Raw genomic sequence first — 57,671 nt, 5'->3', positions numbered from 1 at the left:
ACGTCGAACTGAAGAACTTTTGTCTTTCAAAGCATTTTCCATGTGAGGGATGACATTTTCATTTTCTATCATTCCTAAATAGACGGTAGCTAAACGACGAATTGACATTTGTTCATCTTGAAGAGCCTCAGAAAGAAGGGGCAAATTGTTAACAGATGGATTCGCCAATTGATCAAGTAATTGGAATCGCTCTTGCCAAGAATCGACTTGGAAATCTTCTAAAGACACTTGACGTCCATATGCAAGCACTTCACTTTTTGGACTATTCGCTTCTTTTATCAATTGTTGTAAACGTGAATCAGGGTAGGTTGCTTCAATTTCTTCTCTGATTTGTTCTGCAATATCTTTTTTTCCGCCGTAACGCACACCAAAGTCAGCCCATTTACGCTGCAAGATGTAATTTTCGTCATCTTCTTTCATACTTGCATTCATCGCTTCTACAAAGCGAGGTGAAAGTGCTATACGTTCTTCAGTTGTTTGGTCGAATACTTTGACTTGAAGTGGAATACCTTTAATTTGTTGAACATGAACATAGACTTCACCGAAATGGTCGTTTAATTGGTTTTCACTTTCAACTGATGCATGATTCTCCCCAAAAGCATTACGAACTTCGACTAAAATTTGTTCCCAGTTATTTTTTGCAAGACGTTCAATCGCTAAAAAATCTGCAACATGATAAATTCCTTTTACACCTTGAATATTTAATATGGATATAATTTCTTTTGGTGCATCTAAGTTTTCATCTTTTTTATAATTAAAACTTTTCCCAAAAGGGAGTTCATGATCCACAATAACTTTCATTGTATTTGGACTTGGTGTTGGTTCAATTGTTAGTATTTTCACGCAATATCCCTCCTACCCATATTGTAACATTAGCTATTAATTTCTTGCAGATATGTCCATCGCTCAATAAATTGATTGTATTGCTCATTTAATGCTTCTAAATGATTCGTAGCTTTTTGAAGTTTTTCGAAATCTGAACCAGCAGATTCCACATCTTTTTCGGCAGCAATAATCGCTCCCTCCACTTTTTCGATGTCAGCTTCGATGGTTTCCCATTCTTTTTGTTCTTTAAATGATAATTTTTTCTTTTGTTCTTTAATCTTAATAGGCTCTGGTTCTTCAAATACAACTTTTTCTTCCTTAAGTTCTGGTACTTGATCAAGAAAATCCGAATAAATTTCTTGAACCTCACGTGTATTCCCTTTACCATCTAATACCCACAGCTTTTTCGCGATACGATCCAAGAAGAATCGATCATGGGAAATCGTAATAACAACACCTGGAAATTGTTCTATAAAATCTTCTAGAACTGATAATGTTTGAATGTCTAAATCATTTGTTGGCTCATCTAATAACAAAACATTCGGCTGTTCCATTAATAGTTTCAATAAATGAAGTCTTTTGCGCTCTCCACCTGATAACTTACCAATGAGCGTACCGTGAACTTTTAGTGGGAATAAGAATTTCTCTAACATTTGAGCGGCTGAATGTCTTACTCCATCTGTTCCTTCAATATCATTTGAAGATTCTCTCACATACTCAATCATTCGCGTCATTGGATTCATCGGAGGAATGGTTTGTTCAAAATAAGCAATTTTTACGGTTTGACCAGTACTCAATTCACCACTATCAGGCTGAATTTTCTCAGCCAACATATTGATTAATGTACTTTTCCCAGCACCATTAGGACCGACAATACCAATTCGATCACCCGGTTGAAGTAAAAAAGAAAAATTCTGAATGATTTTTTTGTCTTCATAAGCTTTTGATAAATCTATCCCTTCAAGAACTTTTTTACCTAGTCGAGTGGTTGCAATTTTCATGTCTAAAGACGAATTGTCATTACTTCGGTCCATTGACTCATCCAACTTATCAAAGCGTTGTATACGTGCTTTTTGTTTTGTTGTTCTTGCTTTTGCACCTCGTCGAATCCATTTAAGTTCTGAACGGAAGTGATTTTCCTGTTTAACCTGAGAAGAGGCTGCCATTTCTTCTCTAATTGCTTTCGCTTCTAAGTAGTCACCATAATTACCACGATGTGTATACATAGTTTGATCTGCAATTTCATAGATATGAGTAGATACGCCATCTAAGAAATAGCGATCATGTGTGACAAAAATAATGGCACTAGAAAGTCTTGCTAAACTTTCTTGTAACCACTGTGATGATTTTACATCTAAATGGTTGGTCGGTTCATCTAATAAAATTAAATCAGCTGGTTCAACTAGTACTTTTGCTAACGCAACCCTTTTAAGTTGACCACCTGAAAGTTCATTCACTTTACGATCAAACATATCAATCCCAAGCTTTTGTAACGCAGTCTTAGCCATTGAATTAATATCCCATGCATTATAAAGATCCATTTCAGATTGAATTTCCATGTATGCATCTTGGTATTCTACAGATGAAGAATCCTCATTTAATTTATCCAAAGCATCTTCATATTTTCTGTTTATCTGTAATGCAGGTGAGTCCCCGCTAAAGACAGCTTGAAGAACGGTTAAATCGTCATCAAACTGAGGATCTTGTTCTAAAATTGCAATGCGATATTGATTTGGATGGTCCATTGATAGACTATCTGCCTCAAGTTGATTCGCCAGAATGGAAAGGAACGTTGATTTTCCAGTTCCGTTTACTCCGATTAAGCCTGCACGTTCTCCTGCATATATCGTGAAATCGATTTTTTCAAATAATGTCTTTACTCCAACCGTTTTTGTTAAATTTGATACAATTAAATGACTCAATATTCTTCACTCGTTTCTATTTTAAGTTGGTCAATAAATGCCAACATATATTCATGACGTTGTAAGGCAAGTTTTTTTCCTGTTTTGGTAACCATTAAATCTTTTAATAACAATAATTTTTCATGAAAATGAGTAACTGATGATGTATCTTTCGTGTGGTATTCTTTTTCGGACATGTTTAATCTTGCAGTTTCTGACCAATCATAAAGATTTCTACCTCGGGCACCACCAAATGCAAATGTTCGGGCAATTCCTATTGCACCCATCGCATCGAGTCTATCTGCATCTCTAACAATTTTCGCTTCAATTGAAGTTGCTTCTTTTTCATTGCCACCATTAAAAGAAACTGATTCAATAATTTCAACAATCCGCTTTCTGTCTAAAGGTGACAGCTCCAATTGATTTATTATAGCTGTCTCTTGTTTTTTCCCTTCAGTCCCACTATATTTGACATCACTAATATCATGAAGAAGTACAGCAAATTCAATTAAATCGTTACGTACAATTCCTTCTTGTCCACTAATAATATGTGCATTTCTTCTTACTCGTTGAATATGTTGAAAGTCATGACTTGCATCAAATTTATCATAAATAACTTTCACTAAATTTTCACATCTTTCAATAGAGTTCAAATTGACCGTCCTTCCTAAACGTGCTATTACAACTCACTACCTGTATCATTGCATAGATATGGTTCTAATCGCAACAGAATGATTCGACAGATAATTGACTAGTTTCGACAAATCATGTATAGTATAGCCATCCATTCACAGAATATTTAATGTTTTGAGGATCAGGAAATTGACATTTCACTCTAATATTTTGAGGAGGAACGTTCATGCACCAAGGCAAAGTAAAATGGTTTAACATTGAAAAAGGATACGGCTTTATCGAATACAATAATGGTGATGATGTGTTCGTCCATTTTACTGGAATCCAAAGTGATGGATTTCGAACGTTAGAAGAAGGTCAAAATGTTTCTTTCGAAATAATCGAAGGCAACCGAGGTCCACAAGCCGCAAATGTATTATTAATTTCAAAATAAGTTGACCCACCAATTTTTTGATTGGTGGGTTTTATATTCTCGATATTTAGTTTTTAGTTTTTACTTTACTGAGTTCTTTCCCTAAAAACTGTAACTGATCACCAACAGTACAACCGCTAATACAAAAACGGTGTGCCAATGTTTTCCCACCTTTATTATTGAGCTCTCTTTTAATAAAGCAACCATCGCAATATGTTCCAAGTAAATTATCGATTTCACGAATAACTGTTTTTTTGTTCACTTGCTACATCCTTTCAATGCAATCCTCCATTATCCTTTTCGATTATCTTAATTTACAGTTCACCTTTATTTTACACCTTCGTTGCAATTGCTGGCAACTGACATTATAATAATCAAGTTGGAAAATATGCCGTTTTTTATTAACAGTGGTTCCTAAAATCCCGCGTTATCAAAACTACAGGAGGACTTATTTTGTTTAATGAAGTACTTGGATTAGCTTTTGCAATTTTAAATATGATATTCGTTTTAATCATGTATAAATTTTTCGGAAAAACAGGGTTATTTGTATGGGTTGGATTTGCCACTGTACTCGCAAACATTCAAGTAGTAAAACTTATTGAAATTTTTGGGTTAACAGCTACTCTTGGAAATGCAGTATATGGCAGTATTTTTTTAGTTACTGATATATTAAATGAGAAGTACGGAAAAAAAGAAGCTAAAAAAGCAGTCTGGTTAGGATTTTCGTCTTTAATTATGATGACAATTATTATGCAACTAGTGATACAATTTCAGCCATCCCCTGATGATTTTACGCAAGACTCCCTTGAAACTATTTTCGGACTGATCCCGCGAATCGCACTTGGTAGCTTAATTGCATATATCATAAGTCAATATACGGATGTAATAATTTTTAGTTTCTTACGTAAGCTATTCCCTGCTGATGGGGCATTCTGGATACGAAATAACGGATCTACAATGATTAGTCAATTATTAGATACTCTTATATTTACAACTATTGCGTTCTTAGGTGTTTTTCCGAAAGAAATTTGGCTAAGTGTATTTATTTCGACGTATGCATTGAAATTCCTAATCTCAATTATTGGTACACCATTTGGTTATTTGTCGAAACGTATAACGCCTATCGATGAAAAATAAGGAGTTGATTTCATGCTTGAAGTGTATATTGATGGAGCAAGTGCTGGAAATCCAGGCCCGAGCGGAATTGGAATTTACATTAAAGGTGAAGGACATCAACTTCGATTTTCCGAATATGTTGGAATTTATGATAACCACACAACAGAATTTATTGCTTTGGTGAGAGGTTTAGAAGAAGCACAAAAACTTTCTAAGGAATTCATATCCGTAAGATCCGATTCACAAGTTGTGGTTGCTGCAGTTGAAAAACGTTACATCAAAAACCCAGTTTACAAAGAATTCCTTGACCAAGCACTAGAAATTGCAGATACATTTAATTTCTTCTTTATTAAATGGGTGAATAGTAACTCAAATCTAACGGCTGATCAATTAGCACGACAGGCTCTTCAACGAAAAAAGGACTCATGAGCGTTTAAGTGCTCTCGTGAGTCCTTTTCTTTGCTTTCATAAAAGAGATTGTCATGCGTTCGTCATCATATAAAAGCCATTCCAGATTATCAACTACTGAACCCACGTTAACTTGATATTGAAAGTGTTTTAACTTTATTTCCTGATTGTGAAAAAACGGAATCTGTTTATATCTTTCCATTAATCCGGATTTATGACTATGCCCATAAAATAAAATTTTATCTTCAGTATTAAATATTTTAGGTATCAAAATTTTTTCTTTCCATTGATGACCGTGAATTACAATAGCATTTGGCAAATCAATGGTTTCGGGAAGATTTTTCAACACATAATAAAATTTATCATTTGGAATGGTAATGTCAAGTATTCTTTGCTCTTGATTTCCACGAACGGATGGAAATGAAAGAAGACTTGTAAATGCTTTTGAACTTTTCATCACTTTGGATAATGATTCAAATCTTTCTGTGATTGCTCTTTTTTTACCAATCACACACTCAAATATATCGCCTATACCAACTAATTTGGCTTCTGGGGAAATTTTAGTAATATGCATAAGAACATCCTTTGTGTCTGACAAACTGGAATGTAAATCACCTAGTAATGCATATTTCATGTCTTACTCCTACCTTTTCATGAATAAAGTGATGTTTCCTCTAATTATTTCCATAAATTGCATACATTATTTATGGTAATTATTTTATATCTTCACGGTATTTTAATACAAAAAAACAGACCCTCTAAGAGAGTCTGTTTATAGGTTAATTTTAAAATTAAGCTTTGTTTACGTTAGTAGCTTGAAGACCGCGTTGGCCTTGCTCGATTTCAAAAGTAACTTCTTGACCTTCGTCAAGAGATTTAAAACCTTCGCTTTGAATAGCGCTGAAATGTACGAATACATCGTCTCCGCCGTCACGTTCGATAAATCCAAAACCTTTTTCTGAGTTAAACCATTTCACTTTACCTTGTTCCATAATATGTTTCCTCCTCGTGTACTAAGTACACATTGTGTTACTATCCTTGCTCAAATCGTGGAGATAAAATCTCATACAAGTCTTACTCATATCCGAACAAAAATAATCCTCTATTAATGTAACATTAAAATCATTTCATTGCAAACGAAAAGTTGAAGTATTTCCCTATTATTCATCATGTAAATTAGTATTAATTCTCTTTTATTATGCTTAATAAAGCGCCTATAGCACCACTGTAACCATTATCACGCAAAAATATAGGTGTACGATTTTTACGTTTTGTATAATTACCAATTATATTTTGTAAAGGAATATTTCCTGATAAAGTAGAGCCAATATATACAATATGTTCGACGTCTTCAGCAAAAGCACATTGTATACTTAGAGTTGAAATGACTTCCCCAACTAAACCTTGAACTGTAGCTAAAATGTCCTCTTTCGATCGTTCCATTAATGGCGTCAATCCTGCAGCACCAAAATTACTAGCAGTTAACCCTCCATCAATCGGTGTCTTATTCCCAAAATATATATCACTTACTAGCATATCGACTTCTGAACGACTCCCTCTGGCAGAAAGTTGTACAATTTCATCAAAATGATGAATGCCCGTCATTAATGCTGACATCCCAAGTAAAGTTCCCCCACCAATACCTGTTCCGGAGATTCGTTCATGTTCATCTCCCTTAAGGTAATGAATAGATGTACCTGTTCCTATATTTGTAATCACTGCATCAGGAAAATGTTTACCATCATTTTGTAATTGATAATTAACACCTGCAACTGTCGCATCAAACTCCACTAAATAATGAAGATTATCATGACAATGCAAAAATGTCTTTAACTGCTCAGCGCGGCCACCTGTTAGACCAATTTTAAAGTCATCATCAAATAAAGCAATCCAATCACTAACTTTCTGTAAATCGTCAGACGGAAAATACAAAAAAGTTAATTTTTGGTTATTGTCAAAGAAAGCAACTTTTGTTAATGTGCCCCCTACATCTATTCCAATCGCATGAACCATAATCGCACTCCCTTTAACCATGAAAAGACGTCACTTCACAAAATCAATTGTGAAGCTGACGTCTTCAAACCATTTCATAATTTTTTTCAGCTACTTGTTTGATATGTTCCACAAATTTCACAATTGTTTTTTCGGTCGCAAATAGCAACATTAAATGAACAAACCATTTTAATGCTTTGTTAGTCGCTTTGTATGTTAGTCGAGTTTTAGATTCAGAAATAGATTCCAATTCATATTTTGCGCTAATTTCAAAGTAATTGGCCAAAATAAAAGTAATTTTCATCTTTTTATGTGTGTAATCATTGATGTACTCTTTTACATGTACATCATAGGTTTCAACACGATTTCCTTCTCGATATTGCTGACTGTATACACTCCCAACTACATCATCAGTGATGGTTACAGGTGTATAGCTAACGACATTCGGCATAATTTCTTGCATTTTAGCTAAATCTCCATCAACGTATTGCCATACTTCATCAATAGGGACATCAATTTCAATTGATTTTGTCCATGATTTCAAGTGGGCACTTCCTCTCAAACAACCTACATTCAGTGTAGTGAAAATTATACAGTTTAACAACATTTAATTTTACATATAAATAAGATTATTTACGGTACACATGAATAGTGTACATATCCCATTGTTCTTCAAGTTCTCTCATATGAACAGTTTTCCAAGGATTAAAGAATGACTGTCCATTTTTATTAAAAAAGTATTGTTGCTTGATATGGAAACTTGCATGAACAATTAGTTTCTGTTCGTCTTTCCAAATGATAATATCATGTGGGAACATGGCATCTTTTGAAAGTGGTACTTCTTTATAACCAAGTTGTGTTATCCCATTCATAAATGTGGTCGGATGTACCCATTCTCTTATTAACCAATCAAGTGTTACCCCCGCCTCTAATGAAGCAGCGACGAACAACGTAGAAGATAAACAATTGGCACCATGTTGATTTGGATAGGTATTAACATACGTACTTGTAACACTTTCCGTTGGAACATAGGGATCAAATATTCCTGGCGTATCATAATCAAAGGCAATGCGGTTTAGTAAATCCGACTTTAGTGATTTTGTAATTTTATTCCACACTTCTTTTTGAATAGCTATATATTGTAGATTATTTGAGACAAACTCATATGGTGCGAGTAAAGACTTTGCAGGTTCTCTTAAAATCCCCTCGAAATAGTGAGTTTCAAAAATTAATCCTCTTCCAATTTGTTGTTGGATCTTTAATATGTCTGTTTTAACTGAATCTTTCAAAGACGGGAAAACACGATGAGGTAATACAACAACCATTGTAATGTTTTTTGATAAGGTCCAGTATTTATAGCAACTTCTATATGATACAGCTGTATATGTAGGATGTTTCATAAATTCTTCTTTAGAGAACAATAAACAATTAACCCCAAACTCTTTTACTAAATGATAATCTTCATCTCTTAGAAAAAACAAATCTTTTTCAGGAACAAATGATTCTTCCCATTTTTCTAGTTTACCTTGACTTAAGTTTATTCGTTTATTCAAAAAATACCACCAACCTCTATAGATTCCTATCTATAGTAACAACTTTATGTTTCATTCTTGTAACAATCACTTAACAATCGGGCTAACCAGGTCTAGTGTCATCTTATTTGCTAAGTATCCTTTGTCAATCATCATTTGAATAGATAATTTTTTTTGGGATTCTCCAAATTGAAGGATTACACGATCACTTTCAATGCGAACGATGTGTCCTTCCCCAAACTTAGTATGAATAATGGTTAGACCAACAATAAGACCACTGACATCACGTATAGTATGTGGATTTTCAGGTTCCGGTTTGTTGATTATTAACTCTTTTTGACTCTGTTTTAGCAAAATGCTTCTCACTTCTTTAATAAAACGAGATTCAACCTTTTCTTTCCCATCTTTTGTTGCATAAGTTAACAATTCAAGATGATGTCTTGCTCTTGTCATCCCCACATAAAATAAGCGTCTGGCTTCTTCGAGTTTGTCTATATCACGCATATCTTCTTCCGAAGGGATTGTCCCATTATGACAATCGATCATATAAACTTGATCAAACTCCAACCCTTTCGCACTATGGAAAGTGGATAATGTTACTGCATTTGGATCTTTTGTTTTTTTCGCTTCTTGAGTAACAGCATCTAATTCTTTTATGCGTTTAGCAAATGCTTCCATTGTAGTATATGGCTCAGCAATTTGCTCGAGTATGCGAATCATATCGAGTAACACTTCAATGCGAAATCCGAATTTTTCAGCACGACTCTGTAATACTTGTTCATACCCTAATTGTTCTTTAATAAGGCGGATAATGGTTTTAGGTCGCGCGTTCTTTATTTGCTCATATGTCTTTGCATACGTTAGTAGAGACTGCATTTGATAATCTTTCAATTGAACACTTCGGGAGAGTAGTTGAAATACATTACCTTGTTCTTCATTACGCTCAAATTTCCGGATTTGATCATTTGACAAATACAAATTAAACTTGCGTGCAATCTTTATAAAAATATCCTTACGTTCTAAATTAAAACTTAGACGCATGAAATTTAAAATATCTTCAATAATCCAATGAGAAAAAAACCGTTGATCGACATCTTTCATATAAAATGGGATGCCTCTTCGTTCAAGTTCACTTATATACAGAATTGCACTTGCATTATTGCGAAATAGAATGGCCGCGCTTCCCGTATCTTTTAAATCGAGTAGACCATAAATGACATAACGCATTTGAGCTTGATCGTCATGTAATTGTTTTAATTGAATGTCCTGGCTACTGTTATTTTCTGTGAACATCTCTTTTTTGTATCGCTTTGTATTTCTTTTAATTAATTGATTTGCTACAGTAACAATATTTGGTGATGAACGGTAGTTTTGTTCCATTTTAAGAATTTTAGCATTTGGGTAAGCCTCTTTAAATTTAAGCAAATACGTCGGATCAGCAGCACGCCAGGAGTAGATAGTCTGATCATCATCTGCAACTACACATAAATTTTGGTGTGAGAAAACAAGTTGTTCGACGATTGCATGCTGAAGTCTTGATGTATCTTGACTTTCATCCGTTAGCACATAATCATACAAGTGCGAAAAAGAAGCTTGCATGTTTTTATCCTTACATAAGGCTTCAAATGCAAGTACCAGTAAATCGTCAAAATCGAGCCATATATGCGACGAATTCCGTGTTTTAATTTCTTCATATTGTAAGGTTATGTTGACCGCTTCTTTATTTGGAAGCGATTCCTGTTCCCACTGAATTTGAGGGACCATATTGTTTTTAATAAAACTTATGAAATGTGTTAATTCTTGCAATTGATCGTCCGAACAATCCTCTTTCATTGCTTGTTTATATAAATCCTTCAAAATTTGTGATTTTGTCGGGACGTTTGAAGTAGGTTTGCCCTCAATTAGAGTAAAAGTTATTCCTTGATTCCTCAAATATCGAGATGTGATTGAAAATGCTAAGCTATGAATCGTAGAAAATTCTACTTGAGCTAATGAAGGAAAAAACTGGTCATACCGCAATTTCATATCCTGTGCTGCAGCACGACTAAAAGTAATCGCTTTAATTCGTTTTGCGGATACACCTTTTTCTTCTATTAAATAGCCGATACGCATAATTAATGTTGTCGTTTTCCCAGAACCTGGGCAAGCCAATAATAAAAGTGGTCCTTGCGTTTGTAGAACAGCTTTTTGTTGTATTTTATTCAAACGAACGTTATGAAGTTTCGCTTGTCTTTCAAAAAAATCAGTCATACTAAAACTCCTTTTTAACACAAAAAATCGCCACCTTAAGTAAGACAACGATTTAATATACTATATATTATAACAGAGCAATTATTTACTCACCATTATTCCTTCTTTTATAGAACGTCCCTTCACGCTTAATCTTTAAAGCTTAATTACCTTTAAAGGTTGACCTGTCTCTAAATAACGCTTTAAATTACTTTATGATCGCTGGCCATCCGTTATTTAAACCCACAGAAGTATTCGTTCCTTGAACAATATCTCCTTCTAGCAACTCCCCAGAGTCAGTGTCAATTTAACTGTGTCATCTAGACTAGTTAATTCAAATGTCGCAACAGATCGTGGAGTTTAATCATCTGGTACTTTCCATGTGTAGACCTAATTTTTGGTCATGAATAACTTCAATAATTTCTCCGACTACATCTAATTCATCATGCTCTCTCAAATACTCCACTTTTTCTCCTAGTTGCCACGAAGAATAAATTCTTCTGTCAAACAAATATTCTGCAGTATCTTCACTAGTTGTCAAAGCTTCCTAAAAGCGGCTTGGTGTTGTGGGTATATAGGTAGTATAAGTAGGATTGATTTGTCATTTTACTCACCTTTCAACATTTAATTTGCTGTAGTCACTTCTTACTAAATTGTATATTCAGCAATTCTTCCAGATTTTTTTTTCAAATCATAATATGATAGTCGTTGCATGTATTTTTAAAAAATTCAGTTTTACTCCGCAATACCCTAGCTCTTTCGACTTTATTTCCATATTATAAAAACAATCATTTAGAAAGGTGGTGTTATGAATGGGCTATGGTGGTTACGGTCCTTATGGTCCTTGCCCTCCTGATTATTACGGAGTTGGACCCAGTCAAGTTCGTCCAGGTTACGGGAATACGTTTGCATTAATTATTGTTCTCTTCATTTTGTTAATAATTATTGGAGCTACTTTTGTTAAATATTAAAGTCATGAACAAAGACAAGGCATAATATATGATTTAAGACCTAATTGGCCGTTCTATTTTAACATGGTACTTTGAGCGCTTACTTGCGCTCAATTTTTTTGTTTATTGATATCCATATTTTGTTGAGTTTGATTCTTCCTTTTAGTACAATGATAGAATAATTAAATAATTGTCTAATACCATTTTTTCTTTCAAATAAATAAAAACTATAAAAAATCCCCAAATTTAAAGTATTAATAACTCTATAAGTAGGTGAAGAAATGCCACAATTTAAGCTAGGCGTACTTTTATATAATGGGCAGGCAGGACAAGTAACGGTTGAAAATTCTTTATCTCTAGTAGTAGGGACAATTGCGATGCATTGTCATCAATTAACCATTGTTCAAACACATTCTACTGAAGAATTTACACAAGCATGCATAAATGCATCCAATGCAGATGTCTTATTTCTAATGGGTGGAGATGGAACATTGCATACAGCGGTTCAAGTGTTGGGAAATGTTAATGAATTTCCCATCATTGGTCTACTTCCTAGCGGCACCTGCAACGATTTTGCAAGGACTTTAGGAATTCCTCTTTCTCTTTCGGAAGCCGCTAAAGCACTTGTCAATGGAGATACTAAACACATTGATATTGCTCAAATTAATAACAATCTATTTATGAATTTTGCGGGAATCGGCTTAATTACCGAAGCTTCTGAGAATATTAACCCAGATTTAAAAGAGAAATATGGAAAGTTAAGCTATTTTATGAGTGCCTTGCAATCTGTTAAACAGAGTGAACCATTTTCAATTCACTTTGAGATTGATGGTATTTCATATAATGAAGATGCAGTAATAATATTAGTCATGAACGGAAATTCTATTGGTACGTATTCCTTCCCACTCGACACCATTGATCCAAGTGACGGACAACTGGAGGTATTATTAATTCAATCATCTACAATACTAGCCATTCGCGAATGGTTATCACTCGCTCACCCCGATACGATCCCGAGTAAATTATCAAATGTCTCCCATTACACTGGAAAGCATATAGTTATTCATACAGTTGAACCTAAAAATGTGGATACCGATGGTGAAATATATTTAAAAACACCTATTGAGATTCGAGTTAAGCCTAATTTTATAAGGTTCTTAGTTCCGAATGAAAATAAATAGAAACGCAGTTACCAAAAGACGGTAACTGCGTTTCTATATTCAAACTCTTGTGATTAGTTAATCCTTGTAAGGACCTTATTAGTTTACATAATATTATTATTTGTTCGCAACGTGAACTTTAAGTAACTTACCTTTAATTGTTGTATCTCTCATTAATTTCAAAACAAGAGAACCTTTTCCGTTTAATATTTCTACATACGAAACATTATCTTGAATGGTAATGATGCCTATATCTTGTGCTGTTAATCCATCCAGTTTTGCAATAGTACCTACAAAATCAACGGCACGAATTTTCTTCTTCTTGCCACCGTTAAAATACAATTTCGTGATATCTTCATTCAACTGCTCTTTTTTATCCACTTTAATTTCAGGCTCTTCATTCATTTTTTGCTTAAATACTGTTCTCGCTATTACCACATCTTGTTTTGATGGAGCATCTTTTTGATCAATATTAAAACCAATATATTTTTCAACTGCAGCAAGGAATTTGTCTTCATAAGGTGTTACAAGAGTGATTGCTTTACCTACTTCTCCAGCTCTTCCTGTTCGACCTGTACGGTGAACATAGCTTTCTTTTTCAAGTGGCATATCATAATTAATTACATGTGTTATACGGTCAATATCGATTCCCCGTGCAGCAACATCAGTAGCAACTAAATAACGGAAATCCCCACGTTTAAAATCATTCATGACATTAAAACGTTCATTTTGTTCCATTCCACCATGAATTTTATCTACTGTATAACCTTCTTCATCTAATAAATCGACTAATTGATCGACATTATCTTTTGTTCTACAAAAAATGATACAGCTATCAGGATTTTCCACTACCGTAATGTCTTTTAACAAAGCAAATTTTGCTGCTTCTTTGACAACATATACGGAATGTTCAATATGCTCATTCACTTGCTCGGTTTTTTCAATTTCAATGTCCAGTGGATTGTCCATATATTTGTGACAAAGTTTTTCTACGTCTTTTGGAAGTGTTGCAGAAAATAACATGGTTAAACGTTTTTTCGGCAAATGTGTAATGATGGATTCTACAAGTTCAATAAAGCCCATGCTCAACATTTCATCTGCTTCATCAATAACTAAAATCTCCACTTTACTTAAATCTAATGTATGTCGTTCAATATGGTCCATTACACGTCCAGGAGTCCCTACTACAACATGCGATTTTTGTTTTAATTCTGAACGTTGATAAGCAAAAGGTTGTTTACCATAAATAGCCGTTGCTTTTATTCGTTTAAAACGCCCAAAACTCATAATGTCTTGTGATACTTGCATAGCTAACTCACGTGTCGGTGTTAAAACTAATGCTTGAGGTTTGTTTTCGTCCCAGTCTACGATTTCACAGATGGGAATACCGAATGCTGCTGTTTTCCCACTACCAGTTTGAGATTTTACTGATACATCTCTTCTTGTTAGTACAACTGGAATAACTTTAGTTTGTACTTCTGTTGGGGCCGTAAATCCTAATCCTTCTAATGCGCGAATAATGTCATCTGAAATACCGAAATCTTTAAATTGTATGTTTGTCATTTAGCTCTCCCTTTATATAAGAGTCTTGAAACTCTTCTTTGTTCCTTTAGTATAACAAGGAATTAGCTGAATAGATTAAAACAGAAAACTATGTTATAATGATAAAATAATAACTTCATAATGCGTCAATGGATTCATGAGAATTATTTGGGCTCTTATTGAGCATTTTTTATTCGAATTGAAATCAGTGTTATAGAAATGGGGAATTCAAATGACGTTTCAAAAACATGAAAAAATAGTATCCGAATTTGTTCAAGCTCGAAGAATTAGAGAAAAAATCTCATTTGTTCGTCGTGATGTAGAAGTTGAAGGTACAATTTTCAAAATACTGGAAAATTCTTGTATTGTTGAAATTTCTCAAGACGATGCCAAAAAGATTGGTGCAGCTTCAAACTTAACTGTAGTATCACATAAAAAATATAAAGTATTCTCTTAATCAAAAAAAAAGAGATAAAGCGAGTAATTCATTAACTTGGATTACTCGCTTTATTTTTTTAGTTTTTTTCAACAGGATAAGCTGTTATCCAATCACTGTAACTTCCTACATATAATTTAACTTTTGGATACCCGGCTTCTTTTAACATCGCATACAACGGAGCGGCTGTTACACCACTTCCACAATATACAGTAATTTCTTCATTTTTACTTACAACGGATGTTAACACTGGCAAAGCTGATTCAATATCTTTAAACTGCCCCTGTTCTTTTAGCAATTCCCAGTCCAGGTTTCTAGATGATGGTATGTGGCCAGCTACAGCATCAATAGGTTCATGATGACCGGCATATCTTTCTGCTGAACGGGCATCTAGAAGAACACCTTGTTTACTTTCAGAAACGTCCTTTACTTGCTTACGAGTTGAAAATATGTCTTCATTCCATTGAAGTGCTAGAGAAGAAATACTATCACTTGCCTTGTCAATTGTCACTTTAAATCCTATATTAACTAATGCTTCATACCCTTCTCGAACCAAAGTGATATTTGGGAATCCAGCATAACTAAACAACCAATAAGCACGAGGGGCAAACGGCATTCCGCCTTGGTCATATATTACAATATGATCTGTATATTCAAATCCATGAGCTTCAAAAAGATTTTTGATGGTTTCTTTATCTGGAAGAGGATGACGTCCTGCTGTTTTATTCATATCTGATAAGTCTTTTTCAAGATCAAGATAAACAGCTCCAGAAAGATGTCCTTCGTCAAACATCTTCTTACCGGCTTTTACGTCCTGTAATGAAAATCGAGTATCCACCCACCGAACAGTTGAATCTTTTAAGTCTTTTGCAGATTTCCAAACTTCTCCCAAAACGTCACTCTCCTTTAGATAATTTCTCGTATACAACTTTCCACTCTTCTAGTCGGTTACTTTCTTGCATGGCAATGCGTTGCGATTCGATTTGTTGTATCGATTCATGAAGTAAATGTTGTCTTAAACCTTCCGCTTCTAAATCTATCACATGCGAAGCCCATTCACGTAAACGAGTATTTTGTTGTGATAAATAAATTTCGGCATCTGGTTTTGTTGCTATTTGAAGAGCATCCCTTAGCTTTTCTTTATCATTTTTTTCAAAGAATGACTTATTATTTTTATAATAAGATTTCACATGTACATAAGGTGTTGAATCTTTAAAAGGTCCTTCAAATTCAAGTAATTTCTCTTCTGTCATTTCATATGGTACAAACGAAAAACTACTATTGGTTTCTTTTAATTCAAGAATGTCATCTTGTTGACGTAGCTTCAAAGCTTTGCCTATCCACTGATTTAGACGGAAATTTGTTACCCGCATTTCTTGTTCAAAATCAAAACTTAACATAGCAAGTGTTTCTTTCAATGCAAAATCTAGCGCATCTGCTGAAGTTTTGTTAGCAAATACTGATGGATTGTATGATTCTTTAAAGAAATCAGGGTATCTGTAATACACGCGTTGTAAAACATAATACAATAATTCATCTAATTCTTGGTAAGTATTTTTAATGACAACACTCGCTGATGAACTTACAAAACGTTGACGAACCTTTTGTTCCAATTGACGAAGTTCTTGCAAACGATCTTCTTTTCTTAATAAGTTCGCTTCCGTTTGACTTATTAAAGAAGCTAAACGGCTTACTGTCTTGTCCGTTTCTTCAGCTAATGATAAAATGGCCATTGCTTTTAAATCTTCAGATAAGAAGTGTTGAAACGAATGCTCAAAAACGTCCATACCTGAATATAAGTTTATAGATTCTTCTTTTTCTTGTAAGGCTTGTAAACTAGAAACACCATAAACTCTAGGGAAGCGAATACTAAATTTTTGCAGTTCAGTCGTTACATAGTTTTTCACATCTTCGGCTTCGGCTTCGTTTTCGGCTAAGTCAATCGCATTTACAATAAAGAACATTTTATCTAACTCAAATGCATCTTTTACACGACCCAATTGAATTAAAAATTCACGGTCTGCACGTGCAAATGCGTGATTGTAATACGTAATAAAGAGGATGGCGTCAGCATTTCTAATATAATCAAAAGCGACACCCGTATGTCTAGCGTTAATTGAATCCGCACCTGGAGTATCGACCAAAGTTACTCCCATCCTAGTTAAGGGACAATCGTAATAGAAATCAACGGTATCAACAAAACAGCTTTTATTTTCTTGTGCTACAAATCCTTCAAATTCGTTTCGTCCTACTCGCAAAGTATTTCCTAATTGGTCTTTAAAAGTAGGATATCCCTCTTTAAATGCTCTAATAAACGCTTTATGCACTTGCAATCCTTCATTTTGTAAAGGTAATCCTTCTACCTTATCCGCTTTTGCGTAAGCTTCATCTAAAGAAGCAACCTCAATTCCAATAGCTTGAAACGATGAAACAACATCCGCTAAGAATTGATCATGCGTTTTCAACTTAACATCAGCGGTTTCATGCGGATGATTTACTGTAACAGGACGAATTTTATTAATTGCTGCAGTCGTAGGGTTAGGTGAAACGGGTAAGACATTTGCACCCATCAACGCATTAGAAAAAGACGACTTTCCTGCACTAAATGCACCAAATAAAGCGATTGTGAAATCTTGATTCTCTAAGCGTTGTGATTTTGTTTGCAAATATCGAGAGACTTCAGAAAAACCTTGAATATGTTCGATTTGATTCGCAATATATTTCGCACGTGATAGTGTCTCTTTTAATGGAACAACTTCAGTTTGATGATTCTCGACTATTTCTTCTACTGAGGTTTCTACACTTTTGGTTACCTTGATCATAGATGGATTAAATGGAACCATTTGTTGTTCTGCTAACAAGTGATCTACTGCCCAATTCTTCACTAATTCTATCGAAACATTCTGTATATTGTTTGATGGAGTTGACCATTCTTTATGAAAATGATCAAGTTGCTTGTTCAACTGTTCGAGAGTTTCAATTGCTAATACTTTTTCTTGATACGCATGAGATTTAGTATCTGCTTGACCTGATTCATCTTCAGGCAAGTCATCAATACATTTAGCTTGCTTTGTTTTCCATCCGTCCGTTTGTTGAACAAACCATTTTTTTGTCGTATCGGCTACTCGATTAGCAAAGTTTAATAATGAGTCAGCTGTAACGAGCGTCCCTTTTTTTATTTGCTCATCAATTAAGTGTAAAGGTGGATGAAATTTTATTTGATCTATGGTTAGCGATTGTTCATCACTCAATAATCCAACATCTTTTAAAGACTGTTTCATTAATGAACGCATGTGACCGGAAATTTGAGATTGAATAACTACATCATACTCTCTTTCAACTAGCTGTCCACGTATGCTTCTTTCTTCTTCTGTCTTCTTCCCACTAAAGAAAAGTCCAACTTTGAAATTTTCTTGTTTGGCTTCTAAATAAGTTTTTAATTTATCACGTAATTCATACGGCATCATGTTCGCATTGTCGAGTAGCTTTTTGCGAGTAACTTCAAACGTATCTACCCAAACTTTTGAAGTAAGTAAAGTTGATTGCTTTTTATAATGAGCGGCCGTTTTACGGATATCATCTCTCATCGCCCATTCTTCGTCAGACAACACACTCGAGAATGTTTGTTGGCACTCTTCTTTTTCACTTTGTAAATATTCGATATGTTCATCATGTAATTTTTTCAATGAGTTATTTGACGATGTCACTAATTGTTGTTGCCAATTTGTCATGCTGTATGTCAGGATTTGTTGAACTTCCTTAAAATCATTAAATGCGTGATTGCTATCTTTTAGCGAAGTGAAAAAGATATCTTTAGGAATGACACCCCATGCTTTAAATGAGGAATGTACTGATTCTTTAAATTTCTCAAAAGTTAGTTCATTTTCACGGTGTTTATCAATTTGGTTAACAATTAAATATACATTATCATTGTATTTCATGAGTTGTTTTGTAAATCCGAAGTTCAATTCAGATTGTACATGGTTATAATCCATCATATAGAACACAATATCTGCTAGATGGAGGGAAGATTCTGTTGATATACGGTGAGCATCATCGGTGGAGTCTACTCCGGGAGTATCCATAACGGTAATTCCTTCCGGTAATACAGAAGATTCATGGCCTATTTCGATTTGAGAAACTGCATCCCCATCTTTGCAAAATTCTTTAACTGTTTCAAAATCATAGTCTCCTGAAAATTTAACCGGTTGTTGATTTTGCATGTACACAATAGCAAAATTTTCTTTTGCTTTATGTATTTTCACGATATTTGCACTTGTCGGAATTGGACTAGACGGTAGTAGCTGTTCTCCGGTTAAAGCATTGATCATACTTGATTTCCCCGCTGAAAAATGCCCAGCAAATCCGATAGTAAATTCACGATTCATTAATTTTTGAGCAAATAATAAGGTTTTGTTTATTCGTTCCACATCATTTACTTGTTGAAATAAGCTGAAAGCTTCGGCTGTTTTATGTAATGTTTGTTTTATTTTGTCATCAAATGATTGCATACGCTCTTTAACTCCTTTATTCAAAACTATTACTATCATATCATGTTTGAAACAGCACATCACATAGGAATACCCAGTATCAGAGATTTTGTGAATTTAAAAGGTTGCTCAAATTCATACTTAAATGGTATGTTTTATAGCGGATTACATTTAAGGGAGGCAAATTATGAAGAATTTTATGAAAAACCAGCGATTTGTATTAATCACTGGCATAATCTCTATATTTCTATTAGCTGCGTGCACAAACGATAGTGGTTCAAGTGAATCACAGAAATCTACTGCATGGGATAAAATTCAAGATCAAGGTTCATTGAAAGTAGCTACATCTGGCACTCTTTTCCCGACTTCTTACCATGAAGGAGATTCAGATAAGTTAACAGGATTTGAAGTTGAAGTTGTACGTGAAGTTGCAAAACGATTAGAACTTGAAGTGAATTTTACAGAGCTTGGTTTTGATGAAATGTTGACAAGTGTTAACACAGGTCAAGTAGATTTGGCAGCAAATGATATTGAAATTTCAGAAGAACGTAAAGAAAAATTTATTTTTTCCACACCATTTAAACATTCTTATGGAATTGCAGTCGTACGCAAGGATGATTTATCTGGAATCGAAAAATTAGAAGATTTGAAAGGTAAAAAAGCAGCAGGTGCTTCGACTTCTGTCTATATGGAACTGGCGCGAGAATATGGTGCGGAAGAAGTTACGTATGATAATGCTTCAAACGAAGTATATTTGCGTGACGTATCAATTGGTCGTACCGATGTTATATTAAACGATTTCTATCTATCATCTCTTGGCGTTGCTGCATTTCCTGATTTGAATATCACGGTTCATCCAGATATTAAATACAGCCCTTCTGAAGTTGGGTTTGTTATGAATAAAGAAAATACAGAGCTTGAAAAAAACGTTAATCGAGTAATCGAAGAAATGTTAGAAGATGGAACAATTTCAACACTGTCAGCTGAGTTCTTTAACGCTGATGTTACTCAAAAGGCTGACATTGATTAATAAAACCCGGGAGAATTACTGATGAATGAAATTAAATGGGGACTCCTCTTTGATCCTCAATTAGCTATAGATGCTTTTCCCTATGTTCTCGGTGGAATTTGGTATACGCTCTTAATCTCGCTTGTCAGTATGATGATTGGGTTAGTCATCGGCTTTTTCCTTGCTCTTGCACGTACATCTAGATTCGCTATATTACAGTGGCCAGCTAGATTATATATCTCATTTATGCGCGGTGTCCCAATTCTCGTTATCTTATTTTTGTTATATTTCGGATTTCCAGTCATCGGAATCGAATTTTCGGCCGTACAAGCTGCTATGATTGGCTTCAGTTTAAACAGCGCTGCATACATTGCTGAAATAATGCGTTCTTCTCTATCGTCGGTTGATATTGGGCAATGGGAATCGTCAAAAGCACTTGGACTTTCTTATTGGCAATCGATGAAAAGAATTATTTTGCCACAATCCATAAGAATTGCCATTCCCCCACTATCAAATGTGTTGATGGATTTAATTAAAGCTTCTTCTCTTGCAGCCATGATTACGGTACCTGAAATGTTTCAAAAAGCACGTATAGTAGGTGCTCGAGAATATGATTTATTGACACTTCTAATTCTTGTGGCACTTATGTATTGGGCAATTTGTTCTGCAATGACTGTCCTACAAAACTATTTAGAAAAACGTTATACAAAATATCTATAAGACCAAAGAGGTACCTTGTGTATCTCTTTTTTTGTTCCCTACAATTACTAAACAAAAAACCATCTCGCTTATAAACGTAAAAGACGCTTAGTGAGATGGTTTTTAGTGTATTTATATTGAAAAAATTATAAGACTTTACTTAAGAATGCTTTAGTTCGCTCATGTTGGGGATCATTAAATATTTGGTCAGGTATTCCTTCTTCAACGAGTACCCCTTGATCCATAAATAAAACCCGGTCTCCCATTTCTCTTGCGAAGCCCATTTCATGCGTTACAACAACCATGGTCATACCTTCATACGCAAGTTGTTTCATAACATCCAATACTTCGTTTACCATCTCTGGATCAAGTGCAGAAGTAGGCTCATCGAACAGCATAATTTTAGGTTGCATGGCTAATGCCCTCGCTATTGCCACTCGCTGCATTTGACCTCCTGATAATTGTTCGGGATAAACATTTGCTTTATCACGTAGTCCTACTTTTTCGAGTAATTCATAAGCTAGTTTTTTAGCATCTGCTGGGTTCATTTTTCTAATTTTAATTGGTGCAATTGTGATATTTTCCAACACCCGCATATGCGGAAAGAGATTAAACTGTTGAAAAACCATCCCTACTTCTTTTCGAATGGCATTAATATCTGTTTTGGAATCATTTACTTTTACACCATCAATAAAGACTTCACCTGCAGTAACCTCTTCTAACATATTAATACATCGCAAAAATGTGCTTTTTCCAGAGCCACTAGGACCAATTACACAAATAATTTCTTTTTCCTTTACTTCATAATCAATGCCTTTAAGCACTTCTAGTTTGCCAAACGATTTATGCAATCCATTGATTTTAATCATCTGATCACCTTCCTAATCGTTAACGCCGAGTTGAGAACATTCCTTTTTTCTGTTTAGGAACAAAACTATTGCTAAAGCGTTTTTCTATATACGTAATAAATTTTCCGAATACATACGTTAGGCATAAGTAAAGAATTGCAACGGTAATATAAGGTTCCCAAAAGCGTTGATAGGCACCCGCAACTACTTTACCTGCATATAATATATCACTTGCTGCAATTACAGTTACTAGAGAAGAATCTTTTAACAAGGCAATTAATTCATTTCCAAGTGGAGGAATCATTCGACGCAACGCTTGAGGTAAAATAATATGTCTCATCGCTATATTATTTGGCATGCCGAGTGACCTTGCTGCTTCCATTTGACCTTTTTCAATCGACTGAATCCCAGCACGTATAATTTCTGCATTATATGCAGCACTATTTAAAATAAGTGCAACTGAACCTGATACAAAATAACCTAAAGAGTGACCGAAAATTCCAGGTATTATGGCTAAATGTATTAGTAGAATTTGAACAAGTAACGGTGTGCCTCTAAAGAAATCGACAAAGTACTTACTTGGATAATAAATCCATTTTTTCTTTGAAATCTTCCCCATTCCAATAAATAAACCTAATACAATGCCTCCTAGATAACCGACAATTGTAAGCCCTAATGTAACCCAAATCCCTCTAATAAATAATTCTCTGTAATCCCAAATTATGTCCCATCTTATTTCAGGGAAATCCAATTCAATCACCTCCATTACTCAGTAAGATGTAAGTTAATAAATTCAAATTTTGAATAGTTATTCTACATCAAACCCAGTGATTTCTTTTAATTTCCCATTTGCTTTTATTTTTTCAATTCCTTCGTTTAATAATTCGTTTAACTCTACATTTCCTTTTTTAACCATTAATCCATAATACTCTTTTTCAAAAGTATCATCCTCAATTGTTTTCAATTTTACATCCGGATTATTTTTTACATATTCATTTATTACTGCGTTGTCTCCAATAGCAGCATCTGCATTTCCATTAATCATTTCACTGATTGCTAAAGGCATTGATTCAGGCGCCACAATTTTAGAACTCGTCTTCCCAAGTAATCCTTTTACTACTTCATGACCCGTCGTATTAATTTGTACAGAAATTCTCATATCTTTCAAATCATCAAATTTAGTAACAGTTGAATCTTCCGGTACTAGAATTAATTGATTTGCCGCGTAGTAAGGTTCAGAAAAGTCAAATGTTTGTTTTCGCTCGTCTGTAATCGTAATAGATGATACGGCAAAGTCTACTTCCTCATTTTTTACTGCTGAGAATAATGGTTCCCAACCATAATTTTTAAACTCTACTTCAATACCTAATTCGTCTGCAATAGCATTAACGATGTCGATGTCCGTACCAACTATATTTCCGTCTGTATCCATATACTCCATTGGAGCGTATGTTGCATCTGTCGCGATTATATATTTCTTATCTTCCCCGGTCTCCCCAGTCTCCCCATTCTCACTTGTTGAGGTTCCTGTCCCACATCCAAACAAAGCTAAACTTACACTAGATAAAATAATTCCAACTGAAAAAATTCGTTTTACACTTTTCAATGTTATGCCCCCTTATAATGTCCCTTTAATTATCCGAATAGTATTTTATTCTCTGAATATTCCGGGTAATTATTTTAATTATATAGGAAGCGTATTATCTATTCAATAGTAATAAATGGGGTGTCTTTTGAATTATAGTTAATAGATACCTATAACAATACCTCCTTTATACATAGATTATGTATAAAAAAGTTCAAATGAAGAACAATAATCAAATGATCACACTAATAAGAAGTGCAGGAAGGACATGCATTATTGGTTTCAGAAATGAATCTAGGTGTCGTTCAATGGCTGGCTATTGAACTACTAAAGAGAGATTCATCAGAGAATCAACCAATTAAGTGCTATATTGTTGAACATGACAACTCGTTTTATAAGAATAGTAAAATAGCTAAAAAGGACGTTATTTATACCACATGGTCACCTGAATATTTTCTAGAAGATGTTATTCTAAGCTTTCCTATATTCATGAAGCATCATAATCCCTCTTCTTTTATGAGAAAGTCTATGGTCTTATATTTAAGGAAACCTTAGGAAGTAAAAAATTTTATGGATGCTTAATACCTCATGGAAGTTTATACACTCTATAAACTTTAAGTTTTGGAAGGTGGTTCTTGTACATGATAATACTACTAATTTAATAGGTAAAATTTAGAACATGTTTATGAATTGTGGTATTTATAGATGAAGGTGCCTGACTCTCGAGATGCTGTCCTAGATGGTGAGAATTTAGTCGGTATATTGATGGTTTATCCTGGTAATGAATGCGATATGTACAATGTGTTAAGTAATAAAGCCATTTTTCCCATTAAAATAATTCCACTTATTTCCTTGTTGTTTGCGGGGTTTATGCTTCTATTTTCTTACTACTCTTAGATCAACTACCTAAAGGAGCTTACTACGTAGATGAACTGTTGTTAAAAACGGGCTTATAGTTAACGGATTATTTGAATGACTTTGTCATAGGAGAAAATGAACAGACAGACGTCCTGTTGCATCAGCGAATGCAAAATCATCGAAACTCAGATTCGACAGACAAGTAACGCTCTTTGTGGTATATATTAATTGCATTTAATATTTATATTCGATTGCAATATAAAATCCAGCAACTACTTTAGTCACTGGATTTTTTCATTTATTGTTTATATGTTCTGAAATAAGTAGAAGGTAAGATAAGATAATTACTATTTAATCTTAGACACTTTCCTGATATACAGGTACCCATCCCTCTATCGTAACAAATATGCGAATAGCAACAACTTTACGATCATCAGAAAGCGTAAAATAATGAAGAATATTTTCTGGTACTGATATTAAATCACCTGGTATTAGATGTACTTCAAAAAATCGTTGGTCTGCGGACTGAATAATAAATACACCATGACCACTCACAATGAAACGAACTTCGTCATCAGTATGATGATGTTTTCTTTGGAAGTTTTTTAGAAGATTGTCTAAATTAGGGTTAGAATCTGATAAGGAAATTACATCTGATGCTTTGTAGCCACGACGTTTTGAAATGTCTTCAATTTCCGTTTCGAAAGCTACCAGTATTTCCTCTTTTTCATCATCACTTAGAGCAAATTTTTCGCGCAGGTTTACAGGAAGTTTTTCAATGTCCCAATGTTCGTAAATAACTTCTTGTTGCTCCAAAAATGAAGCTACTTCATTTTGTGTTTCAATTACTTCGTTTGTTCCTTGAATTTTTATAATCGCCATTAAGATCTTCCTCTCTTATTTAACATTTAATTGGTCCAACGTTAGTTGATATTGGAATAAAAACTCACAAGCCTCTAGAAGTTTTTTTGCTTCGAAACCATTTACTCCCCATACCGTAATCCCGTGATTCCTAATCAGTACAGCTCCTTTATCACTTTTGACATGCGATTGGAACTCTTCCGCCAATTTTGGTATTTCTCCGAGATTAGGAATGATTGGAATACTTAGAACATCATCTTCCTGCCAAAGATTAAACGCTTTGATAAGTTCTAGACCTTTAAAGTCAATCTTCCCAGATCTCCCATATAATTCAGAGATAACGTTATTTGCAACTGTATGTACATGGAGACTACAACCAGCAGTTGAATTATTGTAGACGGCACAGTGTAAAAGTGTTTCAGCTGACGGTCTGAGATCACTAACTTCAACTGAACTCCCTTTGTTATCAACAACTAAGAAGTCTTTAGAAGTTCTTTTTCTCTTATCTTTACCACTTGCTGTTACTAGGAATTGGGTTGGGCTATCGTTTACTTTAATAGAAAGATTCCCACTTGTTCCCATAAACCAATCTCGAGTAGCTAACTCATCTTTTATATCTGCTAGTTCATTCCACTTCTCCTGAAGTAGTTTCATGAGTTCACATCCAATTGTATCTCGATAATCGTAATTACATCATGAAAATTTTCATACTTTTCGTAAGGCAATCTTAACTCTTCACATTTTTCAATGAGAAAATCTCTTGCAATTACTATGTCTGCAAGCTTAGCCGCTTCTAGGTCTGTAATTGAATCTCCGATAACTATGCTAGTAGCATCTTTAGGAAGAAGATTTCGCATGATAGACGGTTTGCAACAACCGCACCCTTGACTAGCACAAGTTTCATCACATCCAAAGGGGAAAATAATTTTAATAGTATCTTCAGAAAAGTCAGCTATGTTGCAATAGATGTCTTCAAATGGACCATATGGCTCTAGAAGAGGTTTGACGAAAAAATCAATTCCTCCACTAACGATATACAGGGGGATATTGTGTTTTTTTGTATAGGTAACAAATTCTCCAAAACCTTCACGAATCTGCGCTTCTTCAAGTACGTATGAAATTACTTCATCCTTTAGTGAAGACGGCAGCAGTGAAAACATCTTTCTAACTCCCTCTTCAATTGAAATATTTTGTGCTAAAATATTATCTTTTGTTGATTCCCATTCAGGGGGATTAAACTTTTTCATAATATGAATAATGTTGTCCTGAGTCGTTACAGTCCCATCAAAATCACAAAAAATAGTTAGATTTTTCATTTGTCACTTCCCCATAATTTAAGTGCTTCTCTTAATTCATCTTGTTCTTTAACTACTTCCGACAATTCTTCACCTTCTAAAACAGCATCAATTGCTTGTCTGAATGCTCGTCCACCACCAGCTGCACCTGACGGATGTCCGTGCACACCACCGCCAGCATTAATCACACAGTCAATTCCATAATCCTGAACTAGTAGCGGGACTAGCCCCGGATGGATACCTGCAGATGGAACTGGAAACGTTCGTTTAAAAGTGGTTTCTTTCGTCAATTCTTCAGCAATTGCAAGGGCTACATCTTTTTCTAGAGCTACACTACCATATGGCGATGGGAAGAGTGACAAGTCCGCACCTAAATAGCGTGTTAACTTCCCGAGGAGTAGTGGATTAGATACCCCGTAAAATGCAGAAGAAGTGAAAGCTCCACTAAATGCTGGATGAGCCATGATTGGTAATTGAATTTCTTTGTCTTCGGCTAACTCTTGAAGGACATCAAGTCCATACGTATGAACATTGAATAGTAAGGCATCAGCCCCTAGCTCACTCGCCCTCTTCGCCTTACCTCTTAGTTCAGATGTTCTCCCTGTTAAATTAATTGCATACAAAGTTTTATGTCCAGTTTCTTCATATACTTGTTGTAATACTTTTCTACCTCTTGTTATTCGCTTTTCAAATGGAGTATGATGATTTTCAAATAAAATCTCATCATCCTTAACAAGATCAACTCCCCCTAAAGCTTGCTCTCGTAATTGCGCTACCAAATAATCTATGTCCCTACCAATTACTCCTTTAAAAATACTCATAACCAGTGGTCGTTCATGAACATTAAGAATAGTACGAATTCCCTCAATCCCGAACTTAGGACCTGGAAAATTACTTTCTAGTTTCTTTCCAAATTCTAAGTCTAGTAATTTCACTTTACCGTCTAGAGACAGCTTTCCGAAAACAGTCGCCAAGATCGCTGGTATATCTGACGTGAAATTTGCGCTAGGATAAGAAATTTTCACTTCTGCTTTAATTTCTTCCGGTGTTATTGGGTAAGATTCGTCTACAAACTCTTTTATTGATACGACAATACCTTTATGTTTTTTTAGTTGTTGTTGATCGAGCATCGGTAAATCCGTCCAAGATCCAATTGTTAAACCAAGTGCAATTCCTTCTGCCTTTTTCTCAAAAGAACCAGGCTTTCCATAAAGCTGATAGCATGCTGTTATTTGGCTCATGTTGAACTCTTCTCCTTTTGTATGTATGTATTAACATCAGTTTTAATTTAGTTGACACAAAAAAACCTCATCATAATAAGAAGAGGTTAACAGGATAAACGTCTTCTTATCTCTCAGCAATAAGCTGTAAGAATTAGCACCGTGTCCAAAATTGAATCGGTTGCCGGGTATCATAGGGCTTGTCCCTCCACCTGCTCTAAATAAGAATAATTATATTAATTTTAGGATAAGAAAAAGTAGGAGTCGTTATTGTGTAAAATGCCACGCTTTTCTTAAAAATGAATTTGTTTGATTATTTCATCAATTAGATTGATTGTCAATCATTTATCAATATTTTTATTTCCCTGGAAATAGTTCACAGAATTTTCCGCTAAATATAGAATTGCCAAGAAATAGAAATAAGAAATGAGCATTTTATACGTCAAATAAGTTTTATTTAAATAAAACTTAGAATAAGAAGAGATATAAGCATGAACCTTTGACTGAAGAAAAAACAGCTTCATATGAAATAAAGTAATTTATCACACTTACACTAAATAGAGGAATTGACTTTAGCTCCTTTTTTCTTATAATGGATGTGTAAGAATTATAACATTATGAAAAATGAAACGCTCTCAGATGCATTACTTCATTTGCATTTTTATTATTAAGTTTTATAAATACCGTTCGATTCTCGCATAATATTATAAAATATGAATATCCTTTAAGAGTAGACCCATTTAATAATAGATTAATACTTTATTAAAATTATATAATCTTAAAGGGTAACTTCACCATTGCATTATTAAATACTTATTGTAAATGACTTGGTACATCAGTCGTTTCCTTGTTTATTGTTTCGGTAAAGATATTCTCTTGAGAATATCTTTGGTTATTCAAATTTAATTTGCCGGATTGAATTAATTGAATCAGGTTCCGTATATCTTCTTTTGTTGCAGGCTGTTTAGCTTCTTTTAATAAGTATCCTAATTGCCCACTAGACTCAATTGTTGCAATTTGAACATCATTAATTGAAGTAATACCAGATTGCCGAAGTCTGGCTTCTAACTTATCCACCGGTAAACGGAGCTTCTTTAAGTTCTTCTCGTTTAAAACACCGTTTTCAATTACTGGTAAAGCTTTGCCTGAAAGTGTTGTTTCAGCTATATCAAATTTTACTTGAAAGTATTCCGTAATTATTAGGCTTAATACTAATACGGCCGCTACGCCAAAAGTTGTCCAGAGTCCTCGTCCTGTGACAGGCTGGATAAGCAATGTACCGATTCCAATCATTATTACTGTTTGAGGAATCGTCATCTGAGATATTGATTTTCTACCACTTACCCTTAGGATTAGTGTACCAATTACGAAAATAAGAACTGTTTGCCAAATCAAGTTTAGATCCATACTTGAACTCCTTTCCATTTCCGATTAATACATATGTTGGAATGTTCTTCTATGTGGAACTATAAGTAAATGCCCATGACAGATACATTTTAAATAATGAAAGTTATAACACTTACACTACACAAATTTTGTCATGAGCTACTTTTAAATTAACGTTTAAGAATTAGTACTATTCAGTTGAGTTTTGTACTATTTTATTTCTCGAAAATTTGATGAATTACTTCATTCGGTTGACTATTATTTAAATTTTTATATATACAGCTCGCTGGTTTATCGCGCAATGTTTCGGAGAAAGCAATTGCTAATTCTGCTTCACCCGCTACATGTATTTCACTCCAACCACGACTTTTTTTCAGCTGCTCTACATTTGTACCCATCTCCTTATAGAATCTGTACAAGTTTTCTCTAAGGCGTGATTCTAAGAAGTCTACTTTACTGCTCCCAATTACATGTTGACCATCAGGGTCCATGTTTTTCTCTTCTCCCCATTCTTCAAGATTCGCATCAAATATGTAGACCAATTCATCTTTGATGGATCCCATAGCGGTATCGAATATGCGAACTTCCCCAAAGCTTGGCAAGATAATTCCTGCTTCCGGATATGCTTTATACATATATTCCATCTCTTCAAGCACTGGATGGTCTTCCCAATGAAAGCTTGATTTCACAGGTACTTGCACATAATAAACTGACCACAGTGGAGGGTTCTCTGATGCAAAAATCACGACTCCTTTGTGTAAATCATTTCGATTATCTCCGATTTCATCCATTACTTTTTTCTTGAGTTTTTTAAAAGATTTCAATTCTGTATCATTATTGGAAGCTGCTAAATACTTGTCTAAATCCTTCAAACCGTTTTTCAAATGAATTTTCCATGCACCATTCAACTGTTCAGGGTCACCTGGATTAGTGTTCAAATATACACTCAATACACTTCTCTCACCACTGTGATATTCTTTTAAATACTGAATTTCTTCTTTCAATCCCATAAGTCATGTAACCTCCTTAAATTCCTCTACATTACAAGGATGCCCTTTAAGCACCAAGTTTATTACGAATTCCTAGATACAAGTTATTGATAATTCTGTAGCTCCAGAAATGCTTTTCTATATTTATTAAAAGTCTAATGAAAGAAGGTGTCATTCATCTCCAACTTTTTTTTGATGAGGGTTTTTGTAAGGCATTGTTAAACCGTCTAAGTTTTTCGTTTCATACTATTCATCTTTTTAACTTATTGGCATTATCCATTAAATAACTTACAAAAGTATCGTCTCTAACTAGCCAGGCTCCGTGATTTCTTTTTAAGTATTTTTCACCTTCTTCAAAATTCACATAAGTCGTATCAATTCTTTTTTTATTTTGTTCAATCACCCAATCTTGATCATTGACTTGATATAGAAAAAAGACTTCATTTATTTGGTTTTTATACAGAGAACCAAATTTAGACCGTTTCAAGTTATAACGATTTCGTTTCGCGTCTTCTCTGAGAGGATCTATGTGAAACGTTCCAACCACAAACTTCTTGTAGGCTTCATCAGTCAAAGAACAACCCGAAGCTTTTTCGTGCCCTCCACCACCGAACTTACCGGCTACTTCAGACACATCAATATGGTCGTGAACCGTTCTAAATCCTAATCGTTTTCCTCCTATATTTAATATGGCAATATAGTCAAGATGCGGATACTCTTTACCCAGTTCATTTCCAAGCTCAGAATGATATGATTCCGCGTAAACGATTCCGGCATAATGTTCACCGACTTTAGACTGAACAAGTTCTCGTCTCTTCCGGCGAATATAACGTTCAATTTTATTATCTTCCATATCAAGTATTTTCTTTTCAAACTCATCAAAAAAGAAATGTTCGCTTGTCATAAGTCGGCTAATCATTTTTTCTTCAAATTCTTCAATTGACACTAAAAAAAAGAGTGCATTTAGGCGCTGGGCTTGAAAATTCTCATTTTTCTCCCATTCCCAAGTATCATACTGTCTAACAAGCTCTACAAATTCCGAGACAGATCCAGTTGGCTCCATTAGTTGATGCTCCACAAGAAATTGATAAAATAGAGAAGTTGCTGAAGTTAATTTTCCTTCGTCATCTTCTACTACCACATGCCCCCAATCATAATTATTAAAATGAAGAGCCGTCTTATGGTGATCAATCAATTGAACCTTTCCTTCAGCTTGATAAAATGTATTGAGCTTCTTTTCATTTGCTTCATTTACAGATAAATCCGTAATAAATAAAAATGTATCCTTACTATCATTTTCTAAAAACCATTCAACTTCACGATTAAGACTCGCAACAGAATTGTATCTTACCTTCACCTGTTTACCAAAAGCGAGCTTTGCTAAAATACCACATCCAACTCCATCCAAATCACTATGGGACAACAGTTTTTTCATGTTTTCACCTCAATATATAGTATGGTTTCAAAAGGGTTAAATTATTGATTAAAGATGATGTTTTTTACTCAGTAAATTGAGATATGTTTCTTAAATATTGAAACCTTTATGTTTTAATGAATTTAACTCATAATAAAAAGACCGTAATCTAAATGAAAATAGATAACGGTCTTTTTATGTGAGCTTTGATAGTTCCCAGTTGTTTAGCTTACCTATTGATATTCTTATATTTCATTTCACAAGTAAAAATATAAAAATTAGATTTACTAAAAGCAATAAGTTTCTTGTGTTCTTAGAACTTCGGCACTGTTAAGGTTTAAAGCTAAGCTTCCTTTACCGTAATGCTCCCATTATCCGAACTCAGCTGAATTAGCACAGAACCATCTCCGAAAATCATGTCCCTCGACTTCTCACCAAATACGCTTACTTTACCCCAATCACGATCCACTCGAATTGTAGCATGTTCCGGTTTGTGATTCATCGTAAGTTCAATGCTACCATTATCAGTCTTCAAGCTGATCGGCTTAGTCAAGATTTTTACATAGCCTACAATTCTTCCATTATCCGTTTTTGCTTTAATCATTCCCTGTACATCATGTAACTCAATGCGACCATTATCGGACTGCGCGCTTACTACATCAGCCTTCACATTACTAAGCTCTAAACGGCCATTATCACTTTCTACTTCAAGTTCAGTTACCTGCACATTCGTCAGCATAATACGACCGTTATCAGAAATCGTGCGAAGTTGCTTTGCTACTACGTGACTTAACTCAATGCGACCATTATCTGACTCTATCGCCACAACCTCAGCATGCATTGAATGGCCCTTCGTTGAACCATTATCATTATTCACTCTAATCGATTCATACATTTGAACCGGCAATTTTACCGACACTAAAGGTACCTTCAATCCAATACCAAATGGGAAAAACCGACGTGACTGCTTCACTTTAATCATAAGTGTATCACCCATCACATCCATCGAAAGCAACGTTTGATTTGAATGATCTGACATATTCACATGTGCTATTTCGTCATGCGACGGTTCAATTGTCAAATTGCCATTCTCAATTTGCATATCCACTTTCCTATACTCGCCAGCCACCGGTAAATCCTCTGGAATCATGTCATCCTCGGTATATGCTTTCAATAGTTCAGACGCAATAAATTTAGACGTCCCAAGAGACTCTATAATTTCCGCATCTGTCTTGCCGTCCTTATTGCCATTCACAAAATACTCATTGAAATCACTAATAATATCCTTCAGTTCATCCGGCTTTAAGTTCCCTAATTCATTTTTCAATTCCTCTAAATAAAGCGATTTCTCCATCATACTTCCCCCTTGTCTAACAATTGATGAACCCCTTCAACAAAATGTTTCCACTCCGCAAGCTGATCCTGCAAATAGTTCTTGCCTTGTACCGTAATCTGATAATACTTACGCGGCGGCCCCTCTGTTGACTCAGACAAATACGTCGTAAAATATCCCTCTTTCGTTAAACGCCTCAATAATGGATACACCGTACCTTCCGATATTTCAATACTATCCGAAATTGCCTGCACCAACTCATAGCCATAGCGGTCTTGTCGATCCACTAGAGCCAATACACACAAACTCAGGACACCTTTCTTAAACTGCACATTCACCCATCATCCACCTCCGGTACTATCTATTGAATAGTACTATATCATAACGCTATTACTTAATGCAAGGTACTGGATATTTTTCAATTGCTTGACGAAGAAGCATTTATCAAGAAGCTGAAATTACACTCAATCAACCTACTATGTTAATAGTTAACTCTTAACATAGTAATTTTCTTAACACTAGAAAGTGAATTTCAATTATTTTAAATGTCATGAGTGGATTTTGTCGTATTAAAAAAATGCCAACACAATTTTAAATTGTGTTGGCATTTGAAACCTTTTATGGTTGTGAATTTTCTCTTAGCCACGTATCAATAAGTGGATATGTTTCATTAATTGCTTTACGTCCGACAACAACTGAAACGTGACCTGTATCCATCAGATGGAAAGTCTTATTTTCACTTGATATTTTAGCATTTAGCGGTTCTACCTGGTTTGGAGCAGCAATTACATCACGCTTACCTGCAATATTTAAAACGTTTGCTGTAATCTTACTTAATTCAACCTTTTTACCTCTTATATATAACTCATCATTGATTAATTTATTCTCTTGATAAAATTCAGTAATCCATTGTCTATAAGCTTCACCTGCAAATGGAATTCCATCATTCAACCACTTTTGCATCAACATCCAGTTGTTTACGAAATTCTCATTATCAGCTCGATCAGCCAGACTGAGGTATGGACCATAGAAATTTGCTATAGGGTTTAACAGCTTGTTTCCGAAATCGATCATATCATGAGGAATCATACCAAGTGTGTCAACTAGTTTATCTACATTAAAATGACGTTTGTCTAACCAATTTGTAAATAAACCCGCATCTGTAAAATCAAATGGACTCGTCATGAATACTAAATTTCGAATTGGTAAGTCAGTATGGAGAGCAGCAAAAATTGAAGTCATCGTTCCACCCATGCAGTAACCAAACAAACTGATTTCATTTGCTCCTGATGTTTGTATTACTTTCTTAACAGCACGCGGCATATAATCTAAAATGTAATCATCCAACTTCATATTTTTATCTTCATAACCCGGTGTGCCCCAATCAATTAAATATACATCGTGACCTTGATTGGTAAGATGTTCGATTAAACTATTACCAGGTGTTAAGTCCAATATATATGGTTTATTAATCAATGCATAAACCATTAAAATAGGAACGCTATTCGTTTTCTTAATGGCAGGTTGATAGCGATAAAGTTTAGCTTTATTTTTTGTCCAGATAAGTTCTTTTGGAGTTTGACCAACTTTTGGGTCGGGTTCATCCGTAAGAACTTGCGTCATACGTGTAAAGCGCTGGTAACTTTTCTTAACATCATCGGGCATTGTTTTCATCCATTTTTCTACTTCTTCAGTATTAGAATAAATCATTATTTTCCCCCTTATAAATAAAACTCATGTATAAGAGACTTCCTTTTTCGGAAGCCCCTTTTACAAAGATTTTAATCCTTTGTTACATATATAATCCGCCATTAACATTAATTGATTGGCCAGTTATATAGTCAGCTTGTGCAAGGAATAACACTGCTTCCGCAATTTCGTTTGTTTGCCCTAAACGTTTCATTGGTATTTTAGAAATAATACCTTCTTTTACATTATCCGGCATTTCTCCAACCATTTCAGTTTCGATAAAGCCAGGACAAACTGCATTGACAGTTACACCATTTCTTGCACTTTCCAATGCTAAAGATTTCGTTAAACCGATCATTCCAGCTTTTGAAGCTGAATAGTTCGATTGACCGAATCCACCCGCTTGACCAATGATTGAACTTATATTGATAATTCGACCATATTTACGTTCCAACATATGATCAATTACCGCAGAAGTTGTATAGAAAACGCTGTTTAGATTTACATTGATAACCTCGTTCCATTGCTCATCGGACAAGTTACGGAACGTACGGTCTCTTGTAATTCCTGCATTATTTACAAGAATATCAATCTTCCCATAACGTTTTTTTACTTCTTCCATAAAACTCTTTACATCTTCTGGTTTAGAAACATCAGACTGAATTGCACACGAAGTACCACCCAGTTCTTCGATTTCCTTAACAACGGCATCTGCGCTATCAGTTCTTGTTTGATAATTGATTGCAACGAATGCACCATTTTTTGCTAAAACCTTCGCAATGGTAGCGCCGATTCCACGTGATCCCCCTGTTACAACTGCCACTTTTCCTTCAAGTGGTTTACGAATTGTATTTTTATTAGTTAAGTCCACTATATCCATTGCCATTAACATACACATCCATTCATTGTATTTTTATAACAAGTACGTGATTTAATTTTTAATTCAATTCTTTCGATGTTTCAGTGGACTTTACTTTGCTAATTGCACCTGATGGCTTTTTACTAATTTCTTCTGATTTTTCTTTATTAATTGCTTCAGAAGGTTTTGCTTTCCCAGTTGCATCAGCGTTTTTAGCTTTGGCAATTACATCATAGGATTTTGTCTTACCGATTACGTCCATTGATTTTTCATTACCTATTAACTCGATTGCTTCAAGTACCTTATCCAACTTCATATCCAAATCTGTAACAGCTTTTTTTAACTGGCTAATCTCTATTGTCGGATCCAGTTTAGTCATTTCTGTATCGAATTTTTCATCAAGGTCGTCAAACTTACCTTCCAAGTTAATTACGAGAGATGCTACATCCGCAACTTCACTCCGTGTAGGCATATTGGCTTGTTTCAAATAGGTTTCAGTTGTTTCTTTAGCAAGCTCCTGATATTTAAGGTAATAATTTAACGTCTCTCCCATTCCCTCAGAGAAAGATTCCTTTTTCAATGTTTCTTGGATTGCATCATTCCAACTAGCTTCAGTTTGTTCATAAATTTTCTTCCACATTGTCAGTGGATCAAATGGTAACGTTTGTGACAAAATACTTCATCTCCTTAATATTTTCTATTTCAGAGAATATCAGTTCATTCCCTATAACTTAACTATACGAGACGTTGGATATTAAAGGAATATAAAGAAGGTACTAACTATTCTACCGTTTCTTTGTTTCTTCAACAGCACTCGACAGATTCCGCTATATTACGGATGAACTAGTTATTCAATCTAAGAGGTAATGTCGCTGTTTTTCATGACGACTTTACTACTCTATGAAATTGGGTTCCAACATATTCGAAAAATAGCCTTTAACTGAAGAATTATTTATCCAAAAAAAGAAATACAAATTTTTTGAAAGTTTGTATTTGACAATTTAAACATGTAGGTGTAAATTACATCTATAGACATTTTATATGATTGGTTGGTGATGATTTATGGATTCAAAACAGGAGGAAAACAAAAATGATAAAAGTACCAATTTAGGTACTCCAAAAAATTTCCTAATTCCAATCATGCTATTACATTTACGCGATTGGAATTCACATGGCTATGAGTTAATGCAAAAGATCACACAATTCGGATTCGATTCAGTTGATCAAGGTAATCTTTATCGAATTTTACGACAACTCGAAAAGGATGCCATGGTTACATCTAAATGGGATACGACATCGGGAGGACCAGCAAAACGAATTTATACGATTACCGCAGCTGGTGAACAATATCTAGAGGTTTGGGCAAGCTCGCTTGGACATTACCAAAAAATGTTGAATCAATTTTTTAATTTGTATAATCCGTTTTTCACTCCTTATAAATCATCTTCAAAAGATTCAGAAGAGGAGAAATAAAAAAACCTAGCGGTACCAATGCACATTTGTTGCATGCAACATATAGAGTGGAATGTTTCACGGTTACAATAAAAAGGAGGAATAATTATGAAAACGAATACAACGACAAAGACAAATCAACAATCGATTAACGCAGTAGATTCAATTTGGGATGGCTGGTTGAACAGTTTTAAAACGCTACAAGGTTTTCAAACTGAAATGGCTGAAAAATCACTACAAGCAGTAGAAAACCAAAAAGAATTTATGAATACTACTCGCGGTGCATTAAAGAAGATGGAAGAAGAAGAAACGAAAATAAAAGAAGAGTGGAAAACAAGTCTACAAAGCACGATGAATACAGTTGATAATAATCAAGGTAATCCGCTTGTTTCCACTTGGATGAATCAAATTGAGGAAATTAATAATTCAGTTCAAGCTCTTTCTTGGACACCTAGCAAAATCATGTTGGATTTATTCACACAATCACAGGATCAATTCGAGTCTAATATTAAAGAAGCTCTTGACCAACAACAAAAGGGTCGTTCTGAAGTGCTGAAAACAGTAGAGCAACTAACTGAAAAAATGAAACAAACTCATAAAGAACTTCTACCTACCGTTTAAAAACAAAACGATTGAATTAGCAAGTGAACGAAATACCGAGTAACTGGGAGGAATTATGTGCTCACCTATTATGATTTAAAAATCGGTGATAAGGCCAGCCTTTCTAAAACCATTTCTGAATCTGATATTTACCAATTTGCTGGGATAACTGGTGACTTCAACCCTTTACATGTTGATGCTGAATATGCGAAAAAATCAATCTTTTCTGAACGCATTGCACATGGTATATTAACTGCTGGTTTCATCTCTTCTGTATTAGCAATGAAGCTGCCAGGTTCAGACACCATCTATTTATCACAAAATCTAATCTTTAGAGCTCCTGTTAGAATTGGAGACACTGTTATTGCTGAGGTAGAAATAATAGAAAAAAGAGATGAGAAAAAAATCATTCGTCTTCGAACACAAGTAAGAAACCAACGTGATGAGATTGTTATTGATGGTGAAGCTATCGTGATGAAATGAATTTTCTTGTTTTCCGGCTACTCGCTTAACTCAATTAATTAAAAGTTTTTTTATAGCATAATTCCTCATACATTTTGATGTCTATCTAATTTACATTGTAAGTGTTGGGAATATAAAAAATCAGCCAAGTATTCTTTGGCTGATCTTTTATTGATGAAACAAATACCAAAATCCTGGTGTATAAATGTAGCTTTTGTGTTATTGAATGGAGAACTCTTCAATTATTAACAATTCTTCAGGTTTTTTACCAATCGGATCTTGGTGGAAGTATTCACGAATCACACCATCTTTTAAATAATTGGCGATTGAAACCATGATCATTCCTTGGTCGAGAGCGAGATAAGCTTTTGCGATTTCACCAGTCTCGACGTTTACAGAATCATAAAAACCATAATTGCTATACATATTTAATTCTTTCAGTACTTTAATGTTTTTCTGAACTTCTCGTGGTGCATAATCTAAAGCTAAAAATGTAGCATGTGGCGTCACTGTTGCTCCATCTTTATAGCCGGCTGTACCAAGTGGTGTAGCCGCGAACTCACTATAACCGTCCGGTGTAGCTGCTGGTGAGAAGCCCCACGCTTTATAACCTTTATCTTTTGCATAAGCAATTTGAACTTCTACATGACGTTTATTATTTAATCCTAAAGCTTTAGTTCCTAAATCTTTTTCCTTTAATACAATACCTGGCATAAGGCCTTCAAACATACTACCTCCCCAGCTTGGAACATATTTAATTCCACTATATTCATAGTGACCTTCAAATACTGAAACCCCATCATATTGAGTTGAATATCCGTTTGGAATCTGTGCTTGCCAATCCCATTCTTGAGGCAGAGTTCGGTACATCTTCCACCAGTGTTCTTTTGGTACGTCCCCTTTACCTATCGAAATATAACTTCCTACACGGGGCTCAGTGTAAAACATTCCATAATGATGATCTGTTAGTTTTCCTGCTGCAACATCATAACCACCGCGGAACTGACCAACTTCTGCGTCATAAAGTGTTGAATAATCCATATTTTCAACGAGTGTACTTGTTTGTTCGTTCAATTCTTTATACGCTTGTCCAACGACCATTAATCCTGCAGAAAGCCAACCATTATCAACTTGAGAGATAAATTGTCCCCAGTCTTTTTTAAGTGACCCATCTTTCGTGTAGTACCAGTTGTAATAAAGGCCATTCCATTTATCTACCTTTTCTAACGTGTTTATTGATACTTGAAGTCGTTTAACAGCATCCTTTCTCGTAATAATGCCCATCTGCTCCGCTGATACGGTACTCATCATATACATTGCAATATTTGTTGGTGATGTATGAGCTGCTACTGTCTTTTCTTCATTAGTAAAACGCACCTCATCGTAAGTCATCCCTGTTTTTGGGTCTGTATGATCTTGAAAATATTTATACGTTTGCTTTGCAATCGCTTTCAATTCAGCTTGTAAAGCAGCATCTTCCTTAACTTTACCTGCTGAAGCAATTGGGGTAAAAATAAGGTTAGTGAAAAAGCTGAACATGATGAGAAAGCTTATTATCTTCATTTTATTCATAATTTTCCCCTTTCAAATTTTAATACTGGTAATTATCGAAACGTTTCACCAACAGTCTAACATGAAGATAGTGTAAAAGTTCTTTATATTTTTAATTATTCTGATAATTAGTTAATTACTCACATTCCTTGTTAGGTATAAGGGCTTGTATTTGAAATGAAGAAATACTATTTCAAGGCTACTTTTAACTCGAATTGTTGTACTGAATAAGTTTACTCAATTACGTCTTATTTTCCAGCGGTTGATTCAACTAATCACTTTTGATATAATAAAAACAGAAATTGAGTACAAAAATAATGATTAGTTGGCGTGAATTTACCAACTTAGATTAGCAACCCCTCTTAGCCTATGAGACCAGGATGGGTTTTTTTTTGATTAAGCGCAGGAATAAAAACTACAAATTCTAATAGACAAATTTCCCACATACATTCTATTCATAATCATACATATAATAAATTATTATTAAATTGCTTCTTTGACTGTTCATAGTCAATACATTTTTAATTTCTTCCAAACCAATCTAGAAGCATAGCAAGATTTCTTGATATAGATGAAAAATTTCTGCTCGAGGAACTCGAAATCATCCATTTGGAATCCTTAATTACTGTTAAATGTAAGAGTTTTGCAGACTATAGTTGTAAATATGTAATTTTTTTAACAGATAGGAGGTCTCAGTGTGGATCAATTTGACCAATCTCTTGAAACATTAATTGAAGGCGCAGGTTGGTTAGCACCTTTACTTTTTGTTCTATTGCATTTATTTCGCCCATTTTTCTTTTTGCCAGTTATCGTTGTCTGTATAGCTGGTGGTGTATTATTTGGATTTATAAAAGGTACATTGTTATCGTTTATCGGACTTTCTCTGATGAGTTTGGTTTCATATTTGCTAGTTATTAAATTTCCGAAGTTCCGTAATAAGATCACGCGACTGAAGGAAAAAATGTTTCCAGGTCAGACCATTTCCGTAAGTCAAGTCATGATTTTACGCATCATGCCGTTTGTTCATTTTCATTTACTTTCACTTTATTTAATCGATATGGCTAAGTCATTTAAGGAATATATGTATTATTCTTTATTAGGACTCATCATGCCAGCTATCTTATATACGGCTTTCGGCAATGTAATTACTGAGTTACCTTGGTATTTAACGGCTATCCTTTTTCTTTTTCTGGGTGGCATTTATTTGTATATAGGTAAATTCAATAAAACTCGAAACGAGGAAAATTTAGTTAATTTAAAGAAGAGAAATCTATAACGTATTATTTGACTACAAATACTCTAAAGATATCAGGTTTCTGGTTCACTTTAGAATGCTACCAGAAGCTCCATAAAGTATAGAAAAAAAGCGCAAGTGAAAGGGCAATTGCCTTTCACTTGCGCTTTTTTTCTATAGGCACACCTCCTGTGGGTGTGGTTCTTAACTACTAAATACAATCAATTTTTTTCTAAAGGTCCAGTCCAAGAAGACATTCCTTCTGAAACATTTAATATCATAAAATCTTCATCAAATAAAATGCTACTTGCTTCTTTTGAGCGGTTTCCACTTTGGCAAATGACTATATACTTTTGATTTTTATCTAATCCCTCAATATCTCCATTTTTTAACTCAGATAAAGGTTTGTTTAAAGAACCTGGAATATGTCCAGCTTCGTATTCTCCAGTTTCTCTTACATCTATTACTTTATATCCTTCTTCTACTTTTAGTGGAATATCATCAATGGCGATCGTTTCATAAGTAGCACTAGAACTACATGCAGTCAAAGTGAAAATAGCAACAAATAGAAAAATAATGAATTTTTTCATAAATACCTCCAATGTAAAAACAAACTAATGGCTTTGCCACTAATTCTATTTTAAGACTCTCATTCTGGAAGTCAAGAAATATACCCTATGGGGTTTATATTTTCTTCCATTATTTATTCATCACTTATGTAAATAGAATAAGAATTGATTTTTTTAAAAAAGGTTCCTTTTTAATTTTAATTTAATTTCTGTTTATCCTGCATTAATTGTTCTAGCTTAGAAACTATGGTGTTCTCTATGGAAGATGAATGCAACTTAAGTGTGTTCACCTTATTTTGGATTAACACATGCCCTTCATAAAAAAACAACAGTTCATCAGCGATGTCATCAACGAAAGAAAAATTGTGAGTGGAAAAGATAATAGTTTTTCCCTTCCTTTTTTCCTCGAGTAAAAATGTTTTCATCCATTTAATCCAATAGGGATCCAATCCATTTGTAGGTTCATCCAAAATAAGGACTTTTTCATTTGATAATAAAGCCTGTGCAAAGCATAGACGCTGTTTCATCCCTTTTGAAAAAGTTTCGATTTTTTGATTTCTAACATCATGTAATCCAACTTGTTTTAAGAGCCTGCTGCATTTCTCTTCTTCTACATTTCTTAAGGCTCCCAATAATCTTATTGCCTCTAGACCAGTGAGGTTGGTGGGAAATTCCATATCATCAGGCATGTAACTAAAACGTTGTTCTTCCCATTGAATAGAACCAGTGGTTGGCCTGATGACATTTGTTAGCAATTTAATAAAGGTACTCTTTCCCGCACCATTTCCACCTGTTAATGCGACGATACTCCCTTTTTCAATTTCAAAATCAAAAGGATGCAACCCTATATTTCCTGTTTTATATTTTTTTGAAAGCTGTTTAATTTGTATCATATTATCAACCTTCTTTTCGATATAGAATTTTACCGCTAATAAAAATCGGAATAATTACCCAAAGGATTGAAATCAATCCGTAAACAATCACTCCACTAGGTGAAAGGAAAAAAGTTGAAAAATTAAAATATAGGGGTCCCAAAACTGTTGAATTTCCTGAGAATATTATAAATCCAATTCGAATCCATTCTGCCGGATTGGTGAATGTCAAAAAGATTATAAGATTTTGTAATATGATTCCTGAAACAACTGTTCCAATTGCCATTACAATATAGTCATAAATTAATAAAAAGAACGCCCATATCCCTAATGCTAATGACAAACTATGAATGCGATTTTTTGATAAGCTTCCAACGAGTACAGATAATGAAGAAAAGATGGCAACGGTGAAGAAAGAAAGAATTATAAGTAGAAAGTCAAATGCTTGAAGCGTTTGCAAAGCTTGAACCATCATTACAAGCCCACTGCTAATAATTAACATGATACTAAATGAAAAGAATAAAGCGAAAAACTTTCCCCAGGTATAGGTACTTGCTTTCATTGGATATGTTCTCAATAATGAAAACCATCGTGAATCCACATCAGAAGAAATCGATAGAGCTCCGATTGACAATGTGAAAAGAGGTATCAATAAAAGCAAAACATTTAAAAAGGATGCAGAGTATCGTGTAAATGATGTTGTAATAGGCAATGCAAACAATTGAACAGTAGTGATTGTCAATAGTAACACGGAAAGAAGCACCCCAAAAAGTAGTAAAGAACGACTTCTTGCGATTTTTTTCATTTCAAATAACACGAATACTTGTGCTTTAGTCATACTTATGAACTCCCCACTTATGCTCTTGTAAGTCTTGCTGAGTTAAGAGTTTTCCTTGCCCTTCATTTTTGATAAACTGCACTGCTCTTTGCTCCGATTCAAATGCAAGAACTCCATAAGTCATGGGTGTCCAAAAATCTTTATGGTATACAAAGGAAGCCTTTGTTGTATCAATCCATTCATTACTTTCATAATCTTTAATATAACTTGCTCCAATTTCTGATTCTTGCTTATCTAGTACATATTGTACTAAACATCCTAGATCATCAAAAATTAACTTATCTCCATTTGTCAATATCGCTTGAGCTGCAAATTCTTCATGGGTAATACTCATATTACACACGGCACAGGTATCCACTTCTGGTTGAATCGCACGTGGGCTCATGTCTTTAGACCCGCAGCCTGATAAGATTAGGACCACACACAAAGTACAAAAAGGAATAAACGTGCGTATTAACAGTACATTCTTCTCCACAATAGCCAACCTCCTACTAATCCTGTACTCCCAATAATAAAAGGAATTGCATTAAAATTTAAATAGATCTGTTTATTAGACCTTTGAACAAATGGCTGATCATCACGCACAACGCTGTCATTTTCATAGGGAAGCTTTCTTTCTATTTTACTAAGCGTTGCAACGGATGGAGATTCAAAGAAAAATTGGTACTCTTTTTGTTTAATCATGAGCTTTGCATAGGAATCATTTGATTGATAAGGTGTATCACCGTAGCCATCTAAATCTAAGTCCACTCCGTCATAGTCATCCCAATAGTTTTCATTTACAATCGCTCCATTTTTATCAGAAACAGAAGATACAATATTCCCGTAAACTTCATTTCGTGATAATTTATTTGACGATGCATATTTAATAAATTGAAACCCCGTCTGATTTGAAGCGACAGTATTTTTTGTTATAGTTGAATTTTCAATGTTCTGAAATGAAATGCCTACTTGATTTGATAAAAGTTTGTTATTTGACAGATGGATTTGTTCACCTTCAAAAAGGACAATCCCAAAACCGTTATACTGATTTTGGTGTTCTATTATATTCCCCATTATGGCGGTATAGGAAGTCAACATATGCATGACGCCTGTCACATTATTGTGGAGGTGATTTTTAAATATTTGAGTTCCGTTCGAATACATGAGATGAATTCCATATCTTGAATGAGAAATTTCATTATTTATCATTTTGCTATTCACATCATTTTTCACATAAATCCCATCTTGAACTGATTCAATATTTGTATTCTCAATGAGAATTTCTTTAGTATAATCAAGTGTAATTCCATTTGACTTCGAAGAAAAATGACCTTCTCTTCCTAACAAAATAACTTGGTCAATTTTACTATCTTCCACTTTAAACAGGTCAATTCCTTTATCCAATAAATTGAATGTCACATCTTTTATTGCAATCCTTTTACTATTTGAAATTTTTATTCCTAAAGAATTTCCCCCAAAATTGTTACTCGTCATATTGATGTGCTTAATTTGAACATCTTGTGTATTGTCAATTGTAATGACAGGATAATCACCTTGACTGTTAAGGATAACGTCCCCACTTCCTATTAAAGTGAGGGGTTTGGAAATGATGATTTTTTCATTGTAAATTCCAGGCTCAATATAGATAGTGGTTCCAGATTCTGCGTTATTAATTTGTTGTTGAATTCCCTCTTCCGCTTCTATAGGTATTGGAAAAGTAGTAAAGAGTAGAAGTAAACTTGTTAGAATAAATGAAATCTTAGAAAAAACCAACCTCCCACCTCCTAAGCAAAAAGGAAAATCCTCCCCTTGAATCATCATCAGTGAGAGTCACTGTTCTCTTCTTTATCTTTGTTTTCGGGTTTCAGTTCATTCATTTCGTTATTCTCTTCATTTTTCATATCATGTTGATCCTTACTTTCGGCATTCTTCATTTTTTCTATTTTCTTAATATGACGGTGACCTGAAACTTCATCAATGTCACTTACAGATGAAAAGCTTGCTTTTTCGCTACCAAGTTCTTCTATGAAGGCTTGTCCACCTTCTTTATCCTCAAAAAATGCATAGCCGTAATTCATAGGAGTTTTAATTTCTGCCTTAACAACAACAGCAACATCTAATTTAATCCATTCAAGTGTGTGATAATCTCTTACATATTTTTCTAATGTACTATTAACGATTCTTTCCTGATTTAACATGCAACCAACATCGTCAAAAAATAAAGATTTTCCTTCCTCTGTGATTCCTTGGGCAGAGAACATTCCCATATCATGAGTTTTTTTATAAACATCCATCTTACAATATTCACAAGTCGTATCTTCATTTGACTCTGATAACACAACCGGGTTCTTGCTAGATTCGCTCTCTTTATCCTCCATTTGGTCAGTTGTTTTATTGTCATCTTGAGCTACGCATGCTGCTGTAATAATCATTAGTAATAAAATAACACTTAATAATAGTATTTTTTTCATGTTTTTCTCTCCTTTCATTCATGAAAAAACTTTAACATCGAAATGCGAAGTTTAAGTGAAGTCTTGCCTAATACTTTTGACTATTAAATGACTTTCTTGCACAAAAAACAAATATCCACCATAAATTTATTGATTATTATTGTGAAGTGTGTTTCAAAGAACTAAAAAGACAATTAAGTTTCACATTTTCTTAAAGTGTGATATATAAATTGAAAGCTAAAGTATATACAGGGGTTTTGAAAAGAGGAATTATGATGAGTATGGGGACAATATTAGTTATTGATGACGAAATTGCAATGAGAGCACTAATTAAATCTTTTCTTGTACCCGAGGGTTATCTTGTTAAGGATGCTTCCAATGGCATGGAGGCCCTAGAAATGATTTATGAGGAATCACCAGATCTCATAATTGTCGATATCATGATGCCATTTATGGATGGTTACACTTTCACAAAAGAATTGAGAAAATCTTCTGATACGCCAATCATCTTTCTTTCAGCGAAAGGAGAAGAATGGGATAAAGTGAAAGGGCTAAAGTTAGGAGCCGATGATTACTTAGTTAAACCCTTCCATTATGGTGAATTAATTGCACGAATTGAAACAGTGTTAAGAAGGTCTTCTAAACATTATCGTAAAATATTAACAATAAAAGCTGGTCCAATTACAATTGATGTTGAAAATCACCTTGCATTTTTAGATGGCAAAGAAGTTTCTCTAACATTAAAAGAGTTTGGGTTACTTTCTTTATTGGTAACACATAGAAACAATCTAATTACACGAAATAACCTAATGGCAACGATTTGGGGAACGGAATATAGTGGAACTGACCGTACTGTAGATACTCATATAAAAACTCTTCGCCTGAAGATGAAACAACATGGGGTTCTCATTAAAACTGTTTGGGGATTAGGATATAAACTTGAGGTGTAATCATGAAGAAGCTAAAAGTTAATTTCAGTAAAAAAATAAATTTATTGTTTATTGGAAGTATAGCGTTTTCTGTCCTATTTTCATTTTTGTTTCTTCATTTTTTATATAAGGATCTTTATTTAAATACGATACGCCAATCAGTGGAGTATCAAGGTCAACGAACAGCTGCACATTTCCATTATGGGGAATTGTCAGATGTTATTATCGAAAAGATACAGTGGTATAATATCGTATCCGAATATGAGGTTATCGTAGTCAATCAAATGGAAGAGTTAAATACTTCTTTTCCTTACCTAATTGATGATGAAAACCTAGTAACCCAGAGTGAACGTGACATATTATTATCAGGTCAATCGATTATGAAAGAAGGCTACGTTAAGAAGTTTCAAAAAGAAGTAATTGGTGCAATTTATCCAATATTTAACGGTGATAAAGCCATTGGATTTATTTTCATTTACGTTCCTTTAGCTGGTTTATCACAAGTTTTCGGGAAAAGTATTCCTATTCTTCTTATTATTGGCACACTCTTTTTCATTGTTACTAGTTTGATTATAAATCGAGTTCGACAATCGCTCTTTCAACCTTTACTGTCGATTCAAAACTTATCCAAAGAAGTGTCAAAAGGTAACTATAAAAATCGGTTGAAAATTAGACAGATAGATGAAATTGGTCAAATGTCACAAGCTTTTAATGAAATGAGCGAAGCCTTGGAACACCAAGAGGAACGTAAAAGAGAGTTCCTATCAAATATTGTTCATGAAATTCGAACACCACTAACCTATATCAATGGCTACACTGAAGCTTTACAAAATCAGCTATTTTCCTCTCCAGAAGAAGCTCGTCAATATTTGAATACAATTGAGCAAGAAGTAGGTAGATTAAAAAAATTACTTTCTGATTTAGTGGAATTGAACTATTTACAAGAGAATTTATATCGTTTTGAAGAAACGCCGATCGTAATTTCTCAGTTATTACATGATACATGTGACCTTTTTCGAATACTTTCTAATGAAAAGAAGATTATTTTTCAATTAGATGTGGATGAAGACTTAATTATATTTAATGATTCAAAGCGAATTCAGCAAATTTTTTATAATCTAATCGATAATGCGGTGAAATATTCGAATGAAGAGTCGATTGTTCAACTTACCCTTTCTCAAGAAGAAGATCACTTTCTATTTGAAGTGAAAAATACAGGGTTGGCAATTTCAGAAGAAGATATTGAGCGTATAGGAGATCGATTCTTTAGGACCGATAAAGCTAGAAATCGACAGACTGGTGGAATGGGATTAGGGTTATCAATTGTTAAAGAAATTATAAGAATTCAAGATGGTTCTTTTTCTATGACGAGTACTGATAGTGGAGAAATTCGTGTATCTATCCATTTGCCTATTCATATCAAAAAGATAGGAGGTATGGGAAATGAAATACATGAATAGAGCTCAGTTCAAGATAATTCTTATAATAGTAAGTGTTCTGTACTTTTTAACTGGATGTTCTTCACTCCAAAATCAGCCCGTTAAGCTTAGCTCTTTTTCTTTTACCGATCAACATGGGGAGGAATTTGGTCTTGAAGATTTAAAGGGGAAAATGTGGATATCGAATTTTATTTTTACTAGTTGTGAAACAGTTTGTCCTCCAATGACAGCAGCGATGGCGGATATTCAAGAAGAACTTCTAAATAACAATATGGATATAGAAATCGTTTCTTTCAGTGTTGACCCTTTGATTGATACACCAGAAAAGTTAGACAAGTACCTATCCCAGTTTACTGATAATGATTCGAATTGGAAAATGCTTACTGGATATAAACAAGAAGAAATAGAAAAATTCGCTCTAGAAGAATTCCAGACTTTGGTAAATAAGCCCAGTGGTACAAATCAGGTGTTACATGGTGTGAATTTCTATTTAGTTGATATTGATGGTGTCCTAGTTAGCGAATTCAACTTTACAGAGCCGGGCTTAACAGAGAAAGTTATAGAAGAGCTTGAAAATTATAGACCTTAAGTAAACCTTACTTGTAATTATTATTCGAACTAGTTATAAACTTTAAGATTAAAGCGATCCGTAAGCTCAAGTCGATACTGTAGGGAAAATCCTTTTATTCAGCTCGTACATCATTAAAATTACCGGGCGTTACTTTCTTAATCTTTATTAATTAGGTTATTTTGCTATAGGTTCACAAACCCGCTGTAACATAAGCTCAAGAATAAAGAAGCCGATTAAAGGGACTTTTTCACTTTAATCGGCTTCTTTTATATAGGAATCTTGCAGCGTATTTCGTCCTTCTCTCATCTAACAGTTGATTTCCCAGTCCATTTTGAAAATTGAATATCAAAAATTACTATTCATTTAAGCACTCAATGACTAAGAAGAGTCCACCATAATGATAGTCTACTTTTGAAATTGACAAGTTGGATTGTTTTAATAATTCAAGTGTATCACGGTTTAAATGACATCCATCACAAACTTTGCTCCATAAAGGGGTTAGTAAACCTTGCGCTTTTCCTAATTTTTTTTGATTGACTCGGACATGTTCAAAGAGCAATATTTTAGCTCCAGTTTTACTAACCCGCTGAATTTCTTGAACAGCCTTAATAGGTTCCGGAATGGTGCAAAAAACTAGCGTTGCTACTACTGAATCAAATGTATTATCAGAGAATGGAAGTTTTTCCGCTTTGACTAAATAGGTTTGTATGGGAATACCAGATTTCTTTATTCGTTTGGATGATCGTTTACTCATTAAAGGATTGGGTTCAATTGCGTCTATTTTTGTAGCATTCGTATAGTAGGGAAAATTCACTCCCGTTCCTGAACCTATTTCTAGTACCCTACCCTTAGCTTTGCTTATTAGTGTCGTTCTAATTCTTTTAAAATATGTATGTTCTAGTGGATTCATTGCAATATCATAAATTTTCGGAAACCATTTTCCCATTATATTTACACCTCTATTATTATCCTTATACTACCTATGCTAATTTTTTCATTTGACTTGGTTACTGTATATTCAGTTCACCTTTGTTTTTTCATACATAACAGTTTTTTAAAATTAGTAACATGTGGGTTGTTTTCTTAGATTTAGATGAAGATACCAGAAATAGTGTAACTCCCGTTCATGAACAAGAAAGACTATTAATTACTTATAAATCTGTTGTCATTTCACTAGTCGCTGTGATTTCGATGCCGTTAAGCGCCTGTGTTGCCAAGCGGTCCGCTTCCGCATTGGCTTTCCGAGGTACCAGTTCGAATTCAGCCTGAATACCGAGGTCTTGCAACTTTCCGTCAATACGCTCCGCCCATCCCGACAGGATACTCTCGGGCCAGTCCCCACTCATCTGGTTGATGACCACGTTAGAATCTCCAATAAAACGGACCGGCAAGTGATGGACATTTAAGTATTCAAGTTCCAATAGGCTCAAATGCAGTGCTGCATATTCAGCCTCATTATTTGACATGAGATTCTCCATAGGTGCGTTCCGACGCAATCGGTACGACTTCCCACTTTGATTATAATAAATAACACAACCCAGACCTGAACTGTTGGTTCCACGGTCGAAGCCTCCGTCGAAATAGACCGTGATGTTATGGGGTTCGGTTTCGATACCTTTCAAGTAACCCTTCAATTCTTTGACCGTCCACGTGCTGTCGAACTTGTCGATGAACCTTATGCTTTTAGCACGTCCTGTCCGCTCCAAGTCCTCTGCAATTAGAAGTCCTTTTACTGCTGGCATTTCTTCGGAGCTAAAGACTGTTTCCTCCCCTTTTGGTGTTTTGTAAGTCCATTCAATTCGGATGTTCATCTCCTGGCCTCCTTGTAAAAGTAAGAATATGTACTTGTTATACTTTCTATTAGAAGCGACTTATATAATTATTTTACTGCTAATTGTCTATAAGCATGCAACAGTCGTCCTCAAGATATACCAATATCTTTGAGGACGACTATTTTAGTGTGCAAATTTGGCCTATCAGGCATTATCATTTTAATTAAAAAAGGGGTCATTATACCCTTGATTTCTTGCTTAAGGTGCTTGGATTTCTTGGTATTGATTAAGTAGTAAATCTAGTTCTTGACTGCATGCTACAACACTAGAATGTGTTAAACCGAAATGTTTTGCTTTATGGTACATAACTTTCTTTTTCAAAATTATTTTCCCTAATAATATATTATTTAACATACTTTTTCATCATTCCTCATTTTCAAAGTGGCCAATAGTATTGCACAAAGAATATCATATATCATTTGCCTACAAATCAATACCTAATTTTGTAAATGACATTTTTTTGTAACAGTATATATATTTCGGTAAAGTTTGTAATAATTAAGCGCCTAAATGAGCAGTTCAAGTGGCAGTTTTTTCTACCGTTTCAATACTTAGCGTAATCCTATTAAAAAGCTTTTTTTATAAATTTAAGTAATTAAACATAGTAACTTCTTTTTGGGACAACCTTATAAGTAAGAAAAAGTGGCATGAGGTGATTGTATCTTGATAATTGAAAGGTCGTCTGAGTGGAAAGAAGGCTTTATTGAAAGATTAGAGAATCGTGAATCATGGGATAATTGGTTACTATACAATATGAATTACGAAGTAGTAAAAACGAATTTGATTACAGATTTTTCGGGTCTTCAATCGCCTAAATATTTGCCCAATCTCACTCCACTTGTTCATCAACTGGATGTAGCGGAGACGGTTATTGAAAGGATGAATGGCAAAGCGATTCTTGCAGACGAAGTGGGACTCGGAAAAACCATTGAAGCGGGTTTGATCTTGAAAGAATATCTAATCAGAGGTCTTGTGAAAAAAGCGTTAATTTTGGTCCCAGCTTCGCTTGTCAATCAATGGATAGAAGAACTGAACCAAAAATTCTACATTCCTGCCATGCAATATAAAAAGAATTACGATTTGAAAACTTGCAATATTGTGGTCATGAGTATGGATATGGCGAAAAGAAGCCCGCATAAAGAAAACATCTATGAGCAGGATTATGATTTAATCATCATTGATGAAGCACATAAATTAAAAAACCATAAAACTAAAAACTACGAGTTTGTTCAAAATTTAAAGAAAAAGTTCTGTTTATTGTTAACTGCCACACCCATTCAAAATGATGTATTTGAATTGTTTTATCTCATTTCATTACTCAAACCCGGACATCTTGGGAATTACGAGACGTTTCAATCAGCGTTTTCCGCGAGTAAACACAATTTGGAACACGAAGAGTATTTAAAAGAATTGGTGAATCAAGTGATGGTAAGAAACAGAAGACAAGACACTGGAATCGAATGGACAAAACGTCGTGTTCAAACAATTCCAATCCATTTCTCCAAAGAAGAAAGAGAAGTCTACGAGTTGATCTTAGAACTTAAAAATATTTCATCTGTATTTTCGGGTGCCTTCTCTATGATCACTCTACAAAAGGAAATGTGCAGTAGCAAAGAAGCTACATACTTGACCTTAAATAAAATGCGACAAAAATGCACTGAACCACAAGAAATTGATTACGTGGAAGGAATTATTCAAAAGTTGATGGTTTTGGAAGTGAACTCGAAAGCAGAAAAAGCTTATGAGATCATTTCTGAGGCAAATGATAAGGTCATTATCTTTACCGAATATCGAGCCAGTCAAGTTTATTTACAGTGGTATTTATATACAAAAGGAATCACTAGTGTCCTCTTTAATGGGAAATTTAAGAAAAACAAACGAGATTGGATGAAGCAACTATTTAAAGATAAAGCGCAGGTCCTTATAGCTACAGAATCCGGAGGCGAAGGAATTAACCTGCAATTTTGCCACCATGTTATAAACTATGATTTACCATGGAACCCCATGAAGTTAGAGCAACGAATTGGACGTGTTCACCGGTTAGGACAAGAACATGACGTTCATATATACAATCTAGCTATCCAAAATACAATCGAAGAAAATATATTGGACCTACTCTACGTTAAACTTGATGTTTTTGAAAAAGTGGTGGGTGATTTAGACGAAATTTTATCAGCTTACAAAAAAACTATTTGAGATAAATATAGTAACCTCATTCAAGGAGGATGTCCATGTATCCACAACAAATTCATGGCTATTTACAAAATTTTTTCACAGAAAATAATTGCCATATTGTAAATAGTAATAACCATTACATGACCGTTCAATTAACGATTGATATGGATAAGAAAATTATGAACCGACCATTTTATTGGAGATACTTAGAAAATACAGATGGTGTCCCGAACCCAGCACAATTAACTTTCATCACCGATCAAAATCAGCTAGATGAAGACATTAAAGGTGAAGTGGTACATTTTGGTTCACCTCGTCTAAATCAACTGTTTCAAACAACTAAAGAGCTTGGTGCATATGTACAAATGTATGAGAATGTGTTAAATCAATCCAAAATAAAAACCATATTAACCCCATGGCTAGGCGTGAATTATAAGGTATCGTATTACAGCGATCAAACGAAAGAAATGTTTCACTCCTTAGGTATTAACTTAATTACAGGCAACCTCGTAGATGGTTTTCAGGAATGGGTTAATGGATTGGATTTGAATTCAAGTATGTCAGACGATGCGTTTAAAATAACATATATTATAAAGCCAATCCGTGCCATCGAAAGATTAGATGCAACATTAGAAAATATAATACAACAAGATGATCACACATGGGCTGAAGAAGCAAAAACGAGATGGCATAAGGATCGAGAAATCTTAGAATACTTCTATGAAGGAATAGAAAACAAGCCCGAATGTTATGAGTTGGAGAAAAAAGCAATGGAAGAACAATACGAATCTAGAATTAAAATTGAAATCGTGAATGGTGGATTATTTTACTTGAAATGAATTTAACTGAGTATTAAAGCAGACTTTTAATAAACAAAAATAGAAAACATAGAGCGTTAGCGGTGCCAAGCAGTCCCGATCGATCTCTTTTCTGCAGTCAATACTTTATGTGAGTGTGTCTGTCGCTTCCCTGCTACTTCACAACGAAAAAATAAGTTTAGTTTACACTATTACAATGAATAAGGACAAAATTGCATCTTCAAGGAATATCTTCTCCATTAATGCCCGATTATTGGAGCAACTTTAGGGAAGAATAATCAGGTTGGATTTATTTTAATGATTGGAGGGATAAAGAAATGGCGAAAATTGCAGTAGAAGAACCCTATGAAGACGTAAGAATGGCCTTAGAAGAAAAAGGCCATAAAGTAACGATGTTCGTCACCGATGAAAATGTTACAGGATACGATTTAGGTGTTGTTAGGACTATCAATGAAGGTCATAATGACGAATTCAATTTTCCTGTTGTGGCCATGTCAGGAATGTCTATCGACAATGTTGTAGAAGCAGTCGAACATCGGCTAAATCAGGTTTAATGGAACATAGTTACAAAGAGGCTCAACTATCTTGATCTTCTTTCTTTTTTTCTTCCTATATAACTACATTCCATAATTTCTGCTTCGTATACATCAAAGTCAGACACTTACAAAACATCTGTATATCTATTCAATTTGAAACAGTAAAGTTAAAAGGAGTTGCTAACATGGATGCAAAACGAGCTAAAGAAATTTCTTCTTCACAAAGCATGATAAGTGTCTCCTATAACGGGGAACCTATTTATATTGAACATGTCGATCAAAGCAACGGACTAGCAACAGTCCATTTACTTGATGATCCAACTAGTAAACAAAGTGTTTCTGTGGCAGAATTAGCAGAGCAATAAAAGTTGATTTCCTAGGTCTCACTCGCTGAACTAGTGTTTCATCTCAAATAAGATTGTTATTGAAACAAAGTTGTAACGTTTGAATAGTTTAGCAACCAAAAAACCGGTTTTTATCTTGCAAAAAAGCAGGCATCCATACTATGGATGCCTGCTTTTTCTGTTTAAATACGATTATTTTATACATGCTGTATTACCGCATTTCCGGGAATCTTAACTTGATTAAACGATATAAATTCTCAGCAATCGCCTTACCAACAGCATAAACCGGTATTACCAGAATCATACCAACAAGTCCGGCCAAATTCCCACCAATATAAAGAAGGAAAATGATGGTTACGGGATGAACCGATAATTTTCTTCCCATGACATTCGGAGAAATTAAATTACTTTCAACTTGCTGGATGATAATGATGGCAATAATTACCCATAAAGCAGTCAATGGTTCTTGAAAGAATGCCACAATCACTGCAGGAGATGCCCCTATTAAAGGACCTACAAACGGGATTACATTTGTTAACATCGCAATTAATGCCAAAATAATCGCATAGTCTACACCGATAATTAAATAAGCGATAAAGCTCAATATACCTACAAACAAACTGACGATTGCTTGTCCTTGAATATAGGCGCTGAGGTTCTCGTCCATATCTTGCAGGATATTTCTTCCTTCATCTCTTGAATCATGAGGAAGAAAACTTAAAAAACTATCTGGAAGTTTATCTCCATCTTTCAACAAGAAAAAAAGAACAAAAGGCACAACAACTAAAGATGTCACCGCACTGAAAAAAGTTTTTATGAAACCTAATACACTAGCTCCTGCACCTGACAAAGCTAGTGAGAAATTGTCGGCAATTGAAGCTGAATCAAAATCAGATAAATATTCTTGGTCTTCAATATAACTCCACCATTGACTCGACAATGCTTCATCTGTCCAATTTTGAACTTGGCGAACAATGGCAGGGAAATTATTAACCAAGTTTGTCACTTGACTGACCAACAATGGACCAAGCCAGATAGAGAATCCAGTAATAAGTCCAATGAACGACAAGAAAATGAGGAGGATCGCTAAAACACGATGCATTTTTCTTGATAAGACATTGACGAGTGGACGAAAAATATAATACAAAATCCCGCCAATGATAATAATAGGTGCCAATGTAGAAAAGATAACTTGAATCGGATAAAAAATAAAAGGTACAAGAAGAGCTAAATTTATTACGATTAAAATAAGTACCGCACTATATAAAAAGCGAAACCATTTTGTTGTAAGCATACTGTTCCCCCCATCTGTTAAATATTATACAAATTAAAATTTGCTTTAGTGATGAAATTTCTTAATAACGTAATTGCTACTACTTGGTGCCTATCCTATATATATACTACAATAGATTAAAGGTAATCTGCCTCTTTATATGAAGAAAGGTTGTTTAATTTATGAAACCAGTTAACAATATAACGGACTTAATAGGTGATACTCCTGTCGTCAGGTTGAATAGGATTGTGCCGGAACAGGCAGCAGATGTCTTTGTGAAGTTAGAAATGTTTAATCCAACAAAGAGCGTGAAAGACCGGGCTGCTAATAATATGATCAAAATGGCTGAAGAACAAGGTTTGATAAATCAAGGTGATACGATTATCGAGCCAACAAGTGGCAATACAGGAATCGGTCTTGCCATGGTGGCAGCTGCCAAAGGCTACAAAGCGATTCTCATACTTCCAGATAATGCGACTCAGGAACGGATTAATCTATTGAAGGCTTTCGGAGCTAAAGTGGTTTTGACTCCAAGTGAAGAAAAAATGCCTGGAGCTATCCAAAAAGCGCTAGAATTAAAAAATGAAATTCCTAACAGTTTTATTCCGCAACAATTCGAAAACACCGCGAATCCAGATATTCACCGGACTACAACAGCGTTAGAAATTTTGGCGCAAATGAATGGCAAACTCGATGCTTTCGTAGCAACAGCTGGCACAGGTGGAACCATTACAGGAACAGGCGAAACTTTGAAAGAAAACATTCCTGGCTTATATGTAGCAGTTGTAGAACCAAAAGGATCACCTGTATTATCAGGTGGAAAACCAGGCAAACACAAGTTGGTCGGTACAAGCCCAGGCTTTATACCAGATATTTTGAATACTGAAGTTTACGATGAAATTATGCAAATTAGTGATGAAATTGCCATTGATATGTTTAAAAAATTAGCCCGCGAAGAAGGTATTTTTGTCGGTCCTTCCGCAGCTGCTGCAGTCTATGCAGCCATTGAAATCGCCAGACGTTTAGGAAAAGGTAAAAAGGTTCTGTGCATTGCTCCCGATACAGGTGAACGCTATTTGAGCATGAATTTATTCGATTGAAATATTCTTAATCATTAAAGAAGAGAGGATTAATTCCCCCTCTTCTTTTTATTTAAAATATTCGTTACTTTTTATGATCATTATTCTTCCTCTAGTGTAAAGAATTGATTTCAAGTTCTTTGTTTATGTTTTCCATAACAGATTTGTTACACTAAATTAAGCAAGTTAGTATTGATAATAAAGGAGATTATATTATGCAAAATTTAAAAGGTAAAAACGCTTTAATTACCGGAGCAGGTAGAGGAATTGGCCGTGCAACAGCGATTGCTTTTGCTGCAGAAGGTATTAATGTTGGTCTTCTAGGACGAACAGCAGCTAACCTTGAAAAAGTGGTTAAAGAACTTGAAGAATACGATGTAACAGTTACTTACGCTGTAGCAGATGTAGCCGATAATGAATCTGTTACTGCTGCAGTCGATCATATTAAGTCAGAACTTGGTCAAATTGACATCTTAATCAACAATGCGGGAATTGGGAAATTTGGTAAGTTCCTTGATCTTTCACCTGAAGAGTTCAAAAGCATTATAGATACTAACTTAATGGGCGTCTATTATGTGACAAGAGCCGTTCTTCCTGAAATGATTGAGAGAGAATCAGGAGAAATTATTAATATTGCTTCAACTGCCGGCCAAAAAGGCTCACCTATGACAAGCGCATATAGCGCTTCTAAATTTGGTCTTCTTGGCCTTACGGAGTCATTAATGCTTGAAGTGAGAAAGCATAATATCCGTGTCAGCGCATTAACGCCAAGCACAGTTGCTACAGATTTAGCAATCAATGAAAATCTTACCGACGGCAACCCAGATAAAGTCATGCAACCAGAAGATCTTGCTGAAATAATGGTTGCACAGTTAAAATTGCATCCACGTGTTCTTCTTAAATCTGCTGGATTATGGTCTACAAATCCTTAATTTTACTAAATTTAAGATTTCTTCAACACATTAAAGGACCTTTTGGGGTGTTTTTTATATGG

General features: G+C 34.6%; 61 protein-coding genes and 1 riboswitch (1 of these 62 running past the window's edge). Of the genes, 21 read left to right on the top strand and 40 right to left on the bottom strand.

The annotated features are described in order from the left end of the window. The 3 genes in view from C406_RS0100620 to C406_RS0100610 are tightly spaced (at most 29 nt apart) and all read right to left on the bottom strand, a layout consistent with a single transcriptional unit that may run on beyond the window. Positions 1–843: the 5' portion of a conserved virulence factor C family protein gene (locus C406_RS0100620; protein WP_017378643.1), read on the bottom strand. 273 nt of this gene lie to the left of the window's left edge; only the first 843 of its 1,116 coding nucleotides appear in the window; its start codon is at positions 841–843; its stop codon lies beyond the left edge, outside the window. 29 nt (positions 844–872) lie between these two features. Continuing rightward, a complete protein-coding gene (locus C406_RS0100615; RefSeq protein ID WP_017378642.1) occupies positions 873–2,747 on the bottom strand; it encodes an ABC-F family ATP-binding cassette domain-containing protein in 1,875 nt (624 codons plus the stop codon). Beyond that, complete coding sequence (locus C406_RS0100610) at positions 2,744–3,379, bottom strand: HD domain-containing protein (RefSeq protein ID WP_017378641.1); 636 nt, start codon at positions 3,377–3,379, stop codon at positions 2,744–2,746. Before C406_RS0100610 ends, C406_RS0100615 begins: the two co-directional genes overlap by 4 nt. A 206-nt stretch (positions 3,380–3,585) precedes the next feature. On the opposite strand from C406_RS0100610, the gene C406_RS0100605 reads away from it, so the two are divergent. Next, the gene (locus tag C406_RS0100605) at positions 3,586–3,792 is read left to right on the top strand and encodes a cold-shock protein (RefSeq protein WP_017378640.1); all 207 of its coding nucleotides are present in this window, start codon (positions 3,586–3,588) and stop codon (positions 3,790–3,792) included. A gap of 46 nt (positions 3,793–3,838) precedes the next feature. Here C406_RS0100605 and C406_RS0100600 read toward each other — a convergent pair whose 3' ends face one another. Continuing rightward, a complete protein-coding gene (locus C406_RS0100600) occupies positions 3,839–4,033 on the bottom strand; it encodes a zinc-finger domain-containing protein (RefSeq protein WP_017378639.1) in 195 nt (64 codons plus the stop codon). 191 nt (positions 4,034–4,224) lie between these two features. On the opposite strand from C406_RS0100600, the gene C406_RS0100595 reads away from it, so the two are divergent. After that, positions 4,225–4,908, top strand: a complete 684-nt coding sequence (locus tag C406_RS0100595; RefSeq protein ID WP_017378638.1) for a queuosine precursor transporter — start codon at positions 4,225–4,227, stop codon at positions 4,906–4,908. Positions 4,909–4,920: 12 nt separating this feature from the next. Then, the gene (locus C406_RS0100590) at positions 4,921–5,316 is read left to right on the top strand and encodes a ribonuclease HI family protein (protein WP_017378637.1); all 396 of its coding nucleotides are present in this window, start codon (positions 4,921–4,923) and stop codon (positions 5,314–5,316) included. A gap of 4 nt (positions 5,317–5,320) precedes the next feature. On the opposite strand, the gene C406_RS0100585 is transcribed toward C406_RS0100590, so the two are convergent. From C406_RS0100585 to C406_RS20400, 7 genes are all read right to left on the bottom strand, one after another. Continuing rightward, positions 5,321–5,929, bottom strand: coding sequence for a metallophosphoesterase family protein (locus C406_RS0100585; RefSeq protein WP_017378636.1), 609 nt, complete (start codon positions 5,927–5,929; stop codon positions 5,321–5,323). Positions 5,930–6,086: 157 nt separating this feature from the next. Then, positions 6,087–6,287 (bottom strand): cold-shock protein, encoded by a 201-nt coding sequence (locus C406_RS0100580; RefSeq protein ID WP_016427350.1) that lies wholly within the window; start codon positions 6,285–6,287, stop codon positions 6,087–6,089. A gap of 190 nt (positions 6,288–6,477) precedes the next feature. Beyond that, the gene (gene coaW, locus C406_RS0100575) at positions 6,478–7,308 is read right to left on the bottom strand and encodes a type II pantothenate kinase (RefSeq protein WP_017378635.1); all 831 of its coding nucleotides are present in this window, start codon (positions 7,306–7,308) and stop codon (positions 6,478–6,480) included. A 64-nt stretch (positions 7,309–7,372) separates the two neighbouring features. After that, positions 7,373–7,831, bottom strand: coding sequence for an SRPBCC family protein (locus tag C406_RS0100570; protein WP_017378634.1), 459 nt, complete (start codon positions 7,829–7,831; stop codon positions 7,373–7,375). An 85-nt stretch (positions 7,832–7,916) separates the two neighbouring features. Next, positions 7,917–8,840: a hypothetical protein gene (locus C406_RS0100565; RefSeq protein WP_017378633.1), complete on the bottom strand. Its 924-nt coding sequence runs from the start codon at positions 8,838–8,840 to the stop codon at positions 7,917–7,919. A gap of 66 nt (positions 8,841–8,906) precedes the next feature. After that, positions 8,907–11,069: an ATP-dependent helicase gene (locus C406_RS19135; RefSeq protein ID WP_017378632.1), complete on the bottom strand. Its 2,163-nt coding sequence runs from the start codon at positions 11,067–11,069 to the stop codon at positions 8,907–8,909. Positions 11,070–11,412: 343 nt separating this feature from the next. After that, positions 11,413–11,589 carry a hypothetical protein gene (locus tag C406_RS20400; protein WP_017378631.1) on the bottom strand — a complete coding sequence of 59 codons (177 nt, stop codon included), beginning with the start codon at positions 11,587–11,589 and terminating at the stop codon, positions 11,413–11,415. Positions 11,590–11,860: 271 nt separating this feature from the next. Between C406_RS20400 and C406_RS20010 the strand changes: the two genes are divergently transcribed. Both C406_RS20010 and C406_RS0100545 read left to right on the top strand, forming a co-directional pair. Next, complete coding sequence (locus tag C406_RS20010) at positions 11,861–12,019, top strand: YjcZ family sporulation protein (protein ID WP_017378630.1); 159 nt, start codon at positions 11,861–11,863, stop codon at positions 12,017–12,019. A gap of 260 nt (positions 12,020–12,279) precedes the next feature. Further along, a complete protein-coding gene (locus C406_RS0100545) occupies positions 12,280–13,179 on the top strand; it encodes a diacylglycerol/lipid kinase family protein (RefSeq protein ID WP_017378629.1) in 900 nt (299 codons plus the stop codon). 96 nt (positions 13,180–13,275) lie between these two features. On the opposite strand, the gene C406_RS0100540 is transcribed toward C406_RS0100545, so the two are convergent. Continuing rightward, positions 13,276–14,721, bottom strand: coding sequence for a DEAD/DEAH box helicase (locus tag C406_RS0100540; protein ID WP_017378628.1), 1,446 nt, complete (start codon positions 14,719–14,721; stop codon positions 13,276–13,278). Positions 14,722–14,932: 211 nt separating this feature from the next. On the opposite strand from C406_RS0100540, the gene C406_RS0100535 reads away from it, so the two are divergent. Beyond that, positions 14,933–15,157, top strand: a complete 225-nt coding sequence (locus C406_RS0100535; protein WP_017378627.1) for a DUF2187 family protein — start codon at positions 14,933–14,935, stop codon at positions 15,155–15,157. 58 nt (positions 15,158–15,215) lie between these two features. Here C406_RS0100535 and C406_RS0100530 read toward each other — a convergent pair whose 3' ends face one another. Next, complete coding sequence (locus tag C406_RS0100530; protein WP_017378626.1) at positions 15,216–16,028, bottom strand: sulfurtransferase; 813 nt, start codon at positions 16,026–16,028, stop codon at positions 15,216–15,218. A gap of 4 nt (positions 16,029–16,032) precedes the next feature. Further along, on the bottom strand, positions 16,033–19,647 hold the full coding sequence (locus C406_RS0100525) for a dynamin family protein (protein WP_017378625.1): 3,615 nt from the start codon (positions 19,645–19,647) through the stop codon (positions 16,033–16,035). Between the two features lie 166 nt (positions 19,648–19,813). Between C406_RS0100525 and C406_RS0100520 the strand changes: the two genes are divergently transcribed. Further along, positions 19,814–20,656, top strand: a complete 843-nt coding sequence (locus tag C406_RS0100520) for a transporter substrate-binding domain-containing protein (protein WP_017378624.1) — start codon at positions 19,814–19,816, stop codon at positions 20,654–20,656. An 18-nt stretch (positions 20,657–20,674) separates the two neighbouring features. Next, the gene (locus C406_RS0100515; protein WP_026045562.1) at positions 20,675–21,355 is read left to right on the top strand and encodes an amino acid ABC transporter permease; all 681 of its coding nucleotides are present in this window, start codon (positions 20,675–20,677) and stop codon (positions 21,353–21,355) included. Positions 21,356–21,480: 125 nt separating this feature from the next. Here the strand turns inward: C406_RS0100515 and C406_RS0100510 are convergent, their stop codons facing one another. The 15 genes from C406_RS0100510 to C406_RS19125 form a co-directional block, all read right to left on the bottom strand. After that, the gene (locus C406_RS0100510; RefSeq protein WP_017378622.1) at positions 21,481–22,203 is read right to left on the bottom strand and encodes an amino acid ABC transporter ATP-binding protein; all 723 of its coding nucleotides are present in this window, start codon (positions 22,201–22,203) and stop codon (positions 21,481–21,483) included. A 19-nt stretch (positions 22,204–22,222) separates the two neighbouring features. Beyond that, positions 22,223–22,933, bottom strand: a complete 711-nt coding sequence (locus C406_RS0100505) for an amino acid ABC transporter permease (protein ID WP_017378621.1) — start codon at positions 22,931–22,933, stop codon at positions 22,223–22,225. 57 nt (positions 22,934–22,990) lie between these two features. Then, on the bottom strand, positions 22,991–23,788 hold the full coding sequence (locus C406_RS0100500; RefSeq protein ID WP_017378620.1) for a basic amino acid ABC transporter substrate-binding protein: 798 nt from the start codon (positions 23,786–23,788) through the stop codon (positions 22,991–22,993). Positions 23,789–24,982: 1,194 nt separating this feature from the next. After that, on the bottom strand, positions 24,983–25,507 hold the full coding sequence (locus C406_RS0100490) for a cupin domain-containing protein (RefSeq protein WP_017378619.1): 525 nt from the start codon (positions 25,505–25,507) through the stop codon (positions 24,983–24,985). 15 nt (positions 25,508–25,522) lie between these two features. Then, the gene (locus C406_RS0100485; protein ID WP_017378618.1) at positions 25,523–26,140 is read right to left on the bottom strand and encodes a methylthioribulose 1-phosphate dehydratase; all 618 of its coding nucleotides are present in this window, start codon (positions 26,138–26,140) and stop codon (positions 25,523–25,525) included. Then, entirely contained in the window at positions 26,137–26,802 is a 666-nt protein-coding gene (locus C406_RS0100480) for a 2-hydroxy-3-keto-5-methylthiopentenyl-1-phosphate phosphatase (RefSeq protein WP_017378617.1), read from the bottom strand. Before C406_RS0100480 ends, C406_RS0100485 begins: the two co-directional genes overlap by 4 nt. After that, positions 26,799–28,022, bottom strand: coding sequence for a 2,3-diketo-5-methylthiopentyl-1-phosphate enolase (locus tag C406_RS0100475; RefSeq protein ID WP_017378616.1), 1,224 nt, complete (start codon positions 28,020–28,022; stop codon positions 26,799–26,801). The genes C406_RS0100480 and C406_RS0100475 overlap by 4 nt, the downstream gene beginning before the upstream one ends. Positions 28,023–28,125: 103 nt before the next feature. Continuing rightward, positions 28,126–28,229, bottom strand: a riboswitch (SAM riboswitch). Between the two features lie 585 nt (positions 28,230–28,814). Beyond that, positions 28,815–29,408 (bottom strand): DUF421 domain-containing protein, encoded by a 594-nt coding sequence (locus C406_RS0100470; protein WP_017378615.1) that lies wholly within the window; start codon positions 29,406–29,408, stop codon positions 28,815–28,817. A 194-nt stretch (positions 29,409–29,602) separates the two neighbouring features. Continuing rightward, on the bottom strand, positions 29,603–30,397 hold the full coding sequence (locus C406_RS0100465) for a VLRF1 family aeRF1-type release factor (RefSeq protein ID WP_017378614.1): 795 nt from the start codon (positions 30,395–30,397) through the stop codon (positions 29,603–29,605). Between the two features lie 229 nt (positions 30,398–30,626). Then, the gene (locus tag C406_RS0100460) at positions 30,627–31,811 is read right to left on the bottom strand and encodes a DHH family phosphoesterase (RefSeq protein ID WP_017378613.1); all 1,185 of its coding nucleotides are present in this window, start codon (positions 31,809–31,811) and stop codon (positions 30,627–30,629) included. Positions 31,812–32,133: 322 nt separating this feature from the next. Then, entirely contained in the window at positions 32,134–33,144 is a 1,011-nt protein-coding gene (locus tag C406_RS0100455; protein ID WP_017378612.1) for a DUF4097 family beta strand repeat-containing protein, read from the bottom strand. Continuing rightward, complete coding sequence (locus tag C406_RS0100450; protein ID WP_017378611.1) at positions 33,144–33,461, bottom strand: PadR family transcriptional regulator; 318 nt, start codon at positions 33,459–33,461, stop codon at positions 33,144–33,146. The genes C406_RS0100455 and C406_RS0100450 overlap by 1 nt, the downstream gene beginning before the upstream one ends. A 280-nt stretch (positions 33,462–33,741) precedes the next feature. Further along, positions 33,742–34,833 carry a class III poly(R)-hydroxyalkanoic acid synthase subunit PhaC gene (gene phaC / locus C406_RS0100445; protein WP_017378610.1) on the bottom strand — a complete coding sequence of 364 codons (1,092 nt, stop codon included), beginning with the start codon at positions 34,831–34,833 and terminating at the stop codon, positions 33,742–33,744. 82 nt (positions 34,834–34,915) lie between these two features. Next, positions 34,916–35,698, bottom strand: a complete 783-nt coding sequence (fabG, locus tag C406_RS0100440) for a 3-oxoacyl-[acyl-carrier-protein] reductase (protein WP_017378609.1) — start codon at positions 35,696–35,698, stop codon at positions 34,916–34,918. A 52-nt stretch (positions 35,699–35,750) separates the two neighbouring features. Continuing rightward, positions 35,751–36,344: a hypothetical protein gene (locus tag C406_RS19125; RefSeq protein WP_017378608.1), complete on the bottom strand. Its 594-nt coding sequence runs from the start codon at positions 36,342–36,344 to the stop codon at positions 35,751–35,753. A 389-nt stretch (positions 36,345–36,733) separates the two neighbouring features. Here C406_RS19125 and phaQ point away from each other — a divergent pair, with 389 nt between their 5' ends. From phaQ to C406_RS0100420, 3 genes are all read left to right on the top strand, one after another. Continuing rightward, on the top strand, positions 36,734–37,144 hold the full coding sequence (phaQ, locus tag C406_RS0100430) for a poly-beta-hydroxybutyrate-responsive repressor (RefSeq protein WP_017378607.1): 411 nt from the start codon (positions 36,734–36,736) through the stop codon (positions 37,142–37,144). 87 nt (positions 37,145–37,231) lie between these two features. Then, positions 37,232–37,744, top strand: a complete 513-nt coding sequence (locus C406_RS0100425; protein WP_017378606.1) for a hypothetical protein — start codon at positions 37,232–37,234, stop codon at positions 37,742–37,744. A 57-nt stretch (positions 37,745–37,801) separates the two neighbouring features. Continuing rightward, on the top strand, positions 37,802–38,206 hold the full coding sequence (locus tag C406_RS0100420) for a MaoC family dehydratase (RefSeq protein ID WP_017378605.1): 405 nt from the start codon (positions 37,802–37,804) through the stop codon (positions 38,204–38,206). A 198-nt stretch (positions 38,207–38,404) separates the two neighbouring features. Here the strand turns inward: C406_RS0100420 and C406_RS0100415 are convergent, their stop codons facing one another. Next, complete coding sequence (locus C406_RS0100415; RefSeq protein ID WP_017378604.1) at positions 38,405–39,757, bottom strand: glucoamylase family protein; 1,353 nt, start codon at positions 39,755–39,757, stop codon at positions 38,405–38,407. A gap of 676 nt (positions 39,758–40,433) precedes the next feature. Between C406_RS0100415 and C406_RS0100410 the strand changes: the two genes are divergently transcribed. Beyond that, the gene (locus C406_RS0100410; protein WP_017378603.1) at positions 40,434–41,012 is read left to right on the top strand and encodes a TVP38/TMEM64 family protein; all 579 of its coding nucleotides are present in this window, start codon (positions 40,434–40,436) and stop codon (positions 41,010–41,012) included. Between the two features lie 179 nt (positions 41,013–41,191). Here C406_RS0100410 and C406_RS0100405 read toward each other — a convergent pair whose 3' ends face one another. The 6 genes from C406_RS0100405 to C406_RS0100380 form a co-directional block, all read right to left on the bottom strand. Further along, on the bottom strand, positions 41,192–41,560 hold the full coding sequence (locus tag C406_RS0100405; RefSeq protein WP_017378602.1) for a rhodanese-like domain-containing protein: 369 nt from the start codon (positions 41,558–41,560) through the stop codon (positions 41,192–41,194). A 176-nt stretch (positions 41,561–41,736) separates the two neighbouring features. Further along, a complete protein-coding gene (locus C406_RS0100400; RefSeq protein WP_017378601.1) occupies positions 41,737–42,432 on the bottom strand; it encodes an ABC transporter ATP-binding protein in 696 nt (231 codons plus the stop codon). Positions 42,433–42,436: 4 nt separating this feature from the next. Further along, complete coding sequence (locus C406_RS0100395) at positions 42,437–43,249, bottom strand: ABC transporter permease subunit (RefSeq protein WP_017378600.1); 813 nt, start codon at positions 43,247–43,249, stop codon at positions 42,437–42,439. Next, the gene (locus tag C406_RS0100390) at positions 43,242–43,724 is read right to left on the bottom strand and encodes a nitrous oxide reductase accessory protein NosL (RefSeq protein ID WP_017378599.1); all 483 of its coding nucleotides are present in this window, start codon (positions 43,722–43,724) and stop codon (positions 43,242–43,244) included. The genes C406_RS0100395 and C406_RS0100390 overlap by 8 nt, the downstream gene beginning before the upstream one ends. Further along, positions 43,703–45,004: a right-handed parallel beta-helix repeat-containing protein gene (locus tag C406_RS0100385; protein ID WP_017378598.1), complete on the bottom strand. Its 1,302-nt coding sequence runs from the start codon at positions 45,002–45,004 to the stop codon at positions 43,703–43,705. Before C406_RS0100385 ends, C406_RS0100390 begins: the two co-directional genes overlap by 22 nt. Before the next feature lie 47 nt (positions 45,005–45,051). Continuing rightward, positions 45,052–45,702: a nitrous oxide reductase accessory protein NosL gene (locus tag C406_RS0100380; protein WP_017378597.1), complete on the bottom strand. Its 651-nt coding sequence runs from the start codon at positions 45,700–45,702 to the stop codon at positions 45,052–45,054. Positions 45,703–45,956: 254 nt separating this feature from the next. Here C406_RS0100380 and C406_RS0100375 point away from each other — a divergent pair, with 254 nt between their 5' ends. From C406_RS0100375 to C406_RS0100365, 3 genes are read left to right on the top strand one after another with little or no spacing between them, the layout of a single operon-like run. Next, positions 45,957–46,631, top strand: coding sequence for a response regulator transcription factor (locus C406_RS0100375; RefSeq protein WP_017378596.1), 675 nt, complete (start codon positions 45,957–45,959; stop codon positions 46,629–46,631). A gap of 2 nt (positions 46,632–46,633) precedes the next feature. Continuing rightward, positions 46,634–48,070: a sensor histidine kinase gene (locus C406_RS0100370; protein ID WP_017378595.1), complete on the top strand. Its 1,437-nt coding sequence runs from the start codon at positions 46,634–46,636 to the stop codon at positions 48,068–48,070. After that, on the top strand, positions 48,054–48,638 hold the full coding sequence (locus C406_RS0100365; protein ID WP_017378594.1) for an SCO family protein: 585 nt from the start codon (positions 48,054–48,056) through the stop codon (positions 48,636–48,638). The genes C406_RS0100370 and C406_RS0100365 overlap by 17 nt, the downstream gene beginning before the upstream one ends. A 337-nt stretch (positions 48,639–48,975) precedes the next feature. Here the strand turns inward: C406_RS0100365 and C406_RS0100360 are convergent, their stop codons facing one another. From C406_RS0100360 to C406_RS20005, 3 genes are all read right to left on the bottom strand, one after another. Then, the gene (locus C406_RS0100360) at positions 48,976–49,566 is read right to left on the bottom strand and encodes a class I SAM-dependent methyltransferase (protein ID WP_017378593.1); all 591 of its coding nucleotides are present in this window, start codon (positions 49,564–49,566) and stop codon (positions 48,976–48,978) included. A 205-nt stretch (positions 49,567–49,771) separates the two neighbouring features. Next, positions 49,772–50,431, bottom strand: coding sequence for a reverse transcriptase-like protein (locus C406_RS0100355; protein ID WP_017378592.1), 660 nt, complete (start codon positions 50,429–50,431; stop codon positions 49,772–49,774). Positions 50,432–50,650: 219 nt separating this feature from the next. Next, positions 50,651–50,806 carry an aspartyl-phosphate phosphatase Spo0E family protein gene (locus tag C406_RS20005; protein WP_017378591.1) on the bottom strand — a complete coding sequence of 52 codons (156 nt, stop codon included), beginning with the start codon at positions 50,804–50,806 and terminating at the stop codon, positions 50,651–50,653. A 309-nt stretch (positions 50,807–51,115) separates the two neighbouring features. Here C406_RS20005 and C406_RS0100345 point away from each other — a divergent pair, with 309 nt between their 5' ends. The 4 genes from C406_RS0100345 (at position 51,116) to C406_RS0100330 (ending at position 54,346) form a co-directional block, all read left to right on the top strand. Continuing rightward, positions 51,116–52,648, top strand: coding sequence for a DEAD/DEAH box helicase (locus C406_RS0100345; RefSeq protein ID WP_017378590.1), 1,533 nt, complete (start codon positions 51,116–51,118; stop codon positions 52,646–52,648). A 35-nt stretch (positions 52,649–52,683) separates the two neighbouring features. Beyond that, positions 52,684–53,466 carry a YqhG family protein gene (locus tag C406_RS0100340; protein WP_017378589.1) on the top strand — a complete coding sequence of 261 codons (783 nt, stop codon included), beginning with the start codon at positions 52,684–52,686 and terminating at the stop codon, positions 53,464–53,466. Between the two features lie 296 nt (positions 53,467–53,762). Beyond that, positions 53,763–53,999 (top strand): YkuS family protein, encoded by a 237-nt coding sequence (locus C406_RS0100335; protein WP_017378588.1) that lies wholly within the window; start codon positions 53,763–53,765, stop codon positions 53,997–53,999. Between the two features lie 167 nt (positions 54,000–54,166). Beyond that, positions 54,167–54,346: an H-type small acid-soluble spore protein gene (locus tag C406_RS0100330; protein ID WP_017378587.1), complete on the top strand. Its 180-nt coding sequence runs from the start codon at positions 54,167–54,169 to the stop codon at positions 54,344–54,346. Between the two features lie 190 nt (positions 54,347–54,536). On the opposite strand, the gene C406_RS0100325 is transcribed toward C406_RS0100330, so the two are convergent. Continuing rightward, positions 54,537–55,619, bottom strand: coding sequence for an AI-2E family transporter (locus C406_RS0100325; RefSeq protein WP_017378586.1), 1,083 nt, complete (start codon positions 55,617–55,619; stop codon positions 54,537–54,539). Positions 55,620–55,780: 161 nt separating this feature from the next. On the opposite strand from C406_RS0100325, the gene cysK reads away from it, so the two are divergent. Both cysK and C406_RS0100315 read left to right on the top strand, forming a co-directional pair. Further along, on the top strand, positions 55,781–56,698 hold the full coding sequence (cysK, locus tag C406_RS0100320; protein WP_017378585.1) for a cysteine synthase A: 918 nt from the start codon (positions 55,781–55,783) through the stop codon (positions 56,696–56,698). A 194-nt stretch (positions 56,699–56,892) separates the two neighbouring features. Then, positions 56,893–57,609, top strand: coding sequence for a 3-ketoacyl-ACP reductase (locus C406_RS0100315; protein WP_017378584.1), 717 nt, complete (start codon positions 56,893–56,895; stop codon positions 57,607–57,609). Positions 57,610–57,671: the final 62 nt, after the last annotated feature.

Origin of the sequence: Paenisporosarcina sp. TG-14 (assembly GCF_000297555.1) — a bacterium.
GTDB classification, from domain to species: domain Bacteria; phylum Bacillota; class Bacilli; order Bacillales_A; family Planococcaceae; genus Paenisporosarcina; species Paenisporosarcina antarctica.
The sequence above is the reverse complement of the archived record's forward strand: the minus strand, read 5'-3'. Positions and strand labels throughout refer to the sequence as shown.

What these genes read in the sequence shown, in the direction of transcription:
- C406_RS0100370 (WP_017378595.1), top strand. Translation starts at nt 46,634, where the DNA reads ATGAAGAAGCTAAAAGTTAATTTCAGTAAAAAAATAAATTTATTGTTT.
- cysK (WP_017378585.1), top strand. Translation starts at nt 55,781, where the DNA reads ATGAAACCAGTTAACAATATAACGGACTTAATAGGTGATACTCCTGTC.
- C406_RS0100425 (WP_017378606.1), top strand. Translation starts at nt 37,232, where the DNA reads ATGAAAACGAATACAACGACAAAGACAAATCAACAATCGATTAACGCA.
- C406_RS0100590 (WP_017378637.1), top strand. Translation starts at nt 4,921, where the DNA reads ATGCTTGAAGTGTATATTGATGGAGCAAGTGCTGGAAATCCAGGCCCG.
- C406_RS19135 (WP_017378632.1), bottom strand. Translation starts at nt 11,069, where the DNA reads ATGACTGATTTTTTTGAAAGACAAGCGAAACTTCATAACGTTCGTTTG.
- phaQ (WP_017378607.1), top strand. Translation starts at nt 36,734, where the DNA reads ATGGATTCAAAACAGGAGGAAAACAAAAATGATAAAAGTACCAATTTA.
- fabG (WP_017378609.1), bottom strand. Translation starts at nt 35,698, where the DNA reads ATGGCAATGGATATAGTGGACTTAACTAATAAAAATACAATTCGTAAA.
- C406_RS0100545 (WP_017378629.1), top strand. Translation starts at nt 12,280, where the DNA reads ATGCCACAATTTAAGCTAGGCGTACTTTTATATAATGGGCAGGCAGGA.
- C406_RS0100490 (WP_017378619.1), bottom strand. Translation starts at nt 25,507, where the DNA reads ATGGCGATTATAAAAATTCAAGGAACAAACGAAGTAATTGAAACACAA.
- C406_RS0100400 (WP_017378601.1), bottom strand. Translation starts at nt 42,432, where the DNA reads ATGATACAAATTAAACAGCTTTCAAAAAAATATAAAACAGGAAATATA.
- C406_RS0100360 (WP_017378593.1), bottom strand. Translation starts at nt 49,566, where the DNA reads ATGGGAAAATGGTTTCCGAAAATTTATGATATTGCAATGAATCCACTA.
- C406_RS0100380 (WP_017378597.1), bottom strand. Translation starts at nt 45,702, where the DNA reads ATGAAAAAAATACTATTATTAAGTGTTATTTTATTACTAATGATTATT.
- coaW (WP_017378635.1), bottom strand. Translation starts at nt 7,308, where the DNA reads ATGGTTCATGCGATTGGAATAGATGTAGGGGGCACATTAACAAAAGTT.
- C406_RS0100375 (WP_017378596.1), top strand. Translation starts at nt 45,957, where the DNA reads ATGAGTATGGGGACAATATTAGTTATTGATGACGAAATTGCAATGAGA.
- C406_RS0100395 (WP_017378600.1), bottom strand. Translation starts at nt 43,249, where the DNA reads ATGACTAAAGCACAAGTATTCGTGTTATTTGAAATGAAAAAAATCGCA.
- C406_RS0100405 (WP_017378602.1), bottom strand. Translation starts at nt 41,560, where the DNA reads ATGAAAAAATTCATTATTTTTCTATTTGTTGCTATTTTCACTTTGACT.
- C406_RS0100480 (WP_017378617.1), bottom strand. Translation starts at nt 26,802, where the DNA reads ATGAAAAATCTAACTATTTTTTGTGATTTTGATGGGACTGTAACGACT.
- C406_RS0100460 (WP_017378613.1), bottom strand. Translation starts at nt 31,811, where the DNA reads ATGAAAAAACTGTTGTCCCATAGTGATTTGGATGGAGTTGGATGTGGT.
- C406_RS0100365 (WP_017378594.1), top strand. Translation starts at nt 48,054, where the DNA reads ATGAAATACATGAATAGAGCTCAGTTCAAGATAATTCTTATAATAGTA.
- C406_RS0100605 (WP_017378640.1), top strand. Translation starts at nt 3,586, where the DNA reads ATGCACCAAGGCAAAGTAAAATGGTTTAACATTGAAAAAGGATACGGC.
- C406_RS0100470 (WP_017378615.1), bottom strand. Translation starts at nt 29,408, where the DNA reads ATGGATCTAAACTTGATTTGGCAAACAGTTCTTATTTTCGTAATTGGT.
- C406_RS20005 (WP_017378591.1), bottom strand. Translation starts at nt 50,806, where the DNA reads ATGTTAAATAATATATTATTAGGGAAAATAATTTTGAAAAAGAAAGTT.
- C406_RS0100315 (WP_017378584.1), top strand. Translation starts at nt 56,893, where the DNA reads ATGCAAAATTTAAAAGGTAAAAACGCTTTAATTACCGGAGCAGGTAGA.
- C406_RS0100540 (WP_017378628.1), bottom strand. Translation starts at nt 14,721, where the DNA reads ATGACAAACATACAATTTAAAGATTTCGGTATTTCAGATGACATTATT.
- C406_RS0100340 (WP_017378589.1), top strand. Translation starts at nt 52,684, where the DNA reads ATGTATCCACAACAAATTCATGGCTATTTACAAAATTTTTTCACAGAA.
- C406_RS0100475 (WP_017378616.1), bottom strand. Translation starts at nt 28,022, where the DNA reads ATGAGCCAAATAACAGCATGCTATCAGCTTTATGGAAAGCCTGGTTCT.
- C406_RS0100510 (WP_017378622.1), bottom strand. Translation starts at nt 22,203, where the DNA reads ATGATTAAAATCAATGGATTGCATAAATCGTTTGGCAAACTAGAAGTG.
- C406_RS0100455 (WP_017378612.1), bottom strand. Translation starts at nt 33,144, where the DNA reads ATGGAGAAATCGCTTTATTTAGAGGAATTGAAAAATGAATTAGGGAAC.
- C406_RS0100535 (WP_017378627.1), top strand. Translation starts at nt 14,933, where the DNA reads ATGACGTTTCAAAAACATGAAAAAATAGTATCCGAATTTGTTCAAGCT.
- C406_RS0100580 (WP_016427350.1), bottom strand. Translation starts at nt 6,287, where the DNA reads ATGGAACAAGGTAAAGTGAAATGGTTTAACTCAGAAAAAGGTTTTGGA.
- C406_RS0100520 (WP_017378624.1), top strand. Translation starts at nt 19,814, where the DNA reads ATGAAGAATTTTATGAAAAACCAGCGATTTGTATTAATCACTGGCATA.
- C406_RS0100465 (WP_017378614.1), bottom strand. Translation starts at nt 30,397, where the DNA reads ATGGGATTGAAAGAAGAAATTCAGTATTTAAAAGAATATCACAGTGGT.
- C406_RS0100525 (WP_017378625.1), bottom strand. Translation starts at nt 19,647, where the DNA reads ATGCAATCATTTGATGACAAAATAAAACAAACATTACATAAAACAGCC.
- C406_RS0100325 (WP_017378586.1), bottom strand. Translation starts at nt 55,619, where the DNA reads ATGCTTACAACAAAATGGTTTCGCTTTTTATATAGTGCGGTACTTATT.
- C406_RS20010 (WP_017378630.1), top strand. Translation starts at nt 11,861, where the DNA reads ATGGGCTATGGTGGTTACGGTCCTTATGGTCCTTGCCCTCCTGATTAT.
- C406_RS0100415 (WP_017378604.1), bottom strand. Translation starts at nt 39,757, where the DNA reads ATGAATAAAATGAAGATAATAAGCTTTCTCATCATGTTCAGCTTTTTC.
- C406_RS0100585 (WP_017378636.1), bottom strand. Translation starts at nt 5,929, where the DNA reads ATGAAATATGCATTACTAGGTGATTTACATTCCAGTTTGTCAGACACA.
- C406_RS0100355 (WP_017378592.1), bottom strand. Translation starts at nt 50,431, where the DNA reads ATGAACATCCGAATTGAATGGACTTACAAAACACCAAAAGGGGAGGAA.
- C406_RS0100485 (WP_017378618.1), bottom strand. Translation starts at nt 26,140, where the DNA reads ATGAAACTACTTCAGGAGAAGTGGAATGAACTAGCAGATATAAAAGAT.
- phaC (WP_017378610.1), bottom strand. Translation starts at nt 34,833, where the DNA reads ATGATTTATTCTAATACTGAAGAAGTAGAAAAATGGATGAAAACAATG.
- C406_RS0100330 (WP_017378587.1), top strand. Translation starts at nt 54,167, where the DNA reads ATGGATGCAAAACGAGCTAAAGAAATTTCTTCTTCACAAAGCATGATA.
- C406_RS0100335 (WP_017378588.1), top strand. Translation starts at nt 53,763, where the DNA reads ATGGCGAAAATTGCAGTAGAAGAACCCTATGAAGACGTAAGAATGGCC.